The organism is Candidatus Nanosynbacter sp. HMT-352 (genome assembly GCF_021222645.1).
Lineage (GTDB): Bacteria > Patescibacteriota > Saccharimonadia > Saccharimonadales > Saccharimonadaceae > Nanosynbacter.
The window spans coordinates 115,344-173,014 of record NZ_CP089520.1 but is presented as its reverse complement, the minus strand read 5'-3'; the positions used below and the strand labels follow the sequence as shown (position 1 = coordinate 173,014).

Sequence of the window (57,671 nt, the reverse complement as noted above, 5' to 3'; positions counted from 1 at the left end):
GCCCGCCAGAACCAATCGCAATTCTAGCCTGCTGGATGTGATAATTCTTGCTCTCCTGGCTACTTGTCCCTTTATGACTATCACCTTGCACGAAAGTCATCACGCGCTCAATTCGGTGTGGCGACGTAAAAATCATCACCAAACCACAAAGCGCAACAATTGCCAGAATCTTCTTGAAAATCTTCCAATCAATTCCAGCCACTAAAATCATTGATAAGATAATCGCTATCAACGAAATTCCCGTTCCCAAGTCTTTTTGTAAAAATACAATCATCAGCAGCGATAATCCGGAAATAATGCCCAGCGGAATGATAGTTTCTTGGATGTCGTTCAATTTTCCCTGTTGCGAGCGACGCCCTAAAAATCCCGCCAAAAACAATAGCACGCCATATTTAAGTAACTCTGCCGGTTGAAAGCTACCTAATCCTCCCAGATAAAACCATCGATACGCGCCGTTGGTTTCTTGCGCAAACGACAAATGAAGTACTGCACCTGAGAGAAATAGTAAAATACATAGCGCAAATCCAGCGTAGAGAATGTATTTTGATCTCTCACCAGTAAACCATTTGTACGGCGTAAAATAAAACGCAGAAAAAGCCACGACAGCAATAAGCACACTCGTCAGCTGCTTACCAAAGAAATACGTATCGCTATAATTCGTGCCGTAAGCATAATTCATCACGTTGGCACGTTGTGGCCCCAGCGCATACATAACAATCAGCCCAAGTAGCAACAAAAGCCCCATATAAAGCACAATCTGGTACATTGGCCGATGGCTTCGAACCGGCTGAGCGATAGATTGACGATTTTTGGCGACCGAATTACGCAATATGACCTCCAGCGAGCGCCAGCATCACACCAATAAACGCCATCACGCAGCCAATAACCCAGAAGCGCATCGTCACTTTAGTTTCTGGCCAACCAATCGCCTCCAAGTGATGATGAATCGGCGCAGATAAGAAAATCTTTCTCTTAAACAGCTTCTTACTGACGATTTGAGCCAAGCTTGATCCCGCCTCAATTACAAATAGCAGACCAATCACAGGAAGCAAAAGCAAAGAATCGGTCAGCATTGCTACAACACCTAAGCTGGCGCCATAAGCAAAACTTCCAACGTCACCCATGAAGAATCGGGCTGGATAAATATTGAACCATAAATAGCTCAAGAGTACTCCGACAACCGTAAAGCAAAATCCCGCCAACAGAACATGTTGCTGCAATAAAGCAATCACACCAAACGCACCAAAACTAGCACTTAGCAATCCGCCAGCCAGACCATCCATTCCGTCAGAGATATTAACGGCGTTACCGGTAGCCACCACTGCAAACGCAAATAGCGGAACAATCATCCACCCAATATTCACATCCCCCATGAACGGAACATGGAAGCTTGTCACGCCCAGTTTAGCAAAGAAAAACAAACCAAGAACTACGCCAATCAATGTAATCAGCGCAAACTTCACTGGACTACGAAGTCCAGCCGCGCCGCCCCCAAGACCACGCAGATTGATGATATCGTCAATTATCCCAACAATTCCACCACCAACTAACGCCGCCAGAGGAAGCCAAGTCTGAGCTCGATCTAGATTGAAGAAAATTGTCACCACAAAGATTGAAATCACACCAATTATCCCTGCCATGGTTGGAATATTTCGCCGCAATTTTGCCGCTTGGAATTTGGCGAAAATCTTCAGCTCTTTCCCGTCAGTGCTTTCCGACCTTTGGCGTTTCCAGAAGCGATATCGATAAGCGAAAAACGTATAAATTGGCGTTAAAAACATCGCTAGTAAAAACGCGCCGACGCTCAGTAAAAATACGTGTGTCAATTCATTGGTCATTGTTTGCAAAGCTATTCCCATATTTATTCCTTTGGTGCTATTTTCATATAATCAATCATCCAGTTGGATATATCCGTAAAAATTGGCCCAGCATGGAGATTTCCCTGTAAGTTAATCCCTTTTCCCGGAGCCGCTACACGTACCATTATGACATATTCGGCACCATTTTTTCCACCGCCATAACCAATATATGTAGCAATCGTTTCCTTCTGTGTGTAAGCGCCATTGACCACCGTTTCGGAAGTACCGGTTTTTCCACCAATTTCATAGCCAGATTTGTCGCTCTTTGACAGGAATGAAGATCGGCGCGCCGTCGTTAGCATCGTTCGCATCTGCGATGACGTGCCGCCACTTATGGTTTGGCGAATGACTTTATTTTCCGACGATTTCAAATTGCCAGATTCATCAATTGTACCAACGAGAATGGTCGGCTTATAGTATTGACCGCCGTTAACTAGCGATGAAAATCCAGCTGCGACCTGAATCGTAGTCAAATTCATACTTTGCCCGTAAGTCATAGCCGAATAACGAACCTCATTTCCTTCAGCACTATCCGGTGGATAAATATAACCCGAAGCCTCGCCCAGCTCAATTCCAGTTTTGGCGCCAAAGCCAAATTTATCATGATAATATTCATACAAAGTCTGACGAGCCGGCAAATTAATCTGCGAACCATTTCCTAATTTTCGAATCGCAGTAATCGTACCAACGTTGAGCGAATTATTAAACGCACCTTGAATCGTCATCGTGCCACCCAAACCTCTCAAGACATTACACATCGTACGATCAGCGACTTTAATACAGTCGGTATTATTATATGTACTAGACGGGGTGATAACACCCTTGTCAATTGCCGTAGCGAAGCTAAAAGATTTGATAATCGATCCCGGCTCAAACGGCACCATCGACGCGCTATCCACAAACACCGACCCGTTTTTCTGCTTGGCAAAATCCGCTGGATTATAAGTCGGATAATTCGCCATTGCCAGAACTTGACCGTTTTTCGGATTCATAACAATCACACTTCCCTCAGTAGCGCCAGCCGCTTCAATTCCCTTTTTCAGCGCCAATTCAGTCTGGCTTTGAATATTCCGATCCACCGTCAATGCCAAATTGTCACCAGGTTTTGCCTCGATTCGCATATTATTTTTCCCGACCGTCAAAGGTATGTTTCTAACGTCAGTTACAGATTGCAATAGCCCGTCCCGACCCTTAAGTTGCTTATTCAAGGAGCCTTCGACGCCATATTGACCTTCGCCAGCCGCATTCACAAATCCAAGCACGTGCGCACCCAACTGACCTTCGGGATAATTTCTGATCGAACTTTGCTGATAAAGCACGCCGGCAAAGTTCTTCTTTTTCAATTTTTCCGCCTGAGTTCTGGTAATATTCTTTGCCAAAACTTCATAGCGCGACTTTTTATTATTGAGGCGTTCAGATACATTTTCCGTCATTTCGCCGCCAGCAATTTCCCTCAAACTATCAACAAGCTGACTCCGCTCTTTATCGTCAATCGACTGTGGATCCGCAATCACCGTATAAACCGCCTGATTAAGCACCACTGGAACTGGCGTTTTTCCGTCCATCATGTAAATTTTCCCGCGCTCTGCAGGAATGACGAATTGGCGCTGCTGACTTGCCCGCGCTAATTCCGTATATTTGCCATATTGCAAAATCTGCAATTGGAATAATCGCAACACAAAAGCCGCCATCACTACTAGTAAAGCGATGGCTAACCAACCAGTTCTTGAACGAATAAGCCGCTGCATATTGCTTATTTTATTATATCACTATTGAGCGTAATGCGTTTCAGTTGTCGTCATAGCTGAAGCGACATTGCTATTCTTCACCTTCTCTAGCGCCGTCAAGCGTGCATTCTGAACTTCCAATTCTGACTTTTTTGCGCTTAGTTCGGTGATTTTTGTATCCAAACTCTGAGCTTCATAGCCGTAAGCCGTAAGTCTGGTTGCTTGAGTAAGATAAATCAAGCCCAGTACTGTAATCATCAATGCAACTAGCACTGTGTGAGCAACAGGACCAAGTTTGACCTGAGACTGAAAACGTGTAGAATTCTGATTTCGGCGCAATTGACCGTGTGAACGTCGTGAAGTAAATGTGGTGGTGTTTGTCATTTGTCTCTATCTTTTATGTTTATATTTGTGTTTAGCATAACAAACCAGCCCGCCTGTTAAAGACAGGCTGGTTTTTCTAAGGTATATTCCGGAATACGCTTTAGTTTAGCCGCGGCGTACTGAAACAGCCTCTGGCTTGTCTGTATTCTGGAATTCTACTTTGATGTGGATTGGCATATTGTGCCTCCTTCTTTTTGTTTTATTTTTTCACGGCGTATCGAAATTTTGCACTTCGACTACGCGGATTGTGAACATCTTCAGTTCCAGACACTGGTTTTTTCTCTGGGACAATTAGCTCGGCCTCATATCCAGCCATCGCTTGCTCAGAAAAGTAACGCTTAATCAACCTATCTTCCAAGCTATGAAAACTAATTATTCCTACTCGCCCGCCCTTATTAAGTAAGCATGGCAAAAGTGGCAATAGTTCTTCAATCAGCTTAAGTTCTCGATTGACTTCAATACGTAGCGCCTGAAAGGTACGAGTCGCGGGATGATGCTTCATGCTACCACGACCAACAGTTTGCTTAATCAGATCAGCCAGCTCAGTCGTTCCCTGAATTGGTCGAGCTTTTACAATTGCCTGCGCAATTCGCCTTGCTCGTCCGGGATTTTCCTCGCCGTAACGAATAGTCAGCTGCGTCAAATCATCAACCGAATACGAATTGACAATATCTGCCGCTGTGATTTCCGTCCGATTATCCATCCGCATATCTAACGGACCATCAAATCGAAACGAAAAACCTCTCTCTGCTCTGTCAAGCTGTGGTGACGACACCCCCAAATCAGCCAAAATCACGTCAAATTTACGTCCCTGCTTGACTAAATCCTGCGCTGCGCTCACAAAATCTTTGTGAATTAAAGTTACGCCTTTTTCAGCCAAATCGCCCAATGTCTTAATCGCGTTTTCATCACGATCGACTAACACTGAGCTCAAGTAATTATCCGTCCTATTTAAGAATGCCCTGGCATGACCGCCATAGCCAGCTGTCAAGTCGAGATACGACTCGCCTTCGACTGGCTGTAGCTTGCTAAGGGTTATCTCCAAAAGTACGGGAACATGAATCGGTTCGCTCGCCTGGAGTTCTTCCGACTGTGGTGGATGTTCTTTAATACTCATCATTATTCCATTATACAGAAATAATGCTCGAGATCACCTAACTGGATATTTAATTCTGGCTTTTTTGTATTTGTGTTTTGTTTGTTTTTGTTGTCTTAAGAGTGGAAATTTGTTGATTGTCAGTAACAACCATGTTTTCCAAAGAGACTTATGTGTGAGGTGGAGTTTTTTTGGGAGGTGTTTGAGGAAGGTACGTTGCTGTTTTTAATGTGGAGCAAATTGCCACATGCCATTTTCAAATACCCAGATAGTTGATCTCGAGAGGTTTCTAATTGTTAAGGTGCCTAGCTAATCTACTATTCCGCATTCTCGGCCGCTATTAGCCGAAAATATTCCCCTGCTCGCACGGCAACGACTTCTCTGTCAATTCCAGCGTAGTCGAGCAAATGCTGCTCAATCGTCACTCGTCCTTGTTTTTGGTCGAGCGCCGATGCGGTTTTACCTCGTCGGAATTTAACGTTCAGGTCGGCAACTCGCTCATCCAAAATACTTCCCGTTAGAGCACTTTCCACTTCCCGATCCCAGATTTGCTGTGGATATAAGTGGAGATATTTGCCAAACCCTCGAGTTAGCACGACGCCTGATGCAAATTCTGCCCTGAGCTCAGCCGGAATCGTCAAGCGTCGCTTGTCGTCCAACTTACGCTCAAAGTAATCTGTCTGCACGTCGTCCTTCCTTCGTGGTAGATTAGTTGTTTTTTACAGTGGATGTTTGTTTTTGTTGGTGATTTTCCATCAACTTTCGTTCCACTGACTCCACTATACTACCCACACCTACCCACTTGCAAGCCCTTTTTTTGACTTTTTACCCATTTTTACGTCAAATAAAAACTTTTCCACATTTTTGTGGAAAAGCCTAGTGTTGAGTTGATGTAAGCCTACGCTATTAATATCTCTCAGCAGATTCCCTGCTCGCCTGCCTCAAAACCTCGTCAATCGCTAGCGCGTCAGGAGAAACTTCCAGCGCCCTACGGTTAATTCCGTATAGATATAAATTGTCCAAATCTCGCACGCGACTCAAAGCCACATAACCCATGCCTTTGACAAACGCCTTTCTCAGGTCAATCTTAGCCGCATCAAGCGTCATTCCCTGACTTTTGTGAACCGTTATAGCCCACGCCAAACGCAGCGGAACCTGAGAAATACTTGCTCGTTTGCGCTCTCCGTCCCGCAATTCCCAAACATCCGGTACCATCGTCACTCGACGACCATCTCGAAACTCGACAACAGGATATTCCGTCAACGGCTCGAAATCAACTACCGTACCGATGCTTCCATTGGCATATAATTTTTGTGGCGAATTTTTAACCGCCATCACCAACGCGCCCAGCTTAATTACCAGATTTTCTGGAGCCAGGACCGACCTTTGCAAATTCTCTACATAAATTTTCGAGCCCGTCGTCGTTTGCTGATACGATCGCTCTTCTCCTGGCAATTCCGCCAATTTTTGAATATTAATATCATCAACATCAACGTTTATAGTGTGTAGTTCTGTAATATCACCATCTGGCGGCTCAATTTCCGTACGCGCCAGCAACGCCTCGACGTGACGTCGTCTAACATCGCCAGTTCTTAGAGCGGTCAGAATCTCCAAAAGCTGCTCATCGTTCTGACGATATTGTCGCTCCAAATATAAAACCGCCGGCTGAAGTTCTTGCCAAGCATCAGAATAAACCACAAATCCACCGCCCTGCTCATTTGGGCGATTCACTGGCGGCAATTGGAAAAAGTCGCCACTCATCACCAACTGAATGCCACCAAACGGCTGATCATTTTCCCTGACGGTTCGTAAAACTTTATCAATCATATCCAGCCGAAAATCGTGAAGCATTGAAATCTCGTCAATGATCAACACGTCAGTTTTAGAAATCACATCACGCCGCGTTTTTGACAATCGTTCAAAAAAATTGTTCGGCAAATGATCATTTACGCCAATGCCACTCCAGCTGTGAATTGTATTGCCCCCAAGATGCGTCGCCGCCAGACCAGTTGTCGCTGTTACTGACACCTTCTTACCCCGTTTTCGTGCCTGCACAATAAAATTATTCAACAGGTGAGTTTTACCCGTTCCAGCCGCACCGGTCAGTAACGCTGACCGACCGCTAAGTAGAATAGCCAGCGCTAATTCTTGATCCATTTTAGCCCCGTGGCGGTTCGCCTTCTGGCTCGCCGAGCAACTTCTTCGACTTAATTTCGTAACGCTTGCCCGTGATTTTACTCTCGATATAATCCTCGTTAATGAGATTTACGAACATATCCAAATCATTGCCGTCCATGATAATAATTGCGCCGTTGTCGTCACTCATCAATTCCAATTGCATCTCGTCGGCATAATCCAAAACATCTTCCTGCTTAACTGCGCCAATTTCCAACTTCTGCAATTTATTGACTGTCTTTTTGCGCTCTTTCACCAGAGTATTAAGATCCATTCCCTCCGGAAAACTCAGTTTATATTCCTTCTCAATTTCAGCCACTTTTTTATCAGCAATCACCTGCTTTTTATACTCATAGCCAAACATGCGCTCAAACTTTCCAGGATTAAACGCAAAAATATCTTTACCGACAATCAAAACTTGATTATCATCCGGAACCTTAAAACCAACCTCTGCATTAAATGAACCAAATTTTCCATCAGAAAATTCCCAAGCCAACGCACTCTTTAGCGTCTGACCTTGCTGGATTAGCTTAACCGTGTAAAATATTGCGTCAGGATTATTCGGATCAGTAAATCGCGCCACAATCCCCTTCATACGCTTAAACTCGTGCTCAGTTTCCGAAAACTCCATGATGTCATGACGTTCATGCTCAATCAAATGAATCAGCGTCTCGGCTCGCCCAACCTTTTCCAAATCAGTCCTCAATAGAACATTATCTTCTAATTCACTCAATTCATAATCACGAACACTCAGTCCAGTGCCCGCACCCAAATTGACCTGATTGATATAATCAAACAAGAACAACGGTCTGAGCTGCTGCTCAACATCGCCTTTTATCGGCATAAAATATGGCGTGTAATTTTTGCTAAATAAGAACAGCTCTATCTGTAAATCATTCTTTTTTGCGTCATTTTGATTTGCCCACAAAAAGATATCAGTCGTTTCCCTCACTTCTTCCATTTTTCTAGTATAGCAATTTTTATCAGATGTCGCTAGCTGTTATTTTGTCAATCTCTCGCCTTCACGCGCCCGATTAGCCCATTCGTCAGCCAATTCGTTTCCTTCGTCGCCTTCATGGCCACGCACCCAACGCAAATCCGCCTGAGAGTTTGAATATAATTCGTACAGTTCACGTACAATATCCAGATTTTTAATCTCGCCGCCCTTCTTCGTCCAGCCGCGCTTTTCCCATCCCGGCGCCCACTTGGTAACCACGTTAATCCAAAATTCACTATCAGAATAAATCACACACGGCGCGCCATTAGCGTCTTTCAATGCCGCAATTAAAGCTTTGCCCTCCATGCGAATATTGGTGGTATCGCCATCTTCCGACCCCAAAATATAAGGCTGAAGATCACGAATAACCGCAAACCCACCTGGACCGGGATTTGGCGAAGCAGAGCCGTCAGTATAGTAAGTCGTCATTAGTATGATTATATCACGCGCAAGTCATTAATTGTCAGCCCGTAGAGCAATCAGGTTCTCAATAAACTCATCTTCATTAGACAGAGACTTCGGATTAAGTCCAAGGTTACCAGTGTTTTTGCTATCTATCATATCGTAGCGTCGCTTATGTAGATCCCCCAAGACCTTTTTCGCAAGATTGATTATCGTCATTCTATCGTAACGCTGGCGAGCCGTTTCTTTTTCTAGATAGTCTTTACCAAAACCCAGAGATTGTAGATATTTATAAATAAGATGAGATTTTTCTTCCACTCTCGAACTACGTCGCTCGTCTTTTGTGACAAACTGTATTTCAACTGGAGTCTCAACACCGTCAATATCCACAGCAAATGTTACTTTGGATACTTCATAGATAGAATATCCTCGTTTTTCGCACTTTTCATCGGTATCAATTTTTATCAAATACTCATCCGAACTAACGCCCAATTCACGAAGATTACGCTCCACAATATCAACATATTCTTTAGTTCCCTGGATATATACCGGTCTGTTTTTACTCCGAGCACATACTGGTCTAAACTCCTTCAACCTATCAGCAATAAAATGCGCAAAATCACGAGCTATCGTTTTACGGTCTCTAGATATCACCATCATACCTACAATATCCATAATTCCGTCACCGCCCTTAAGTTTATCCGCAAGCGATCCTACAGTTTTAATGCGCCAGTTTCCAGCAACCATATTGCCATATTCGGTATCAGCCGCAAATTCCCCCATGTGAGTAGAATATTCGCCAGAATCCTCATCTTTACGAATAGCATAATTGATAGTACCGTCATTCACACCAAATATCTTGTCTGCAATTTCGTCCATGCCGACCTGTAGAACCCTATCTTGTGTCTCTTTAGCACTTTTAACAAGGTCTTCCTTACCTTGACCAATTAGTCGTCTTACTTTAGCCGCACTACGTAGTTCTGCAGCAAAAGCCTCATACCCCATCGCCTCAAGAATTGGAGCATAGAATGACTCAGCTTCCAGCACATCCTGTAAAGCTGCAGATTCCCTCTTTGACGACGGATGCTGCAAATTATCCATTATCTCGGCGCCTTTTATTATAAACGACTCGATATTAACCTTATCCATCTCCATTCCCATATGGTTGAAATCTAATAATGGCTGAGCAATCTCTTCTTTGGCAATTCTAGCCATCTGCCTGCGATGATGAGCCGCACTTTGTTCAATTTTAGCCATATCAGCCAGTAAACTTGCGGAATATTCCAACTGATCATGGCTAATCTTTTCATCATCCATAAACTCATAAAGTGCATCTGCGGCATTCCTGGCCCACACATCGTTATATTTCGTGCTCTTTTTATTAAACATCCTATCAGCAACGTCGTGAATCAACGACAACGAAGCTGCCTCTGGTGGTAAATCGTCACCCGTATATGCTTTTACGATCTTATGCACTCGGTAAGCATGATCCTTAAAATCTTCACGCTCACCTTCAGTGCAACTAATATAGCCGTCTAAAACCTTACGGCATGACTCATGAAAAACCTCTTCTGCAGGTATAATCTCTTTTTCGTTCAAAATACAATTTTCACTTGACACAACCCTTGTATTATATCATAGTAATGGGAAATTATCAAGCCCTGGAATCTACGCAAAATAAATCCGCATCAATTCGCGCGCTACCCTGTCGGCGTCGTGACGAATCAAGCTGCGCTGAGCCGCCAACGGATCGCTGTTGGAATTCGTATTGACCCACACGTCATCAGCAATCAAACGCTTGCCCGACGCATAATAATGCTTTTTCTTCAGCAATTCCTTATCCCACTCGACCAAATATTCGCCGTCGTGAGCATATTTCTTTATCAATTCCTCTGGCGGGCGATGATTATTGTAAAGCACATAATCCATATTCACCCCTGAAAATCGCTCAATTTCATCCGCAAAATCCGCCACGGTAAATCCATCAGTCTGCGTTGGCTTGGTAACCAAATTGCAAACATAGACTTTCTTCGCCTTCGTTTCAGCAAGCGCACGAGTAACGCCTCGAACCAACAACGCTGGCGCCAAACTGCCATATAAAAGCCCCGGCGCAATCACCACCAAATCGGCATCCAAAATCGCTTGACGGGCTCGCGGGTTAATCGTAGCTGGCGGTTTGAGCTCTAGCCACGGCCGCTCGCCACGCGGAATCTTTAGCGACTCAGCCGCGTGCTGACCGTCAACAACCGTGCCGTCTTTCAGCTTAATCGACATTGTCGTATCGTCCAGAGTAATCGGATAAACTCGACCATTGACACCCAAAACTTCGCTAGCCAACTCCACTGCATCAGCAAAACTTCCTGTCATCTTTTCCAGTGCTGCCATGAATAAATTGCCGAACGCGTGACCTTTCATACTGCCCTCGCCAAATCGGTAATTGAACAAATCGCGAACTTTCGGCGAAGTACTCAGCGCCACCAGGCATTGTCTGACGTCGCCCGCTGGCAACACGCCCAATTCATCGCGTAACACGCCCGTTGAGCCGCCATCGTCGACCATATTGACCAACGCTGTAATGCTGTGTGTATATTTTTTCAATCCAGAAAGCAGCGTGAAACTTCCCGTCCCGCCGCCAATAACTACAACTTTTACCCCAAAATAATCATTATTCGAACCATTTGTCATGCTTGAATTATAGCACCTTGGAAAGCCTAAACCAACGTGCCTTTTGGCAACGCCCACTCCAAGAATGGCTGCTGTTGACAATCAATCGCGTTGATAATGTGTGCGGCAATTTTCGCAGGATCGTTGAAAAACATATAGTCAGCTGGAAGATCACGCCCGTTCCAAAACGGAGTTTTCATAGCGCCCGGCAAAAATAGCGCAACTCTAACTGGAAGTTTTTGTTCATCTGCCTGCATTCCCAAACTTCGCGCCAAACCCGCTTGAGCGTGCTTCGTCGCAACATACACGGCTTCATCTGAGCGCGCTTTAACGCTACTTGTCGACCCGATAATCGTCAGTACAGACTTACGATTCTGCGTTGACATCTTACGCCAAGCCCATTGAACCAGCGGCAACGCGCCTGAAAAATTAACTTCCGCCATACTGCGAACGCTCGGCTGATCTTCAAAATTGCCGCGCCAGCCATATCCAGCTGCCCACACAAATTGATCAATATCATCGCCGTTTAAAATCTGCTCGATTCGCGCCGACGCCGGCTCCACTTGATCTGAATAATACACATCCAGAGGAAAACCCTCGCCGTGCTTCTGTGGATTATGAGTCTTGCCCAAAACCAGTACACGCTCGCCACGTTCTCGCAGCTGCTTCGCCATTTCTAATCCAAGCCCACTCGTCCCACCAAGAATAATATGCATATGGTTATTATAACAATGACAATATTAAATGTAAATTCCGTATCTAAGCCTCGGCCAAGCTTCTGCCAGCTCCTCGGCCGAAAATTCCTTAACAGAACCCAGCTCTTGTAAAGGCGTTTCCAAACAAAGCCCAACAGCCACGGCAGCCACTCGCCTCATGAGATATTCCGCATTATCTGAAGAAAAATAGGTATTCTTTTTGAATTCTCCTCTTACTCCCCCTACAGAATGCACACCCCGCTTATCCCGCCAGCTTCGCAACTCAGTTTTACCACGCGAAAACTGAGATGGCGATTGTATGGATGCGGATCGGCTGGGGAGACGTTTCTCTGCCAACATGCTGTGTCCCGAATATTTATCATCACGACTAGCTAATATTATGTCCATGTCAAAAATCCGACCTTTTTTAATAGTCAATCCAGTCAGTAAAGCAAACAGCGAATTCTCATCAACTTCACTAAGGTCGCCTTCAACGATATTCTCGATTTTAACCCTGGCACCGTAATTATCAGTCTTCTTCATATAGCCATTAAATCCTTGGCAATTTCCTTATATTTCCTCCACTCGCTGCCAAAATCCACATTACCATGGAAACGAGAAACGAACTTATCCACTTTATCCGAGGAAAAATGCTTAACGGGAGATTTTCTAAGTTCGTCCAACGGCAATCCTGTACAATGCAAAGCCACAGCTCCGACACGCAAGGCAAGTCTGACGATCTCTAACTTCTGGTTGTAGTCAGGGTTATTTTCGATAGAATCAGGAACAACAAGCTTAGTTGGTATTGATTTGATTAAGAAAGAAGTTCCACCGCATGACATAGGATCATCCAGCAATCTACCATCCAGCTCCACCCTTTCACCTTCAATTCCAAGGCATCCTGAAATAGATACTCGCGCCTCTCTCTCGCCGATTCCACGAACCTTCTCTATCAAATTCCCATGACTACGAACATTGCCCACTCTTCTAGCAAACGCCATAGACGCATTCACAGTTCCATCTTCTTCCAAAGACCAATTGCCATCATAGATTCCAATCAAGCGCTGACTTTCAGCAGTAGAATAATCCTCTGAGCCACTACCAGAGTCAATAAATCTAATACCAAAAGATACACCGCCTGTATTTTTTTCCATGCCTGATATTCTATACTATTTTATAGAAAAAGTCAATACTATTCTATCGGCAAACCCGACTCGTCCTCTTGGAATTCGCTCAATATAAACCTCATTCGACAATTACGAGTCTTGCCGTGCAAAGTCCTCGATCTTCACTCGCCTCTGCTCTGTTGTATCTCGCTCGCGAACAGTAACAGTGTCGTCTTCCAGCGTCTGAAAATCAACAACCACACAGTACGGTGTACCAATTTCATCCTGACGGCGATAGCGCTTACCGATGTTTCCATTGTCATCCCACATAACACGTCCAGGATTTTTCTTAGATAGGTTGGCGTAAATTTCACGCGCCTTCTCCACCAATTCTGGCTTATTCTTAAGTAGCGGCGAAACGGCAAATTTAACTGGCGCCAAATGCTCTGGAAGTGCCAGATAAACACGCCTACTGCCGTTCTGCTCGTCCTCGCGATATGCACTCGACAACACCGCCATCAGCGCCCGCTCAACACCAAAACTCGGCTCAATCACGTGCGGCACAAACTTTTCATTCGTCCCCTTGATTGTATACTCCATGCTCTTTCCGCTGACGCGCTGAATATTCATCAGGTCAAAATCAGTCCGATACGCGATCCCCATCAGCTCTTCTTTGCCAATTGGAAAATCATATTCAATGTCAATCGTTTTCTTACTGTAATGCGCCCTGTCTTCCGCCGGAACGTCCAACTCGTGAATATTCTTAGGGTCTAATACCAATGCCTCCAAAAACTCGTGCGTCGACTTCAACAACTCATCAAACGCTTCCTGCCAATTTTCTGGATTGACAAAATACTCAATCTCCATTTGCTCAAACTCTCGGCTACGGAAAACAAAATCTCGCGGCGCAATTTCATTGCGAAACGCTTTGCCCTGCTGAGCAATTCCAAACGGCAAGTCTGGATAAAAACTATCAACAACGTTCTTAAAATTGGTAAAAATTCCCTGAGCGGTTTCTGGACGAAGATATGCAACGCTGTCTTCACTTTCAGTGGCGCCAACGCTCGTCTTAAACATCATATTAAACGTGCGAGATTTACTCAGTGGATTACCGTCTGGGCTTTTAATTCCCCGTTCCGTAATCACTTCATCCATTTGCTCCATCGTCAAACCGTCCGCATCAACCTCATTGTCTTTAAGGATATGATCCGTACGATAACGTCGATGATTAACCGTATCTTCACATAATGGATCAACAAACGTATCCACATGCCCACTCGCCTTCCAGACTTTCGGATTCATCAAAATCGCCGCATCAACGCCATATATATCATCACGTTCGTCAACAAACATTCGCCACCACAAATTCATAATGTTACGCTTCAATTGAACGCCAAGCGGACCGTAATCCCACGTTCCAGACAAACCGCCGTAAACATCAGAACCCTGATAAATAAAACCTCGACGCTTACACAGGCTAATAATATCTTCCATTTTTGCTTGACTCATCGAAAAACCTTTCTCCATGTTGGCAACATGGCGATTCACATTATTTCCTAAATTATACCATTTTACGAGCAATTTTACACCGCGGCGTGCTGTCTGGCGGTCAGCCAACAATCGTTTATAACCTCAGTTATTCCGCCAATTTGCGCCACATTCGTGAGTGGTTTTGCCTGGATTAACCTTAACAATTTGATTGCGTCTGCACCCAAATCGCCCTGCTCCGCCAATCTCAAGCTTTTCTCTGCATTGTCATACATATATTTTTTATCAGGAAGTAGCGCCGCCGTCGTTACATCCGTGCGAAGATTCAATTCATCACCCAGCAAACTCGCGTATTGCAAATAAAACCACGTTTCAATCAATTTTTGGTTTATCGCAGGATTATTCAATTGCTCTAAAACTTGACTCAGTACATAATACCACTCTGGTTCGTCAATATTTTCACTCGCCGCAGAAACCAATTTCATCACCGAATATGCAAATTGCATCCGATCGTAATCTTCCAAAATATGCCGATAAAAAGCCGATAATCGAGCGGAAGTTAATAGCCCCAAATCGCCCCGACCAGAACGGATAACCACATCACAAATCGCGAATAATTCAATTCCGCCCGCTAATTTACTGCGCTCCCGACGCACGCCTTTTGCGATTACACTACGTCGACCTTTTGGCGTTAATAATTGCAAAACTCGGTCAGCTTCGGCGTAATTCGTTCGCCTCAAAACAATTGCTTTTACTCGCTCACTCTGCCCCGTCATTTAGAACCTCGCGAAAAATCGCCCGCGCCTCATTCGGACGCATCGATGTTTTATTCAAAATCGCCTTCACGCCAAGCGGACGCAAATCGTCCATTTTAACGTCAATATTCGTACAAACCACAATCGGCAAACTCGCCAAATCCGCGTACGATCGCAGTTCATTCAACAAAGCAATCGCCGTTTCTCCCGCCAGCAACATATCTAAAATCACCGCATCAGGCCTCCAATCATCAATAATTTCAATAGCCTGACCACCAGAAACCACCACTCGATGTTCCGCCCCAACATCCGCGGCAAACTTGCCCAGAATATCCGCCCAATTCTTATCATCTTCAACGATTAACAGTTTTTTCATATCAAGCTCAACTGCCGACTAATTGGCATTTCTACATAAAAAGTCAATCCATCACGGTGACGAATCAGACCAATTCGCCCATTCATCGCCCGCGCAAATTGATTCGCCACGTAAATCCCCAGCCCACTACTTTCCGGCCTTGTTCGTACGGTTTTTCGCGTTTCCATTTCATCAAGCAAAAGCCGATACTCCTTCAAACTCATCATCGGTCCAAAATCTCGCACGCTCATCCTTACGGCATCTTTTGTCGCCTTAACCGAAACCTTAATTTCCGACCCATCCTCTGTATATGCCAGTGCGTTATTCAAAAAGTTCGCTAAAATTCGCCCCAAAAGTGTTCGGTTCGCTAATATCAATTGACTATTTCGACTGCTCTTAGGCCAGCTAACTTTTCGCCCATAAAGCACTGCGTTGAACTTCGTTTCCATCGCTACTTGCTGGCATAAAGCCAACGGATTAACCGGTTCAAGCGGAAATAACGACGGCGTTAAATTAGCTGAATTTGCCAAATCGATCGTAAGCTGCAACGCCTGTTCAGAAGTTCGAATAATTCGTTGCTGGATCTGAGTTTTATCGGCAGAACTGGTTAAATCGTCGTCCAACAGTAGCGCCAATTGCCTAATCAAAGCCAGCGGCGTTTTCAGCTCGTGTGCCGCCACCAAAACGCTCGGCAATCCCCCAAAATCAGCATCACTCCACTCTTTACCTGCCATACAATTCTAGTATAGCAAATACGTAATGGATTTTTCTATTCAGAGATTTTTACAGTGCCCAATATAGTCTGGAAATCTGGCTTAAACGTATCCGCGTCGGTTGAAAAACGAATAGTTTTATCGCGAACTTTCATCAAAACCACAGAGCCACGCAACTCCTTCTCAAACGTACCGTCAATCCGAGTCGCTGAAATTCCATTAAACTCAGTACTACTTGAGGTTAATTCACCCTTCTTTAACCGTGATTGATAATCATTCAGCACCGTATCCATATTCTTATTGATAATCTCCAGCCTTAACGCAAACCGACTATTTTTATTAGTCGTCGAAGGAACTGAAACTGGGTGAAGATAAGCCTTATAGTCACCCCTATCGCTGCCATCGTTTGCTATATACACGCTCCAAGTTTTTGGATACATGAACGATACTCGACCATATTCAGCAGGACCAACAAATTCAATACGCGGGTTTTTTGCTTCTTCAGAAAATTTCTTCTGGTCTGATTCGGCTTGTTCGCTCTTCCCCTTAGCGACTTCAATCGCAACTTTACTATCAACACTGCTTTTTTCTCGGGAGTATTGCATGTACGCCCAAATTGCCAAAGATCCAGCAATCAAAAACAATATCAGACAGCCGATTGTACCGACCATCCAGCCATTAACTGAGCCACGCTCACTCTTATCTCTCGTCATCATATTGTAAAGTATAGCTTATGCTTTAATTGATGTAAAGATCTTACTCAGCATTAAAATTCTCGCTAAGAACCTCGATATCATGTCGCATATCTTCCAGCGTGGCAGTAATTTTTTTTGACAATTCTCTCGCTTCAATAAACCTCTGTTTCGCCTCATCCAGATTAAAATCATCGCCTTGAAACCACGCGATTCGCTCGTTCAATTCAGCCATCATTTGCTCAATTGTCATATCGTTGTTCACTATTCTCAATCCTCGCTTTCATAATTATATCTTTTGTTGTAATCTCTACAATATTACCAATCTGTAAATCACCCTTGATCATTGCATAGCCACGACGCAGCGCCATTTCCGGATCATACTCAGCGATAACTTTTTGTTGTGACAATGTTGCATTTACAGCCGCATCTACACGGCTTGACCACTGTTTTAACGCTTCTTTTTGCAATATTGTTGCATTGAGCGACTGTTCTTCGATAGCTCTACGAATTGAATCTTTCGCGTCAATTAATCTGTAATGCAAATGCCGAATCACTTCTCGCTTATCAGGAAACAGCAATTGCGCAGCATTACTCGGCGTGGCTGCACGAACGTCCGCCGCCAAATCACATAAGCTTTCATCAATCTCATGACCAATTCCAGTCATCGTCGGAATGCGACTACTCGCCACCGCTCGTACTAGCTTCTCATCGTTAAAACTTGCCAAATCCTCCGCGCTACCACCGCCACGAATCAAAACAATCACATCTGGAGATTCTGACATTTGATTAAAATATGATATTGCTCGAACAGCTTGATCTGCAGCATTCACACCCTGCACATTAACGTTGGCGACTACGAATTTCACGCCACCCCAACGCTCACCGGAAATCTTCATAAAATCAGCATATCCCGCCGCTTTTGTACTGGAAATAACAGCCACCCTCTGAGGATATTGCGGTAATGGCCGCTTTCTTTCAGAATTAAACAAACCCTCAACTGTCAATTTTTGCTTCAAAAGATCAAAACTTCGCTTCAAACTTCCCTTGCCTAATGGGCGAATCTCTTGAACATTCAAACTAAAGGCGCCATTATCCCTAAGCGCCGGCATCGCTCGAACAACAACTTTCATTCCATCCTCAATTGGCGTGCGTAAATTGCTAAAACCAACAAAACATCGAACCAGCCCGTCGTCATCTTTTAGATCGAAAAAAGCGTATTTCGGAGGATAAGACTTGAGGCCAGAAACTTCGCCCTCAACTTCAACCGTTCCAGCAAAAGCCACGTCAAAAGTCTGATTGACAACTGCTATGAAATTACTAACATTAAATCTGGGAATCATCTGGCTTGCCGTATTTAATCAGTGCGTGTTGATAGAAAATATAGCCAAAGATAATCGTGCCAGTAAGTAAAATTGCTCGCGTCAAAATTATTCCAGCAATCGCCAAATCCGGCGGAGTGCCTGCCATACTTAAGAAAATAATCATAATAGTTTCATACACGCCAGTGCCGCCAGGAGTAAACACAAAAATAGCCGCCAATCCCGCCACGCCATATCCAACCATCAGAATCGCCGGATTAACAAAAACACCCAGTGATAAAAACGCCACTGTAAACATTGCCACATCAAAAACAGTGTAAACAGTTCCCCAAATCATCGGTTTTATTAGAAGTTTCGGATGATTAGATAAATCTTGAAAATCGTCCTGCATATCAACAAAAAACTCTTCAACTTTCTTCGACTTCATCACTCGTCGCTTCTTACCCAAGGTTGCAATTTTTACCAGCGTATTGATAAATCTAGACAATTTAGCGGCAGTCGTCTGCATGCGCTGCTTCGACGAGAACATAAAAATTAGACCAAAAGTTAATGCCAAAACCACGATAATCAGCAAGAAACTAGCGGCAACGATATAACGATTAACCTTACCATCGATAGCAAGCGCCAACACAGCAATAACCAACAAAACCAAAAGAGACAAAAATCCCGTAACGTAACGAATCACCTGCGCAAATGTCGAACGCGCCGAACTCACGCCAAGTTTATGCATTCGCCATGTCGTATACGAAATCCCACTAACTCCACCCGACGGAAAAATATGATTGACCAAATTGAGCTCCAGCGCAATCCTCGTCTGCTCCAACCTGGAAATATGATGAATCAGATTCTTCTCTCTTAAATACGAAAAAATCATCTCGCCGCCAGCGAAGTACACGATAATCTGAAACGGCAATAGTAAGAATAATAGCCATAAATCCGCGTGCAAAAACAGATTCCACGCCTTCACTAGCTCATGCCGAGATAGAAAAATTATTATTGCCAAAACCACCAACGTCAAAACGCTCATAACAGCTCGTGGCGACTTTAACAATTGCAACACCTTCGGTAACATAACCTTCATTATACCACGATAAATGTTATAATTACGACATGTTTATAGCTATTCTCGGTCGCCAGCCTGAAATCTCTATCGCTGAATTAGAGGCGGTTTACGGCACTCAAAACATCCAAAAAATCTCCAACCAAGCCGCCACGGTTAATTGCGACAATTTATCAATTGACAATCTCGGCGGAACGATTAAGTGCGGACAAGTTACCACGAAGATAAAGTCGCAAAAATCAGACCGCAATACCCTGCTCCAAGCCTCAAAAAATATTGTTGAAAAATACACGAAAAAACTTTCATATAGCCAGAAAAAAATAACGCTTGGGATAAGTTTTTATGGCAATAAAACAGATCCGAGAAACGTCCAAAAAATCGGAATTATCTTAAAAAACAACCTGAAAAAATCTGGCGTTAGTTTGCGCCTAATTCCTAATAAAACCGCCGCGCTGTCCACTGCGACCTCTCACAATAATAAACTCGGCAGGTCTGAGGCGAAAATTGAAATTATCATAGCTAAGAACGCATACGGAGATTTGATAATCGCTGAAAGTCGTGGTACTCAAAATATCAATTCGTATACTCAGCGCGACCGCGGACGACCAAAGCGCGATGCCTTCGTGGGAATGCTTCCACCCAAGCTTGCACAAATTATGATTAACCTATCTGGCGCAAAACCTAACGATTACCTTTGGGATCCGTTTTGTGGCACAGGAACGGTACTACAAGAAGCTGCGCTTATCGGCGTGAATGCTTACGGCAGTGATTTGAGCGATAAGATGATATCTTACACGACCGAAAATATGAACTGGGTGGAAAAGACTTTTTCAACAAAAACTTTCTGGCAAGCACATCAGGCCGATGCCACCTCTGTAAAATTAACAGGTGAACAGAAAGAGCGAATTTCTCGAATTGTTTGCGAAACATATTTAGGTCAGCCATTTTCCGCACCACCCAGCCCAGAAAAACTTCACGAAGTAGTCGGAAATTGTAATCACATAATTAGCGATTTTCTACAAAATATCCATTCGCAAATTCGCCCAGACACGACACTTTGTATAGCCGTTCCAGCATGGCAAGACCGCGAAGGCAGATTTACTCACCTGCCTCTAATAAAAAATCTTAAAAAACTTGGATATCAGCAAATTATCGATAAAAATCTCTTATACCACCGCGAGGATCAGGTCGTTGCCAGAGAAATATTGGTATTAAAACTCGCAGATATAGCCAAAACCGCTTGACAACTGGCTTTATTTTCGATAAACTAGAACAGATTGTTTTATAGAAACTATAAGGAGTAAAGAATGTCAAAGGTTAAAGCTGGTGGTTCTAGTAAGAATATCCACAACAATGCTGGTCAACGTCTTGGCGTTAAGCGATTTGGCGGTCAAAAAGTTTCCGCTGGAGAAGTTCTAGTTCGCCAAACTGGCGCTACAAAGATCGCTGGTGACGGTACATACGTTAGCCGTAATTTCACCATCCACGCTGCAAAAGATGGCGTAGTTGGCTTTAAGTCAGTCAAGAAAACCAAGTTTACCGGCAAATCAGAACGCCGAACGCAAGTTGTTGTTCTTTAATCGGTAAAAACTTTTTATTAAAATAGCTCCGGTAAATACGGAGTTATTTTAATTACATCTAACTTTTATCATCTCCCCAAACAGATTTGATCTTATTGACAGCATCCAAAATGCCCCAACGATCTCTACTGACTGTAGATAAATCCACAATAACTTCATCAATCGCTTGCACTAAACTGTCCCTACCAGAATACCCCGCATACACGCCTCTCAGTATTTCGCCTAAACCCTCAAGCTTTCTCACTAAAATGCCGGTCGCCTTAGCTGGATCTTTTTTACTATCGACAAACATCTCTTCACTAAAACCTTCATCAATGAAACTATTCAAAATCTCAACCCTAGAAGCTTCAAGCTCGCTAATCCTCAGTGTAAATTCTGTAATTCTAGGGTCCTTTATAGCCGTAGGAGTCCTTGTAATTGACTCCCTAAACTCGCTAAGGCTGCCCGTTAAACTCCTAGCCACACCAGCAAACTGATTATTATTATCTTTGGTAAGTCGTTTAAACTCGTTAATCGCAGCCTTAAAGTCCTCAGGTAATATGCCAGCATTGGTTTCATTCGTCTCCATCGACTTTTCAGTCACTGGGTTTTCAACCGATTTAGCTGCTAGCAAATCTGCTGGAGTAGCGCTTGCCTTATCTGCCTCTACCGGCTTTTTAACTGGCTCAACCGCTGACAAACCTGCTGGGTCATTGACTTTAATCGCCCCAATCGACTCCAGAACCTCTTTAGTCATCACCAAGGCTGGTGGACCGACGCCAGTCTTATCCGTCTCCACTAGCTCTCTAACTGGCTCGTTGGTTTTTACCTTATTCGTATATATCGGCTTTTCAACTCCAGCAGCCTCAACCGCCACACCTCCCATTGCAGGACTAACTTCATCCGCTAAAGACTTCTCACGGCCAGAGGTATCTTCAACTGAACTATTGCTTGGACTTTCTGCACCTGAGTCTGATCCCACCTCTGGAGCCAAAGACTCAATCTCACTACCAACCGGATGCTTCTGCCGCCAAATTTGCTCAGCAGTCTCTGCTCCTTCTTTAAGCATTTCCTCAGGAGTTTTTCCATAAAGATACTTAATATAATCTTCATTTAGACCCTGAATGTCCTCCAACGGCACAAACTCAGTTTTAATATAAGTCCCAACCAGTTTATATGCTTCCATAAGCAGCTTAATCGGACCAATACCCTTCTCAGAATCAGTGTCACACACGACCGACATACCAATAGGATTCCAACCTCTGTCATACTTAACATCCTCTCCGTCTTGACCACTGCGAATAACGGTTAGTGGACGCCTTGCATTATCCGGATCGATATCAACAGGAAAAGTTGCAACTACATAATCTTCCGGCGTTTCTTGTTTTTGTTCGAGGCTCTGTGTTGGTTTTGGTTTTTCCATATATATTTCATTTATACCAAAAAACAATTAAAAAGTCAACCCCCATAGAGGCTGACTTATTTTACTCAACTTAGCTTCTATTGAACACCTAGGTGATGTTTTACACGCGCCACAACGTCGCCAATTACAACCTGAGATTTCACCAGATAATCATCAACACCCAAGCTCTCAGCTCGCTCCCTGTCCTTTGGCTGACTGAGCGCCGTTAACATGATAATCCTGACATTAGCGGTTTCTGGCGTATTACGAAGAATATCCAGAACATCAAAACCACTGATCTTTGGCATCATCACATCCAAAAGAATCAAATCTGGACGATACTCAACAGTAGCAGACAGAGCGTCTTCTCCATTGTTAGCCTCTCTAACATCAAACCCTTCAATCTCCAGTCGCGATCTATAGACTGCTGACAGAGCCGTATCATCTTCAACTAGTAAAATCTTCTTTTTTTGTCCGTTCATACTATCTCTATTTTATGTTGTCCCACTCAAAAACACAAGCTTTATAGCGATTTTGCTTTATCCATCTGAGGGTCTACGCTATTATTGACATCGTCCGACGAAAGATCAACTTTTACATCAGGTTCTATACCAGTTTTATCTATATTTTTACCCTTTGGCGTGTACCATCTGGCTTCCGTAACCTTCATTTGCGACCCGCCAGGCAGCCCAAGCACGATCTGCACGCTTCCCTTACCGTAACTCTTCTGCCCAACCAGGGTAGCCTTTCCATATTCACGAAGTGCCCCAGCCGTAATCTCACTAGCACTAGCACTATTGCCGTTAATAAGCACCACCGTCTTCATATTGCCCAGAATTGGCGCTCCAGTCGTACGCAGCGTTTTAACAATTTCAGAGCCTCGACGCTCGGTCATAGCTATTTGATTGTCCAGCCAAATACCCAATAGCCCTTGAGCAGCTCCAACTGTTCCGCCCGGGTTGTTTCGGAGATCCAAAATCACCTTCTTAACTCCTTTTTCAACAAATTCCGAAGCGTATTTTCTAGACAAGCTTACTGTATCATCGCCAAATCGGTTAACTTTCAAAATACCAATCTCTCCATCAACTTCCGACTCTACTGCCGGAGAAACTATATTCTGACGCACAACCGACACCTCACGCGTCTGACCCTCACTCAAAAGCGTCAACTTAACAGAAGTGCCAATTTCTCCACGAATTTTACTCACAACTTTATCTACCGACCAATCAGAAGATGACTCATCATTCACCTTAACAATTACCTCACCAGCCTTAATTCCCGCCTTCTGAGCTGGACTGTTTTCTAGAGGTTTTATGATAGTCGGCTTATTATTTCTAAGACCAATCTCCGCACCAATTCCACCACCAATTTGACCACTTAATGACTTGTCAAATTCCTTTGCCTCATCCGGATCCATATACGACGTATGGGGATCACCTGCCGCTTCGACTAATCCACGATTGGCACCATAAATTAACTTTTGAGTATCTAATTTTCCGTCATAATTAGCAATCAGTTCTTGATATGTTTTTTGAACACTAGATAAGTCAATCGTCTTATTTGAAGTTCTGATGCCAAATACCGACGCCACATTAGCAAACAGTGCATCAGAGCGAGCTCCCGCCACAAAACTAACAATAGCCACAATAACAAGCGTCAAAAACCAACTTAATTGCTGTCTTTTCTCTCCCGTAACCATATACTTATTATACTACAAAACGCCCGTTTAACACGAGCGTTTTTGTGTATCACTTTATGCTAATTAGAAGTAAACGTATGTCAATCCTGAAGCTGAGCGTGTGTAATGCCTATATAAACCATCCCAGGCAAAGTTGTAATCACTAACAGTAATAGTTCCGTCACCATTAACAGACTCAACGTACATAACGTGTCCGTAATATCCAATATTCATTACAGCCGCCGAACCAACCTTTGGAGTCGATCCGCTAGAAATACCGTGACGCGCTGCAGTAGATGGCCATTGGTTTGCATTACCCGCACCACCAAAATGCGGAACATATCGTCCAGTGCTGTGAATTTTCCAAGCTACATAACTCACGCACTCACGCGTATACAATCCCCATGGGTCAACATAAGCATCAAGTGGAGCACTTGCCCAAACGCCAGGATAACCACCACCACCAGGTACGCCACCCGGAATGGAGACATTACTACCACCAAGGGCTCGTCGGTTAGCTGCAGCCTGCTCTTCTCGCAACTTAGCCACCTCAGAATTACGCTTCTGAGCCAATGCCGCGTAGTTATTTTGGTCATTCTTCGTATCAGCAATCAATTTTGCTTTTTCAGACTGCTTAGCCGCCATTGCATTGCGCTGCAATTCTTGGTCGCGAAGCGTATTCTCAACAGACTTCTTATTCTCTTCTAGCTTTTTCTGCAAAGCCTTAATTTCTTTAATCTTATCGTTCAATGACGTCTTCAAAGAACTGCGCTGCTCTTGCTTATCGATATAGTCGCTGATATTTTTCGAACTAGCAAGCATCTCTAGCGGCGAAATCTGATCGTCGACATACAAGTCTGCTAAGATACGGCCCATCGCTTTACGATTCTGCTTAATAGACGCTTCATTCTTCTTTATTTGTTCATTAAGATTATTAATCTTCTTTTGACTATCAGAAATCTGCGCCTGAATAGCTGATATCTGTCCGTTTATCTTATCAAGTTCCGCTTGCAAACTATCAGCCATCTCACCCAAGCGCGAAGCCTCGGCATTATAATTATCTGCTTCTTGTTGTTTTGTCTGAATTTCAGCATTATAATCGCGAGCCAATACGTGTGATGCCAAGCCAAAAATGCCCGATCCAGCGAGCAATGCAGACATCGCCACCAGAGACGCTCTGCTGACCAATGATGCCGAAACTGGTGTGGTGGACCGTAGTTTCATACGTCTATGTTAGCATAAGCATAATCAGTATGTCAAGGACTTTTTACAGCTTTATTTTACAGCTTTAGATACTTACGAGTTGCCACCCAAGATGACGCCACGCCAATTGATGCGCCGACTAAGATCATGCCCAAGAAAACTAGCACCCCATAAACCATCAGATGACTCAAAAGATTATCAATGGGAATGCCATATTTTACCATCGGATCATGGGCAAAAAACAGCAAGCTATACCCGGCTATTGTCGCAATGATTGCCGCGATAAATCCATACATTATGGCCTCAACGATAAACGGACCTCTGATGAAGCTGCGTTCCGCGCCAATCAACTTCATCATCTCAATCTCGTCCTTGCGGTTAAAAATTGCCATGCGAATAGTATTAAAGACCACAAGCGAAGAAATTACCACGAAAACAACCGTAGCAATCGAACCACCGATACTCGCCAATCTCACCCAATTACCAACCGTTTTAATAGCTTGCTGGCGCTCACCTGAGAATGACGGCTCCCTACGAGGGTCTTTATATTTTTTGTACAGATCATCGGTTTTAACAAAATTATTTAAGGATTGCTGATTATTCAGTTCTTTCACAGAAACACGAAGCGTCGCCGACATCTCATTACTAGACTCGCGAATCGCCTCAAGCGTGTCTGGATTGTCCTTATATTGTTCAGCTTGCTTTTCACGCGCTTCTTCCGCGGAAATATACTTAACACTATCGACATTATCTAATTTTTCAATTCGAGATTTAATCGTTTTAATCGTTTTTTCTGGCGTGTCGCCCTTCAAGTAAATTGACATATCGGCATGCTTAGAGACATTCGAGACGGTGTCAACTAGAACTTGACGCGCTGATAATGTCACAAACACGATAATCAGCGTAACACTCATCACTGCAGTTGCAGCAATTGTCAGCCAGGCATTACGGCTAAAGTTATTGATACCATATCGGCACATTCTGACAAACGTCAACCAACCTCGTCGACGCTGACGTATACGGATAGTTTCTTTGCTTTTGTTTGACTTATTAGATGATTTCATTACTGCTTATAACTCCCCCTCGCCTGATCAGAGGTGATTTTACCATGATCAATTGTAATAACGCGCCGCTTCAATTTATTAACAATCTCCACGTTGTGAGTCGTCAAAATAACCGTCGTACCATACTTGTTAATTTTTTCTAGCAAGCGAACAATGTCCCAACTGTGCTTCGGGTCCAAGTTTCCAGTCGGCTCATCTGCAATCAGGATCTTCGGCTGACGTACCACCGCCCGCGCAATTGCTACACGCTGACGCTCGCCGCCAGAAAGCTGATGAGGAAAATGCTTTTCCTTCCCCTTAAGACCAACCAGTTCGATCACCTTCGGTACAGTTGCCTTAATTTCCCGATTTGTCATTCCAGCAATTTCCAACGCAAACGCCACATTTTCAAACACCGTTCGATTCGGAAGCAACTTAAAATCCTGAAAAACCACGCCAATTTTACGACGCAACAGCGGAATATGCTTGTCCTTCAAATTGTCATAATCAATTCCGCCAACCACAATTTTTCCAGAGCTCGGCTTTTCTTCCCTGGTCAAAAGCTTCAAAAGAGTCGATTTGCCAGCACCCGACGTACCAACAATAATCACAAACTCACCAGCGCCAACATGAATGCTTGCTCGGTTCAGTGCCGGCTTGTTACTTTTACCGTAGTTCTTCGTTACCCTATCTAACAGAATCATTAATAGTATTATACCATAAGCTAAATATTTTTAGAATTAGCATTTTGTTCTAAATACGCCGTGATAAATTCGTCAATATCGCCATCTAAAATGCCTTGAGTGTTGCGGTTTTCATGCTTTGTGCGCGTATCTTTAACTAGAGTATATGGATGCAAGACGTAATTTCTAATTTGACTACCCCAATTTGCCGATTCGCCAGCCCTAAGGTCAGACAAAGTTTCGGCGTGTTGCTCTAATTTCATCGCTAACAATTTTGACCGAAGAATCTTCAACGCCGTTTCTTTATTCTGAATTTGCGAGCGCTCATTCTGAATAGCCACCGTAATTCCCGTCGGCTCATGCGTCACTCGAACCGCCGAATCCGTCGTATTTACACCTTGACCGCCCTTGCCGCCCGAACGATAGACGTCAATTCTTAAATCACTCGGATCAATTGATATTTCATCGGGCGCGTCAATTTTTGGCAAAACCTCGACAAGCGCAAAACTAGTCTGCCGCAAATTGTCCGCATTAAACGGACTTAATCGCACCAAACGATGCACGCCATTTTCCGACCGCAATTTTCCATAAGCAAAAGATCCAGAAATCTCCAAAACGACCGTTTTAATTCCAGCGTCATCATTTGTCGAGCGTTCCAGCGTATCAACCTTCATTCCAGACTTTTCCGCCCAGCGCAAATACATTCGCTCCAACATCGCCGCAAAATCCTGCGCATCCAGCCCGCCCACGCCAGCGGAAATGCGCATAATTGCCGAGCGATTGTCATATTCGCCAGAGAATAACAAATCGGTTTTATGCCTATCAAAACTCTTTTCAATCGCCGCAACTTGTGCCTGGAATTCCGGCAATAAATCGTCATCGCCAAGCTCCATCAGCTCCACCATATCACCAACCTGCACCGTCAAAGTCCGCCAAGGCTCGACGGTCTGACGAAGACTGGCGGCTTGTTTCGTTAATTCTTGGGCGTAATCAGGATTATTCCAAATTTCCGGCTGGTTCAATTGATCGTCCAGCTCCGCCAATTTCTGCTCCAACTCAGAAAACTTAAGCGCTTTTTTAGCCTGTTCAATTTCTTTTTCTAATTCACCAATTTTCTTTTTTAGCGGTTGCATATATTTTATTGTACCATTTTTCAGCTCTCAATTCTCTGTTAAAATAAAAAGATGGATAAAGATATTGAGAAAATTCTATTTACAAACGAAGAAATAAAAACGGCAGTTCAAAAACTTGGGAAAAAATTGACCGAGGATTATCACGATAAAAATCCTGTTGTCGTGGGTATTTTACGCGGCGCAGCGCCGTTTATGATCGACTTGATACAAGCGATGGATTGCTATATGGAAATTGACTTCATGGCGGTTTCCAGCTACGGTGACGACACAAAATCTTCTGGATCTGTAAAAATCATCAAAGATTTGGATACCGACGTGACTGATAGGCATGTGTTGATAGTTGAGGACATAATTGACAGTGGTCGAACCGCCCAGGCGCTAAGAGAATTATTTGCCGCAAAAAATGCTGCGTCGGCAAAAATATGCTCGCTATTAGATAAACCAGCGCGGCGCGAAGTTGACGCAAAAGCCGATTATGTTGGTATCGATACGCCGAATGAATTCGTCGTTGGCTATGGTCTGGATTTTCGCCAGCAATATCGCAACTTGCCATACATCGGCATCCTAAAACCAGAAGTCTATCAAGATTAAAGCTCTTCTACGGCGGCAACAAATTGCTCGCCACGATCAGAATAACTCTTAAACATATCAAAACTGGCGGCCGCCGGGCTAAGAATTACCACGTCGCCAAATTGCGCTTTATTTTTAGCTAATTTAGCAACCTCTTTCATTTCTGCCATATTCAACTGGATAATTTCGCAATCAATTTTTTCTTCCCTTAAGACTTCCCTAATTTCATCAGAGTTAGCGCCATTGATAATTATCAGTCGTACGTTTTGTCTGGCAATTTCTTGTGCCAATTCTGAATAGTCGGCACCTTTATCCGAGCCACCCAAAATTAAAATCTTCGGCTCCGCAAAAGCTTTTAATGCCGCAATCGCGCTACCTGGCGTAGTTGAAATGCTATCATCGTAATATTTCACGCCGTATTTTTCAGCAACAAACTTCAATCGATGTGGTAGCCCCGTAAACTCGCTAAGCCCCTTCTTTATCTCATCATCCAACACGTTCGGCAAAATCGATTTCACCGCCGCTATCGCCGCGCACGCATTGTCAATATTATGTTTCCCCGGCAAGCGAATCGCAGAAGTTATATCGTCCGAAAGAATAAATGGATATTCCTTTTTTTGTGCCGAACTCGTATCTGCAATCGACGAACTAAACTCATTTTGAGAATTATAGACAACATAATCGTCAGCGGTTTGAGACTTAGTAATATTCGCTTTTGCCGCCAAATAATCATTAAAATCAGCGTGGATATTCAAGTGGTCAGGTTCAATCATCAGCACCACGGCAACGTGCGGAGATTTCTGCAAATCCCACAATTGAAAACTGGACAATTCATAAACAACAATGTCATTTTTCTCAATTTTTGGCAAAATATCTAAAGCTGGCACGCCGATATTTCCCACCAAATGAACGGTTTTACCTGCCGCGCGCAAAATCGACGAGATAAAACTACACGTCGTCCCCTTGCCTTTTGTGCCAGTCACGCCAATTATAGTCGCTGGGCAATTGGCAAAAAATTCATTAGTAGATGACCAAATTTGACCGCTAGTATTTATCTTTTTTGGCGGAAGACTCGGAGATCTAATGATTAAATCTGCATCCTCCAGCCCCGAAAATCCCGTCTGATAAGCCACATTTTCCGACAAATTATCTACTTTTTCACGCTCGTCCGCCACTAAAAAATCAGCTTCCGGAAACTTCTCTCGAAAATAACGCAAATTAGATTGACCTTCAACACCAAAACCAGCAATGACAATTTTCATAACCTGATTATATCACGGGCAATTTACGATTACACCCTAGAATAGCTTGTCGAGCTTATCGTACAGCTTTGTTAATAGCTCTTTTTCTTCCGAAGTAACTGCTGCCAACGTCCATGTGTTAGATGCAAAAAATTGACGAGCCGTTTCAATCAACTGATCAGGAGTTACCGCCAAAATAGAATCTGGAACAGCGGCATAATCTCTCACAAAATCATCAGCAAAATATCGTCCTATGTAGAAATTGCTTACTTGCCCAACAGTTTGAGCACCCATTTGATAACGACCCAACGAATACGACTTCACACTCTCCAAATCTTCTTCAGAAATAGATCCAGCCAAAACCTTCTTCAACTCTCTCACGATAATATCAAAGAGCTTTTCTGCGGTTTCGACATTTACTTGTCCGCCAAAATCCCAAGCCGAATCATAAAAACCAATCGATGTATCGCTAAAAATACTATACGCCAAGCCTTTTTTACGAGCCGAACCAAAAATCCTTGAGCTCATCGTGCCAGTTAAAATATGATTCAATGCATTCATGGCAGTAACTTCTTCATCGCTTAGTTCACGTGGAATCATCATCGACCAGCCAAATGTCAAATTCGTCGCCTCTTTTCGTCTAACTAAAACCGGATTAGCCCTGCGTGGTTCATCGCGCGGAATGACAAATCGTTCGCCAGCCTCTAATTGCCAACCCTCAAGATGTTCTTTAATAGCCGCTTTTCGTCCAGCCATTTTTCCAGCTACCACAAACCGCATATTCTTCAAGGTATGCGTTCGCTTGTGATGATTTTTAATATCCTTTAGTTCAATATTAGCAATTGTTTTTAAGCGCTGATTATACGTCAAAATATCTTCACCCAGCGCCTGCTGAATGCGTGGCCACATCACGCGGTTGTGATTATTGAGATAACCAGTTAATTCAGAGCGAACATTACCCTTTTCTGCCTCAAGCTCATCGGCGTTGAATCGTGGCGTTGTAATAGCCAGCCTCTGAAGCTCCAAAATCCTATCCCATTCAAAATCCGCACAAATAGCTTCATAAACCATTGAATAGTCAGAAGTGTAAGCATTGTGATAAGCGCCATTCTTGGTAAATTCCTGCTCATAATTATGCTCCGAACGGAACTTTTCGTTCGCACCAAACGCCATATGCTCCATAATATGAGCCGTTTCGTAAATATCTTTGTTCAGGACGTAGCGATTACCAGCCCTAAATTGCACCTGAAAACTCATTACTGTAGCGTCTGGAACGTCAATCAATAAGCCGCGTGCACCATTCTTCAGCCTAATTTCCTCAACCGTATGTTTCATTGCCTGATTCTCTGATTATTTACGATTTTTCTTACGATTCTGTCGCTGAGCCTTCTTCTTCTTTCGAGCTTGATTTTTCGCGCGATTTGATTCCGCACTAGTCTTACCCTTTTTCACAGAAAAATCATCGTCACGATTTTCTTCACCCGAACCAATTTCATTTACGCCACGCTCAACGGCATTTTCAGCCAACCTAGTTAGCTCAGTATCATATTCATCATCTTGAGATTGACGAACCACCGCATCGGCTTTATGAATATTAAATATTGTCGTCAAGACTTCATCGCGAAGATTAGCCTGCAAACTTTCAAACAATTTCTGAGATTCTGATCGATATTCCACTAAAGGATCTCGTTGCCCAACACTACGCCAGTGAATACCTTCACGCAGATGCTGCATATTCTCCAAATGCTGCATCCACAGAGTATCTAGAACAGCCATATAGACTTCGCGCTCAACTCCACGCAAATCATCAGCACCAATTTCAGACTCTTTCTCTGCATAGGCTTCCTCAACCAACTTCAACGCCTTCTCATAGCGCAAATGATCTTTCTTTTCCTTGCCAACCTTTTCAATTTTTTCCTTATCAACTGGGAAAATAACTGAGAAATCCTCGACAAACTTTGGATTATTCTTTGATGGAAGAGTTGTCAATTCGTGAACTTTAGCTCGCAATAATCGCTCAATTTCTGGCTTAATATTGTCGCCTTCCAAAATTCTACGTCGCATAACATAAACGACGCGGCGATGACGATTAATTACATTGTCGTATTGAACAACATTTTTGCGCGTATCAAAATTGTAGCCTTCAACTCGCTTCTGTGCCGCTTCCAATGTTTTCGATACAGCGCGAGTTCTGATTGGTGTATCGTCATCAACACCCAATCTGTCCATCAATGACGCAATTCGCTCGCCCTGGAAAATTCGCATCAAATCATCTTCGGTCGAAACGTAGAACTGAGTCTCGCCTGGATCACCCTGGCGTCCGCCACGACCGCGCAACTGATTGTCAATTCGGCGTGATTCGTGTCGCTCTGAACCGATAACAACCAAGCCACCAAGCTCCTTAACACCCTCGCCAAGCTTAATGTCAGTACCACGACCAGCAATATTCGTAGCCAAAGTAATCGCGCCTTTTTCACCGGCTTTCGCAACAATCGCAGCCTCACGCTCATTGTTCTTGGCGTTCAGAATCTCAAACTTAATGCCTTCTTTTTCCAAATATTTAGCAATTTGCTCGTTCTTTTCAATAGAGCCAGAGCCAACCAAAACAGGACGACCTTGCTTGTGGTAATCCTTAATCGCCTCAGCGACAGCTTTCAGTTTAGCCTTTTCAGTCTTGAAAATCAGATCTTCCTTATCCTCGCGAATAACTGGTTTGTTCGGTGGAATTTGGATAACATCAAGTGAATAAATTTGTTGAAACTCTTCAGCTTCAGTGAACGCCGTACCAGTCATACCGCTCAATTTATTGTACAAACGGAAGTAATTCTGGAAGGAAATTGTCGCCAAGGTCATACTCTCTTCCAGCACAGGAACACCTTCTTTTGCCTCAATGGCCTGATGCAAACCTTCATTGTAGCGGCGACCCTGCATCAGACGACCAGTATGCTCGTCAACAATAATCACTTCGCCATCGTTAGTTACAACATAATCCTTATCGCGCTTGAATAATGTCTGCGCCCTTAACGCTTGGTCCATGTGATAAACGCTACGTACGTGATCTGGGGTGTACAAATTTTTTATTCCCAACAATTTCTGAACTTTTTCAACGCCTTCATCAGTCAAAGCAACACTTCGGCGCTTCTCATCCAAAACGTAATCTTCCGGAACCAACTTCGCAGCGATTTTAGCAAACGTGTAATAATTGTCAGGATTTTCAGCCGCTGGAGCAGAGATAATAAGTGGCGTACGAGCTTCGTCGATCAAAATTGAGTCAACCTCGTCAACGATTGCGAAGTTCAATTCACGCTGCCTGAGCAAATCAACATCGTTAACCATATTGTCGCGCAAATAGTCAAAACCAAACTCGTTATTCGTGCCGTACGTAATGTCCGCAGCATAAGCCTCTTTACGTGAAACCGGACGAAGCTTTCGCATTCGAGGATCGTCGTGATGCTCATTGTCATAATCTTTATCATAAACAAATGACGCCTCATTGATAATCACACCAGTAGTCAAACCTAAGAAATCATACACTTGACCCATCCAACCGGCGTCGCGCTGAGCCAAATAGTCGTTAACCGTCACCACATGAACACCCTTGCCCTCCAGAGCATTCAAGTAAGTCGGCAATGTCGCCACAAGAGTCTTACCTTCACCAGTTTTCATCTCGGCAACGTTGCCCTCATGAAGAACCATACCGCCAATCAACTGCACATCATACGGACGCTCACCAATCACACGCTTAGCAGCTTCCCTTGCTACAGCAAACGCATCTGGCAAAATCGTATCAAGCGTCACATTCTTCTTCGACAAACGCTTTTTCAGCTCATCAGTCTGCGCCCGAAGTTCCTTATCTGACATTTTTTCGTACTTATCATTCAGACCATTAATAACGTCAACTTGCTTACGCAATCGTTTCAAAATCTTCTTCTGTGGATCGCCAAAAATCTTACTCAGCGCTTTTTGTTGTGTAATTGCCATAAACCTTAAAACTCCCTCACTTTCAGGCATTTTCAAAAACTTCTTTTATTATAACTTTTTTCGGGCAATTTGAAAAGAAAAAGCGCCCAGAATCTGAACGCTTTCCTGTCAATTTCATCTATCAATTATTTTCGACCGAAAGTTCGCTTCAGCTTCGCCAAAACCCCACGACTTCCGCCAACATGCGCCAGAACATCGTCTTTATACTTACGAACTTGACCATTCAGCCTAGCTTCAACGATATCCACTGCCGCCAAAACGTTCATGGTTGAATCCTTAGCTACAATTTTCTTATCTGGCACATTGATAATAACTTCAACCTCGTACTTGTTGCCGCCAGGATTGTCAATCTGCCTAATCTTAACATCTGCAGACGCGCTCTTTCGGGCATGGCGTGGCAAATATTTTCCCAACGAACCAATTTTTCGCTCAACATATTTTTTTGTTGTGGCGTTCAGTTCATATTTAACGCCAGTAATTGTAATATCCTTAATCATTTTTCCTCCTACTAACTAATATGCTCTTTATTATATCACGTCACGACCATTCATATATGGACGAAGTACTTCAGGGACAGTCAAAGTTCCATCTGGATTCTGGAAATTCTCCAAAATCACCACCAGCGATCGCGCTAACGACACCGCAGTTCCATTCAACGTATGGACAGATTCAATAGTGCCATTTTCTCGGCGAACTCGAATATTCAGGCCACGAGCTTGATAATCAGTACAATTTGAACAACTCGTCAGCTCACGGTAAGTTTGATCAACTGGCGACCAATATTCAATGTCGTATTTCTTTGCAGCCGGTGCACCCAAATCGCCCGCCGCGATATTAACCACGTGATAAGAAATCCCAATTTGCTGCCAAAGCGCCTCTTCAACGCTAAGAATTTTCTCATGAATCTCTTTAGATTGCTCCGGCAGACAGAACGCGTACATTTCCAACTTATTAAACTGGTGAACTCGGAACAGACCACGCGTGTGCTTGCCGTATGTTCCCGCCTCTTTTCGATAGCAAGGACTATATCCAGCGTATAGCAATGGCAAATCTTTTTCGTCCAAAATTTCGTCCGCATGATAGCCGGTTAATGACATTTCCGCCGTACCAATTAGCGTCAAATCTTCGCCGTCAACTACATATTCGTTACTACCCTCGCCCTTTGGAGTAAAACCCGCACCCTCAGCTGTTCGCAAATTGACCATATGCGGCACGGTCATAAATGTGAAGCCCTGCTTTGTTACGTAATCCAAAGCAAATTGAGTTACGGCATTTTCCAGCAAAGCCAAATCGCCCTTCAAATAATAAAACTTCGCACCAGCCACCTTAGCGCCACGTTCAAAGTCCACCCAGCCGCGACTTACAGCGTAATCCAAGTGGTCCTTCGCACCAGTTTTACAATCGCCATAAACTTTTACCTCAACAGAATCTTCTTCGCCACCCAGAGGCACGTCGTCAAAAGTGATATTCGGGACGTTTTTAAGAATTGCTGCAACTTTTTCCTCGGTCGACTTCAAATAACCCTCACGCTCTGCTAGCTCAACTTTCAATTGCTTACCCTGATCAATTAACTCTTGGTCTGGTCGGCCGTCTTTCATCTTTGCTGAAATAACATTCCGCTGTTCACGTAGCGCTTCAACCTGCTTCTGCAAATCGCGGCGCTCATCGTCTAATTGCAACAACGTAGCAATATCAACTTTGTAGCCTTTATCATTTGCCGACTTTTGTACCAAATCGGCATTTTCCCTGATGAACTTAATGTCTAACATGTCTCAATTATATAACAACATAGACTATATATAAATAAACCCCGCCGGATTTAACAGACGGGGCTTTTTAGATAAGTGTAAATAATTTACTTACATAGCCGTGCCAGGTAACGTTGTTGGCCATGGAACATTGTCGTTTGGCACATACGATACGCTAACAATTGGAGGGAGTGGTGGTGTTGGACTCTGAGCGCCAGGTGTTTCAGCGTTAATCTGTCCACCAGTTTGAACGATCCAAGTCAAGTACGAGTCACCCCGTCGTCCAGCAGAAGGACCTTGCATCTGGTAACCAGGACTCAGCCCATCTGGCAACGAAGCACCACCACCGTTCCAGTTATACGCCCAGCCCGTAAGAGCTGCGTACAGATAAACAGTATTGTTAATTCGTCGAACCTTAACCACGCTAGCTTTCATGGATGCTGAGAGAATTTGAGGAACACTTCTCCAGCCAGTATCGCCGTATACAACCCTCCAGCCTGTTTTATCACTACCACGAGTTTTAATCCAGCGAATGGCACCGTTTGTAGCAGCTGTATCAGTATAGTATGTACCAACACCAGCCTTAACATTACCCTCAGGCATACCAGTTCCGCGAATTTCGTACGTATCTTTCCACTCAACGTCACAGTCATCATCAGTTTTCTTACCGAGTACTTGATTTATTTTACCACCCGCAGGAAAGTTCTTACCTGTAAATTGCAAACCTAGGTTACTTGTACCATTTCCGGTAATAGTCAATCCAGTTGAGCAAGGCTGAGTGCTATTGGTTACAGAAATTGTAGCATTTCGGCCAGCTGCCCCTGTAGCACCAGTCGCACCGGTAGCTCCCATGGCTCCAGTTGCCCCAGCGGGACCCGCCGCACCAGTGTCGCCTTTATCGCCTTTTTGGCCATCTCTACCATTCTGACCATGAAGACCGTTCTTACCATTAATACCGTCTCGCCCATCTTTACCATTCTGACCATTAAGACCGTCCTTGCCGTCTCTACCGTCTCGGCCGTCCTTACCCTTTAAGTCTGAGTAGGCTATGATATTTTTCCATTCAGATTCCCCGGTATATCGCCACTGGATGTATAAAGAGCCTTTTTGGACTTCAATACTACGACCGTCTTTACCACGGAGCTCATCAAGAGATATGATTTTCTTCCAATCGCCGCCTGAATATTGATACTGAATCTCGCCTGAGTCCTGACGAACAGATATAGAATCTATGTCAAAACCGCCACGTGGCATCATCTTACAAAAGATAAAAAATAGTAGCAATATTAATATTATTGTTATAGCGAACAGGCTCAAGACAAATGCCTTTGATGCCGGCTTTCTTGTGTTTTCTCGCTCCACTATAATTCACTCCCTTAAATTTTAGTTATATTGATTATGCTTTTATTTTACATGTAGTCGAATCAAAAATCAATCATACTTAAACGTGAGAAATCACTCCCGCGCCAAGCATAACCAATAACACCAAACCTAATGCAAATCGATAAATTATGAATGGGCGAAAATTATTACTCTGAATAAACTTCAATAGCCACGAAACAGCTAAATATCCCACACCGAATGAGATTACCGTGGCGATTATGGTTGAAGTCCAGCCAACGCCACCAGAAATGTGTTTATATTTGGTAACAACTTCCAATAGTCCTGCTGCGAACAGCGCTGGAATACCCAAGAAGAAACTTAACTTCGTAACCGACACGCGGTCAAATCCACGGAATAAACCGACTGAAATCGTTGCGCCAGAACGGCTAACTCCTGGAATGAGCGATAAGCACTGCCCCGCGCCAATAGCCAGAGTATCTTTCCAGCTCGTCTCAGTTTCGCCACGCTTGTTATTTACCGCACGATTGTCAGCCAGCCACATAACAACGCTCCAGCCAATAAGCCCGAATGCCACAAACCACAAACTGCGCAGAACCGTTTCTACTTCATGCTTGAATAATAATCCGACAATCGCAATAGGAATTGAGCCAATAATAATCGCCCAACCATATTTATAATCAAACTTTCGACGCGCTCGCTTCCACCATAAACCGCGCCACCAAGCCTGCAGGATTCGCCAAATGTCGCTCCAGAAATAAATCACCGCCGCCAGAATTGCTCCGATCTGGATTATCGCCGTAAAAGCCACGACGCTCGGATCGTCAATTCGCATTCCCATCATTTTCTCGGCAATCGTCAAATGCCCAGTCGAAGAAATCGGTAAGAATTCCGTAATTCCCTCAATTACGCCGAGAATAATTGCTTGCCACCAAGCCACGATTAAAAATTACCTTTCATCCTTCAAGTGTAGCATTAGCAGTAAAATCATTCAAATGTGCAAGCTTAAGATTCGGCATTTTCCAATAAAGCCAAATCGCCCTTCAAATAATAAAACTTCGCACCAGCCACCTTAGCGCCACGCTCAAAGTCCACCCAGCCGCGACTTACGGCGTAATCCAAATGGTCTTTTGCGCCATAAATAAACCCCGCCGGATTTAACAGACGGAGCTTATTGTTAGCTAGGCGCAAACAACCTACTTAATATGTAGCTGTACCCGGTAACCCTGTTGGCCATGGAACATTCGAGTCGTCTGCTAAATAAGAAACCGTCAAAGTCACTGGAAATGCTGGTGGGGTTGGTTGAGGATTCACTCCGTAAGCATTAATAGTTCCATTAGTCGTCACAATTAATTGTATGTCTGAATCTCCTTCTAACCCTGGTATATAATATCGAATTTGAGATCTAGGCCTAAATCCATCAGGTAGAGGTGTTCCACCCCTATTCCATTCATATGCCCATTCTGTAATAGTAGCCTGAAGATAAACAGTCTGATTAATTCGCCTAATCTTTACCGAGCTAGCTTTCATAGATGGGGATAGAATCTGAGGAACGCTCATCCAGCCAGTGTCACCATACAACACTTTCCAGCCATTATTAGAATTAGCGTCAGTTTTAGTCCATCTTACAGCCCCCTGAGACTTACTGGTATCAACGTAGCGCACACCCATGGTAGCAGTAACTTTTCCTACAGGTGAACCTGAACCCCTAATCTCGTACGAGTCCTTCCACTCTACATCACAGTCATTATCTGATTTCTTAGCTAAAATCTGATCAATTTTACCACCCGACGGGAGATTGCTTCCAGTAAATTTCAGCCCCAAATTATTCGTGCCATTACCAGTTACAGTCAACCCAGTCGAACAAGGCTGCGTACTATTAGTTACAGAAATAGTAGCATTTTGGCTAGCCGCTCCTGTAGCACCATTAGCTCCGTTTCGACCATCTTTACCATCTTTACCGTTCTGGCCGTTAATACCGTCTCGGCCATCCTTGCCCTTTAAGTCTGAGTAGGCTATGATATTTTTCCATTCAGATTCCCCGGTATATCGCCACTGGATGTACAGGGAGTTCTTCTGAATCTCAATTTCGCGACTATCAGTTTTACTAGATTCTTTCTTGTTATCTTCCTTATTAGTGCTGTTATCCTTATTTTTCAAATCCTCAAGCGAAACTATTTTCTGCCAATTACCATCAGCATATTTATATTGAATCTCGCCCGAATCCTGACGAATAGAAACTGCATTCGGATCAATTACTCCACGTGGTGAAATCTTAATAAAAAACAATAATATTATGAGTATTATTGTGATCACAAAAAAACTTAGCACGAAAGCTTTTGACGCAGGCTTTCTTGTGTTTTCTCGCTCCACTATAATTCACTCCCCTTAGATTTTAGTTATATTGATTATGCTTTTATTCTACATGTAGCAATATGAAAAATCAATCATATCTAAACGTGAGAAATCACACCAAAGCTAAGCAGCATCAACAACACTAAGCCACGCTTAAAAATTACCTTTCATCCTTCAAGTGTAGCATTAGCGGTAAAATCATTCAAATGTGCAAGCTTAAGATTCGGAATTTTCTGCTTCAATCGAATTTTGATAAAACAAACCGCTAACATTCACGCCCGCAGGAGCATAAATTTTCAAGCCAGTTATCGGCTTATAAAAATTCAAGCAACCGTCAAAGAATATCGCGTTACACTTTTTAGAAACGGACAGCACGATTTTATCGCCATCACGGCGCACGTTAATTTCTGGCTTATTCGCCTTTGGTAAATCCACAAACTCCGCTTCCACCTTAAATTTGTCAGAATTTATTCGCGAAACATTCCCCACTGGCATATCGATAAAAATTGAATTAGCGTTTGTCGTATCTGGAATATCGATATTCACTTTCTTCGTGAGTTGCTGCGATTCACGTGCATATTCCAAGCCAGCGTGAGCGCTAAATATTGCAGCGCTTGCCAAACTCATAAAAACAACGGACGCCGACACGATCATTGCAATCACAGATATTCGATTGACCCTCCAGGCGAATATGCTATGCGTTGCAATTGCGCCAAATATCACCGCCGCGATTCCGCCAATTGCCAAGGAAGTCCATACTCCCCACGCCCACATTTGCATACCCAAACCACCGAACATATCAACCACAGAAACGCCGAGCGCTCCGCCAACAATCAGCCCAAACAGCACCGCTAGCGTCGTAAGTAGCACCATAACACCGACAAAATATTGGAAAAATTTCGCAATTGGAGTTTTTCCGACAGACGTAATTGAACTTCCATCAGCGGAAGCTTCCTTAAGTGCAGCCAAAGTTACTGGCTTCCCGCGCATTCGTAATTTGTCCGACGCGGTTTTTGCTGGTGGCATTGACACCCACATCGCGAGGTAAACCAGCACCATTGTACCGAATGTCACGAACGGCGAGATAATTGCAATCAGTCGCACCCACAACGGATTGATATTAAAGTATGCCGCGATTCCCGCGCACACGCCGCCAATGACAGCCCCGTCCGTGTCGCGCATCAATTGCTTTTCTGGCTTCTCGTTATTATCCGTCAATTCATCAGTTGAATCCTCGCTATCATCCGAAAAATCGCGCGGTTCGCCCATTTGAGTTTTAATCGCCAAAACGTCATCGTCGCTAATAATACCCTCTTTCATCACGCCACGCTCGACTAAAATCTCAACCATTCGTGCCTCAATTTCCTTCATCGCTTCCGCGTCGGCGTGCATATTTTTCTGAATCGAATTAAGATATTTTTCTAGCGATTTCTTAGCGTCAATTTCCACACTAAACGCCGTTTTTGCCAGATGAATCCTGGTTATTTCCTTCATTATTTTATTCCTTTCTCTAAGTTGTCAAGCGAATTATTTAACATATTTATGCGATCTTTAAGTTCATGAATCAACTGATCGCCGTGATTTGTCAATGAATAATATTTTCGCGGCGGACCTTGCTCGCTTTCCTGCCATTCGTGCTGCAAATATCCGTCCTTCTGCAGCCTATTCAATAGCGGATAAATCGTACCTTCGACCACCGTTAAATCCGAATCGTTCAATTGCTTAACGATGTCGCCAGCGTACTGCGCTTTATTAGAACAAACCAGTAAAACGCAGTAAACCAAAAATCCTTTTCGCAGTTGGACCGCTAAGCTTTCCGCATAGCTATCAACGTCCACTTTTACCTTCTTGCGGCATATTAGACCCCTTAACCATGCCGTCTTTGATCAGAATTTGATAATCGCATTTTTTAGCCAAATCAACGTCGTGTGTCACGATAATCAGAGTTGTGCCTTCTTGCTTGTTGTAATTGAATAGCAATTCTTCCACCTTCGCGCCAGTTTCGCTATCCAAATTTCCCGTAGGTTCGTCTGCAAAAATGATCTGCGGGTTTCCGACAATCGCCCGCGCAATCGCCAAACGCTGCTTCTGACCGCCCGACAAATCCTTTGCACGATTCTTGCGTTTCTCATACAAGTCCACCGCCTTCAGCGCCTCATTAATCTTGCTTTCTCTCAAACTTCTTGGCATTTTCACAATTTCCAGCGGCAAACTCACATTATCCGCCACGCTTTCATTACCCTGGACAAAGAAACTCTGAAAAATAAAACCTATTTTTCTCGCACGAAACTCGTCAACTTGCTTTTGTTTCAATTTCAAAATGTCTTGACCGTCAATAATCACTTGGCCTTGCTGCGGTCGATCCAAGCCAGAAATTGCGTGCATCAGCGTCGATTTTCCCGAACCAGATTTTCCCAAAATCGCCACGCTCACACCAGTCGGAATTTGCAGACTCACATCATTTAGCGCCACAAATTGATTCTTCTTTTTGCCGTAAATTTTCGTCACATTTTTAAGCTCAATCATAACAACTCTCCTATTCCGTCCTTAACGCTTCAATTGGATCTAATTTTGTTGCCTTGCGGCTCGGTAGCCAGCCAGAAAGTACCGCCATAATCATCAGCCCGATTATCAAAAGTCCCATTTGCAGAGGATTAATGACTAATAAATTCGTGCCTTGTTCCAACTTTAGAAAACTAGCAATCATAGGATTAAATAGCGACATCAAACTTGCTAATCCAACACCAATTAAGCCGCCAAGAAGTCCAACCCACGCCGCTTCATACCTGAACATTTTACCGATATCGCGACCTCGCATACCCAAAGCTTTCATCAACCCAATCTGACTAGTTCGCTCCAAGACCGAAATATACATCGTATTAACAATTCCAAAAACACTCGCCAAAAGCGCCAAACCACCAAACCCAATCAGCGCCATTTGAGCCATATTCACAAAAGTAATCATAGCCTTGCGTACATCCTGAACCGAATACGCCATATAGTCCTTACCAAGCTCACTCTTCACCGCCTCAACATTTTTCTCGTCATCAACAAACGCAATTACATAAGAGTAATAATTAGACAAACCTTTGGGATGGCTAAATTCGTAAATCTCCTTAGCATCGTCCACAGAAACGCGCACAGCCGGCTGGTAAAACAGGATCGTGTCCGAAGGTTTATCGACTGCTGCAATTTTCAGAGATATCTCTTTATCGGCATTCTTACTAAATCCCGCTCCACTTCGCAGCCCTAAAGTAATCGTTTGACCAATTGCCGATTTTGCATCACTAAATCCCATTTTTTTCACATAAGATTCTGGAATAACGACCTCGCCCTTTTTCGGCATAAAATCATCCAAATCACCGGCCGCAAGTTCCATTCGGGTTTTATCAAACTTCACAGCTACGCTAGGCACGAATTTTTTGTCACTCGCAGAACTTTTGGCATATAAAACTCCATGCATAGAGTAAGCTGGCATCACTTTTTCTACGTGCGGAATCTTCTGTAATTTTTCTATATCGTCATCAGTCATCGAATATTTACTTATTGACTTAGACTCGTCTTTTTCTTTGTCTCCTGAGTCATCATATTCAGAAAGATTACTATCAGGTCCTGACGAGGTCACTTTTTTATAGACCGAAACAGATTTTTTATCACCAGCCGCGTCAACCATACTGTTCGTATACAGCCGACCACCTTCTCCAGCCATCAGCGCCAGACCAATCGTAAACGCTCCAACTGAAATCGCCAACGCGGTTAAAATTGTGCGACCTTTTGATTGTCCCAAATTTCGACCGGCGCGTTTAATAATGTCAATTCTTTTCACATTAAGCTCCTCGTTGATTTACTATACATAGTACTATGTTATACAAGGTACATTAAATAGTCAAGATATTTTTAGGACAACATTTGAAAGATCATAGATTTTACCCGATTAAGGTGTGCTATTTTCGACGTTTAGCCCTAACCACCCTACCCAAGCCATTGAGCGCGCGCTTATAAAAAGGAATGAAAGAATTGTCGTCATTTACACCACTCTGAATCTCGCGACTACCCGCAATAACCCCATCTTCCTCTATCGACTCATTATCCACCAAACCAGCCATATATCTAGCGGCATCAAAAAACGTCGGATCTCCCCAAATCTTGACTTCTCCATTATATCCGTAATCAATTACTGCAGAGATGACTTGCTCGTCATCATTATTGTAAAATTCATCATTAATTCCATCGCCATACTCAACATCAAAACGTCCGCTATAAAATCGACAATCGGCGATAATGCCACGATACAAATCACCTTGATCATTTCTCTGCCATACACTCATCAATACCACCAGATTGGGCGTAGACAGATTGGCTTCCTCAAGCAGCTTAACAGACTGTCCTTTACTGATAATTAGACGACCATTTCCCTCTGCTCTAGACTCATCAATATACATCACATCCTGCGGCGATACGTCTGGATAAGTATCGAGTGTATATAGCACTTCGGGAGACATTGTCTCGGCTGTAACTTGCCGCAATCTATTAGGTATTCCATCATATTCTTCAAACATTTTATAACCTCCTCGATTTAGCCCTATTCCTCATCATACTCATCTTCAATCTCTTGATCCAAAATCTCTTCAATCACATCTTCCAGCGTAATAATTCCCAGCTCCGTCTCATCATCCATCACCACAAACAAATGATTTCGCGTTTGAATGAATCGGCTTAAGACCGTATCCAGACGTGACCTCTTGTCAATATCGTAAATTTTATCGCGGTACAATTGGCTAATTGGCAACGGCAAATCTCGTCCAACGATATCCTTCACGTATAAAACTCCAACCAATTCCCCATCAGATTGAACCGGAATTCGCGAATGTCCAGCGTGCTTAATCTGAGCTAGTAAAGTCGCGTCCAGCTCGTCATCCAAATCCACGACAAAAACTTCGCTCATCGGCGTAACCAAATCGCCAGCCGTCTTTTTACTAAACTGCAGCGCTCCTGCCGCAATTCGGCTTTCGTCATAATCAACCGGACTATCCGACCTAACGGCGTGCTCATGAATAATCTCCTCCAGCTCCTGATGAGAATATAATTGCGGCGTTTCCTTACCTAACCAACGATTCAATAGCTTTGACATCGGCTGAGCAAGCGGCCAAAATAGCACGTAAATTACATCAAGTAGCCAAAAGAAATATCGCACAAATCGATATCCACGCTGCGAGAAAATCGCCTGCGGCAAAATCTCGCCAAACATCGTGATGAGAAGCGTCGCAATCAGACCGCCAACCACTCCATTCGTCATATTGCCAAGCAAAATTGACATCGCAGTATTCACGCCGACATTGCCAAGCAAAATACAGAAAATTAGATAATAGCCGTCTTTTCGATATCGATACACTCGTGCCGCAATTTTGTCGCCCTGCCTGGCTTTTCGCTTCAAGTCATCAGGTCGCGCCATCATTAAGCCGATATTCAGCCCAGAAAATAATCCAGAAAGCACCAATAAAACAGCCGCCGCCAGCCATAATAAAATATCAGACATAATTACAACCTTTCACCCTTAACAGCAAATGAAACTAGCGTGTCAGAAAATAACTCCAATAAAAAATCCATATCTTTAATTATACCAAATTCTACCAGCCGCCGCCTCCGCCGCCGCCTCCGCCGCCACCAGCGAATCCACCGCCAGACGAACCGCCAGAAGTTGAAGAATAATCACTAGCATGACCAGCCGCCGTCGACAAACCGCTTAGCCCAGACGAAAACGCCACAGCATTGAACATGCCTTGCCCAACGTACCAATCTGGCGCCTCGCCAACTTGCTCGTAATATTTGCCCATTTGCTTGCTCCAATTTTTCTCTTGTCCAAACAACACAGCGTAAGGTAAAACTCTTTCATATAATTTAACAAGTTGTTTTCCGTCGTTCACGTCAACAACTACTTTTTCCGCGCCATCAGGACTTTGTAGAATCTTCAAGCGCTCGACCTCAGCCACGCCGATATACATTTTCAGTCCCTCTAAGTATCGCCTCAAGCTTAGACCCTTATCAGTCAGCGACCAACCTCTAGAAGCGAAGATGAGCATAATTGACATAACAAGGAACATCGGCGACAAAAACAAAATAGCCAACACAAGAACTCGCTTAAACCACCCTCTCATTATTCGTCTTACTTCTGGATTTTGCTCGCATAAACCATATTTCTCTCTGGCTAGCGTCTCCAGATTTTTATCATCGTCACGCGTTCGTGTCATGTATTTTATATTATTTTGAAGATTTTTCAGATTTAGGCGTTGACCTGGTTTTGGAATATATGGACTGTCGAACATATCTTGAATAACTTCAATTTCCTCGGCTTTAAGTTCCTGTAAATCTTTAATAATTTCAATCTCGTATTGCGCACCTCTAAACAGTGAAGATTTTTTAACTTCATAAATTTTAATATAATGCCGAACCGCCAGATCTAATAATTGCGCAACCTTCGGCAAACCTTTGACCTTGAATGGATCGTATTTTTTCAAAATATATGTCGACATCAAAACACTGACATTTTCTGGCGGTAAATACTCCGGTGGAATCGGTTTTAAATCCTTATCTCTGCCAACCAATCGCCTATATCGAATTATTAGAAAAATCACCAAAGGTGTCGCGATTTCACAAGCTAGAATCTGCATCAAATGCCAAATTCCAATCAGCTTCTCCATCAATGTTTCTTGATATCCAGAAAAAGTCCCACTCTTAAATCCAACCGCCACAGTTACACCTTGTCGACGACTCAATTTATCTATTTTTGCAGCAATCCGACCATTATCTTCGCTCAAGTCACATTGCGTCGTCGAACCTCGACTGCCGACATAACAAAAAGCCTTCCCCTGTCTCGCCGCAACCAAAGACTCATCAAGTTTCACAGAAATTTGCACATTTTCCATCGGGACGCGCCATTCATCGCCGATCACATCCCAATAGAATTCATCACGCCCCGTATCGCTATAATTCTTAGTTACATCACGCTGCGTGAACTTAATGATGTAAGTTTTCTTGCCCTCCACGTAAGTATTTTTATTACCAATTCTCAGTTCGTCGTTGTTCCAGGAATATTCAAGCGGCGTACCATTTTCATCAGTTACATATTGCAATGAAAAATTCGTCGAGTGATTATCGTACTTCTTAATAAAAACTGGCGCGATTCCCCGATTTTGGTTCGGCGGAAAATTAGCGGTAATTCGCCAAGTGGTTTCCAATTTTGATCGATTATCAGAGTCGCGACTCAACAAATATTCTGCATCAAATTTTGTGATAGTAAAATTATCCGTCGAGCGCGCCGCAAACGCCATTTTGCCAGACCCAGCCAGCAATAGCCCAACAGTTAGTAGCCCCAAAAGAAAACGTTTCATATTTTAATTATAACAAAACTACAAGTTGACTTGCGGGTATATCGCTCGAGTTGTTTCATCAATTTCGCTCTTAAGCTGTGGGAACGGCACACCTTCACGCGCTGTAACGCCCTCGAAAATCCAAAATACCCTTTCAGAATATCCCCAACCACAAGCCGGCGGCATTCCATATTCCAGCATCTCAACGTAATCAATATCAAGCATCATCGCCTCTTCATCACCAGCGTCACGCATTTGCTGCTGCTCAAGAAAACGATTTAGCTGGTCAATCGGATCATTAAGCTCAGAGAATCCATTGCCTAATTCAGAACCAGCGATCACTGGCTGAAAACGCTCCACCGTCTCTGGATTTTCTGGATTAGTCTTTGATAGCGGGCTAATAAACTTCGGCGTGTTCACCAACCAAACCGGACCAGCAACGTCTTTACGAATATTCTTCCATAATTTATCAATACTGCGTGGGATAGAGTCGGTTTTTTCAACTTCCAAATTATGCTCTTTCAGTTTAGCGGCAACTTCTTCAATTGTCGTGTTATAAACATCAATTCCGTAATGCTTGCGAATAACCTCCGCATAATCCCAAACTTCCCACTCGCCACTCATATCGACGTTGAACTTGCCCAATTGGAATTGCAGAGTACCAAAAGTCTTCTGAAGCACATCTTTATACATCGACTCCATGAAACGCATTCCCTGCTTCCAGTCCCAGTAAGCCGCGTACCACTCCATGGCGATATGCTCTGGCAGATGCTCGTCCGAATAATTTTCATTGCGAAAACGCGGACCGAGATCATAAACTTTTTCAAATCCAGCACCAATCAGTCGCTTTAACGGCAACTCGTGGCTAATTCGCAAATAAAACTGTTGATCACCCAGTGCATCCATATGCGTCACAAATGGGTTCGCGTCCGCACCGCCAGTGGTGTGCTCCAAAACAGGAACATTAATCTCGATGAAACCATGACTATTCAAATAATCTCGCGTTGCTTGCCAAAACTTACTTCGACGAACGAATCGCTCGCGAACTTCAGGATTGACATTCATATCAACATAACGTCGGCGCAAGCGCTCTTCCTTATTCTCTAATTTTTCCGGCATTGGCCTCAACGATTTAGTCAACAATCTAAGTTCGCGTACACCAACAGATTTTTCGCCTGTTTGCGTCGTGGTCATCACGCCCTTCGCCTCAATAAAATCGCCCGTATCTAGCAATTTAAGTTGCTTCATTCCAAGCACACCGCGCGCAGCGTCTAATTCCGCCACGTCATCACGTTGCAAGTAAAGTTGCACATCACCAGATTGATCACGTAATTTAATAAATGCCAATTTACCAAAACTGCGAATAGACGCCACACGACCTGCAACAACAACTTCCTTACCAGCTAGCTCATCATACTTAGACAAAACCTCAGCACAAGTATGAGTTCGTTCTGATTTTGCTGGATATGGTTCAATGCCTAATTGACGTAATGTTTCCAGTTTTCGTAGTCGTTCATTGCGATAATCTTGAAGTGTAGCCATAACAGAGATAATTATAGCACATTATATGCGGCAGATCCCGCTAGGTTTAAGATATCGACTTAATAATGTAGGTAATTTCGGCTTTTGGCGTTTTAATCGTCACTTCGTCACCAATTTTCTTACCAATCAATTCCTTACCAATTGGTGACTGATCTGAGATTCGTCCAGCCAACGGATCGGCTTCAACTGGTCCAACCACCGTGTAAGATACAGTTCTTTCTGGGCACTGCAATTCGACTGTACTGCCCAAGCCAACGCTTGAGTTACCGTTGGATTTAATAATTTCGGCGTTCTGCAAAATATCTTCAATTTCCAAAATTCGTGTTTCCAGCAAGCCTTGCTCTTCGCGCGCAGCGTCGTATTCCGCGTTTTCACTCAAGTCGCCAAAATCTCGCGCTGCTGCAATTTTTTCAGCAATCTCACCGCGTCGCCCCTTCAATTCTGCTAATTCTTTTTCTAAATCAGCCTTCCCAGCTTCTGTAATTTGATAAGTTTTTTTCATAAAAATTTCCTCCTCTACTGTATGTAGTGGTATTAGTCTTACGATCTACACTAAATATAGTGTTTTTAATTAGCCTTGATTAAGTCTATCTGAGTATATCAATCGCTATTTATTATGTCAATATAATCAGCATTACCGATTCAAGCAAAAATCTATCAATTGCTGATAATCCATTTTTCGCGTTTCACCAGTTGCTCGTTCCGTCAATTCAAATAAGCCATCGCCGTCAATCGCTCGATCGCCAATCGTTATCCGCCACGGCAAGCCCATAAGTTCAGCATCGGCAAATTTCACGCCTGGACGCTCGTCGCGATCATCAAGTAGTGCATCGACGCCGCCATTAGCCAACTCGTCATAAAACTTACCTGCTAGTTCCTGCCCTTTTTCACCAATTGCAACGACATGGAACTTAAACGGCGCAATATTTTCCGGCCAAACCAGCCCTCTATCATCGGCAAATTTCTCAACAATCACGCCCATAACTCGCGTAATTCCAATGCCATAACTTCCCATGTAAGCGTATCGCTCTTTACCTTCGGCATCAGTAAATACCAACTTCATTTCTTCGGATTTCTGCGTACCGAAATTAAAGATATTGCCAACTTCGGCAGTTTTCACCTTTTCCAACTCACTACGATCAACGCCGAGCTCCTCAATTGCCTCGTCCAAAATTTCTTCATTAACAGCGATATTTTTACCGCGATGAAGATAAATATAATCCTCACCAGCATCGCAAATCGTCTGAAACTCATGGCTAAACTTCGTAAAAGCGCCGCCAGAAGCAAACGTCACATATGTTTCATCGCCAATTCCAAATCGGTCATAACAACGCTTATATGCCTCAATGACTGAATTGTAGTAACTATCCAAACTCTCTTTGCTATCGTGAATTGAATACATATCCTTCATCACAAATTCACGACCACGCATAATTCCACTCTTAGCGCGAAGTTCGTTTCGCAATTTGTTCTGGAATTGATAAACGCTAATTGGCAAATCTTTGTAGCTCTTTAAGTAATTGCGAAGAAGATCGACAATCGGCTCCTCGTGCGTCCAACCAAAGCCAACATCTGTGCCGTCTTGCAACTTAGACTTAAACCAAACATCGACCAATTCATCACTCCAGCGGCCAGTTTCTTCCCATAAATCCTTACGCTGCAAAGTACTCATAGTCAATTCTTGACTGTCAATTTTATTCATTTCCTCGCGAACAATTTGCTTGATATTCTCAAGAACCCTTAACCCAAGCGGTAAAAACGAATAAACACCCGCCATTGTTTTATGCACGTAGCCAGCACGAATCAAAAGCTGAGCATTTCGCGCAACTTCGCCCGCTGGCGCCTGCTTCAAAGTTCTAGTAAAAAGTTGTGTCATTCGCATATTTTTCTCCTTTACATAAATATAAATGGCAATAACGATTCCGTCTGATTAATTACGCTCGTATTGATAAACAAGAAATAAAAAGCTATTCCGTTTTTCATCATATGCATCATAATAGGCACCCAAATTGCGCCAGTATATTCCCTAGTTGCACACATAACCAGGCTTAAAGTAAATGTATCAACTGCCACTGCCCATTGCAATGGCGAATCCGGACCAACCCAAAGATGTGCCGCGCCAAACGCTATGCTTGTTACGATAATTGATAGCCAAATCGAGAAAGAATTGCGCAACTTGCCATAAAGATATCCGCGATACAAAAGCTCCTCAACAATTGGCGCCAGCACCACCAATACAACAAACGCCATGATAAATTGCCAATGAGTCGCCAGCATACTCTGACTGAACGGTATGGCCTGCTTTTGCTGTATATCCACCGAGAAAACACCGCTGGCGATACTCATCGTAACCATTGTTAGTAAAAAGTAAGCCACAAAAGCAAACGGAGAAATAAATATTTCCAAAAACGTCGGCCAGTCATTCACGCCCAAATTGCTCAAAGTTGTTCGGCGCTTCTTAACCAAAAACGGCACACCAATCACGATAATTAGCGACAACATATATATAACAAACGAAAGTACCGTATTAAGAATAACTGAATTCACAGAACCGAGAGGTACTCCGATTTTTATCAAAACACCAACCGCCAATGGAACGACAACCTCCATTACTAAAAATACGCCATAAACCCAAGCTGGAAGCACCAAAATCAGCCACCATTTGCGGTTTTTTAATTTCTTAGAAGAGTTTTCCAACATCACTGATCGTCACCAAAATTGTTAAGATTAATAGAATTAACATACCAGTTGCCTGAATATTTTCTTCACGTTCTTTTGTTAAATCTTTCTTAAATAAGCGGAAAATTGTCATCGTGAACCAGCGACCGCCATCAAGCGCTGGGATCGGTAAAATATTCATCACAGCCAGCGTCAGTGAAATTAACGCCGCTACGAAAATGATTTGCTCAATTCCAGAATTAACGACTGACGGGAATAATACTCCCAGTATGCCGATTGGTCCTGCTACGCTCCCGCTGACAGAGGCCAAATCAGCTCGTGCAGATTCTTTTGATTCTGCGGAACCAAATATTTGTCCAATTGATCCGTGCACGGTTTTTACCAATAACACACCAACGCCTTTGATAGTTTCGTATGACAATTGCCCAGTAGTCGCAACACCCACAATAGGAGCCGACCATGTGCTATACATTTTCTCCGTCTGCCCCGGAATAACACCCAGATATCCGCTTCCCTTCGCGGACTTTTCATCATTCAACTGAACGTCAACAGATGACTCTTTGCCATCACGCCTATATTCAACCCTGACTTTCTTGCCAGCGTTTTGCTTAGTTATAACTGGCAATTTTTCCGCCTCTGTAAGCGGCTGACCGTTTATCTTAATAAGTTCATCATTAACCTTAAGTCCAATTTTATCCGCTGGAGAATTCGGTGTGATTTTTGCTATTGTCACCGGCGAGCGGCGAACGTCTGCGTCAAACGGTAGCTGAACTTGGTTCGACAGGATTTTCGGCATGCCAATTATCGCAAGAATCGTGAACAAAACAATTGCAGTTATCCAGTTCATCATAACGCCAGCCAGCAATATTTTCGTCTTTACCCAAAATGTCGATCCACCATATGTGCCCTCGCCTTTTGCAGAATCATATTCACCTTTCAGTCTAACAAATCCACCAAGCGGCAACCAGTTTAAGCTAAACGTTACGTTCTCACCCAAGAAACTTCGCTTTACTTTCCACTTTTTTGCGGCTGGCGGAAACCCAATTCCAAATTCCTCAACTTTAACACCATTTCTCTTGGCGACAATAGCGTGACCTAATTCATGCAAAACCACCAATAAGATGAGAACAAATAGCCCTAAAAGTACTCCCCAAATAATCATTTTCCAAACCGCCTATTCCGATTTGCATATTCCTCTAAAATCACCGATACGTCATCAACTGTCATGTCTGGCCAATTCTTCTCAATAAACATCAATTCGCTGTACGCCGAGCGCCACAACATAAAGTTGCTGAGCCGTTGCTCGCTAGAAGTTCTAACAATCAAATCACACGGTGGCACTTCTGGCGCGTATATATTTTGAGCAATCAACTCAGGTGTAATTTCCTCAACAGAAATTCCAGATTGAACAATTTTTTTAACCGCATCAGCAATCTCCAAATGTCCGCCATAATTCAAGCATAAGACCAATTCTCCGTTTTTCAAATCGGCAGTTTTCTCCTCAGCCTCGTCAATCGCTTTGATCAATTGATCCGACAAGCCTTCCCTAGACCCAATAACCCTCAAGCGAACCTCGTTTTCAATAAATATCGGAAGATCAGCTTTCAGTATGTTCAATAGCAATTTCATCAAATGTCGGACTTCTTCCTCTGACCGCTTCCAGTTTTCCGTACTAAAAACGTAAGCGCTCGTATATTTCACGCCTCGACGAAGAACCTCCAACGCCACATCTTTTAGCGCATTATAGCCCGCCAGATGTCCTTCGTATGTCGGCAAGCCATGCTGCTTTGCCCATCGCCGATTTCCATCAACAATAAATCCGATATGCCGCGGCAAATTCGTATTTTCACTCATTATTCGCCCTCCATTCATCAATTAATTTTACATCTTGAGTATCTTTTTCAAGACTGCGCCATTTTTTCCATCGAGATAAAAACTCTAAATTGACGAATCTCACACCATCATACTCCACCACGTAATCAAGCAAACCATCATAACTAACAACTTGCCCATCAAACTCCCATCCATCCCAAACTTCAGCCGAACCATCATCTTTTATAAAATAAAAACGCTGATTATCGTCGAACTTTTTAATCCAATCGCTACTTTCTTCGGAGAGCTTTTTCATTAAATCAGAACTCACCGCAAGATCGATATCAACAGCTGGACGAATCCCCAATTGATCCAAAATCCCGCTACCAATAACAATAATTTGATCCAACGGCAAATCCAATGCCTTCACTTTGTCGGCAAAAGTTTCGCTCATTAAACTGTTAAGACGTCCTTTTCTTTCGCCTTAAACGCCTCGTCAATTTGCGTTTGCATCTTACTCATTAAGCCGTCAATCTCTTTCTCTACACGCTTCAAATCGTCTTCGCTCAGCTCTTTATTATCCTTCATTCGCTTAGCATCCTTAAGAGCGTCTTGGCGAATATTACGCATCGCAATTCGAGCCTCCTCAACCTTCTCGCTAACCTGTTTCACCAGTTGGTGGCGGCGCTCTTCCGTCAAAGCTGGAACTGGAACGCGAACCACTCGCCCATCGTCAGACGGATTAAAACCTAGGCTTTGGTTATCGCGAATTGCAGAAGAAATTGCTGTAATATTACTCGGGTCAAATGGCGTAACTAACAACATTTGTGCCTCTGGAGCGGTTACGTTTGCAACCTGATTAAGCGGCATTTTTGAACCGTAAGCCTCAACCATAACACCGTCGAGCATTCCAGCGTGCGCCCTACCTGTTCGCACCTTCTTCAATTCATCTTGAAAAAAGCTAAACGCTGCATTCATTTTTTCTTCATAAGGGTTTGTGTCGAACATATTTCCTCCAATTTATCTATCCGTTATTATATCAAACTTCGGGCGTCTTGTCTGCTAATTTCGCCTTACGCCCCGTGCTATAATAACAGAGTGATTTCTAAGATTAAGCTATACAATTTCCGGTCTTATCATCTGCACGAAGCGGCTTTTAGCAATTCTGGTACGGTAATTGTTGGACCAAATGGCACCGGCAAGACGAATTTGCTCGAGGCGGTTTATGTAGCGCTGCGCGGCAGTAGTTTTCGGGGCAGCCTTAGCGACTGTATGACGCTGAACGCTCCGCAAACAATTGTTCATCTGGAGGGCGATTTCGGCGAGCGACGTATTAAGCTAGACTCAATTTCTGGAAAAATCAACAAAGAATTCATCATCAATGACAATAAATCAAAAGTCTTAACCAGAAAAAACCGCTTGCCTGTCGTTTTGTTTGAGCCAAGCGAACTAAGATTGATTTCCTCTTCACCATCCCGACGACGTGATTTTCTGGACGGCTTAATTGCCCGACTTGACCCCAAATATGACACGGATTTAAGAGCTTTCAATCGTACTCTTTTACAACGCAACGAGCTCTTAAAATCCCACCAAGAAGACTCATCAATTTGGCGCGATAACCTGTTTGCTTGGGATATAAAATTTGTCCAATATGCGACCAACATTGCCCAAAAACGAGCCAAGTTTCTCCAGATAAACGAGCCTCGTATAAAAAATTTATACGAATCTTTAGCGGGAAAAGATACACAATTGTCCATTGAATACGGCGCTATTGTACCTCTGGAAAATTACGACCAAGCCCTACTTAATCGCTTAGGAAAATCCCGCGAATATGAAATAGTCACAGGATTTACTTCTGCTGGCCCGCATCGCGAAGATTTCACAATTTTCCTCCATAATCAGCCCGCCATTAAAGTTGCTTCACGCGGCGAAATGCGAACAATTATGTTGGCGTTCAAATTATTAGAGCTAGAACTTCAAACGGAAGTCAGCCAATCTCGACCGCTAATTCTACTGGACGACGTTTTTTCTGAATTAGATGCCACACGCGAAAAACTTCTTCAAGAAACCATCCAGAATCATCAATTTATCGTCACTACGACAGATGCGCGCCACCAAAAAGACGGCTGCTCAATAATTTCCACACAATAAAAATCCGCCCTCTCACGTGAAGGCGGATCTATTTCTCCTACTCAATCCCTACTTACTCTATAGGTTGCTCGTTAGCCATTTGTTTTGCTAATTCATTCCTACGCTTTATAAGAGCCTGCAGCGCCACTGATCGTTCTCTAGTAGCCTGCCACGCCCCATCATTTTCTGGATTATTTCTAGACGCCTCCGAAAGTTCAAACAACTCTTCTCTAGCAGCAATAACGTCCCTTGTAGCTTCTTCAAATTGCTTAGCAGTCTCTTCCGGACTGGCCTGATTTACATCAGTCCCTTTATCATTGTCCCCCTCCAAAACACTCCAGTCAGTTGCTGTATTGGGAGAAGAATCTGGATTTTGGCTTAATGTTTCACTCATATTATTCCTTTTTTGTTTCTTTACGACTATATGCCGCTTTTTTAATATGTACTAATACTAGCACGTATTTGTAATATTGTCAATATGCTTATGATAAATATTGAAAGCATAAAAATCGACCGCATTGCTACGGCCGACTTCTTCTCTGCGTGAAAATCTATTCGCTGACACCCAGCTCGATTCGCTTAAACTGACGAATAACAATGTTTTCGCCCAATTTAGCGATAGCTTCTTTAACATGCTGCTCAACAGTCTTAGAGTCGTCCAGAATGTAAGCCTGACTCATAAGAACTTGCTCAGCAAAATGCTTCTTCAATTGACCTTCAACAATCTTTTCGCGCATTTCTTCAGGCTTACTTGCCAAAGATTCACTCGCCATAAGTTCAGCTTTAACGCGCTCCATTTCCTCTGCTGGAATGTCAGCTTCAGAAACATACTTTGGACTCATCGCTGCAATTTGCATAGCAACTTCGTGCGCCAATGTCTTAAAGTCGTCAAGTCGAGCCACGAAGTCAGTTTCGCAGTTTACCTCAACGATAACGCCGATTCGACCAGAGTGAACATAACTTTCAATCAAACCTTCACGCGCTTCACGATCACCTTTCTTTTCAGCTTTCGTCAAGCCCTTTTTACGCATCTCCTCCAAGGCCTTGTCGAAATCACCTTCAGCTTCAATCAAAGCTTTCTTGGCGTCCGTCAAACCAATACCAGTCAATTCACGCAACTTCTTAATGTCGTCAACAGAAACACCCATCCTATTTCTCCTCTTTTTTAGCTGGTTTTTCTTCAGTCTTTATACTACCTGCGCCTTCAGCAACAGCTGCAGTGAAGTAGTCTAATAGCAATTGAATACCCTTAACAGCGTCGTCGTTACCTGGAATTACGTAATCAATACCCGTTGGGTTAACGTTGGTGTCAACAATTGCAAATACTGGTACGCCTAAAGTTTGAGCTTCACGAACTGCATTTGCGTCGGTCAATGCGTCAACTACAACAACAGCGCCTGGCTTGCCCATCAAATCCTTGATGCCGCCATATTTCATATTCAAGCTGTCGATTTCCTCTTGGAAGCGCTGAACTTCAAGCTTGTTATAACGCTTTTCCAAATCACCTGAAGCCATTCGCTTTTCAAGATTCTTCAGCTTCTTAATTTGCTGAGCAATAGTTGAACCGTTAGTCAACATACCGCCAATCCAGCGCTCAACTACGTATGGCTGGTTGATCTTTTCAGCTGCTTCGCGAACAACATCTTTAGCTTGCTTTTTGGTACCAACAAACAGAACCTTACGGCCTGATGCGGCGATTTTTGTCAATTCTGGCAAAGCCTTATCCAAAGCTTCAACGGTCTTAGTCAAGTCAATAATGTGACTATCCTGACGCTTACTGTGAATATATGGCGCCATCTTTGGGTGCCAGCGGCTGGTTTTGTGTCCAAAATGAACACCTGACTCCAGCAAAGCCTTAATGTCTACCTTTACAGACATTCTCTTCTCCTTTTGCCTCATCCGCTCACGATTTGGAGTGTGAGACGGATTGTGTCATTAAAATTAGTTACCTGGCGATTATACCAAATAGTCAATAAATCTGCAAATATTACCCTTTCTCTAGCAATTGTCTGAATCGCGATAAACCATCAAAATCTTCACCATTTCGATACGGTCGTACTATATTTACCAACGCAGGTAAAGTTAATCTATCAATTCTCTCCCCCTTGAGAATCCCCCCTTCGATAGCACGATAAGCTATATCATCAACCTCACAGCCAAATGTGCTATCAGTCGAAGAATGTATACCTGTTACTCTACTCACACCCCAATCATTATGGTCATTTTTGAGTCTGTAGTAAGCCTCTACAGGATATGTCACCTCCCCCCACAGAGAGTCCGCAACTATACCATTATTAATGTAGCTACTACTAGCTGCCATAACTAATACACTCACCTTATGAGCCCCGGGGTTATTATATGCTCCAAATACTGAAATTCGCTCTCTCACCTGATCGCCGCCAATAATCCAATCATCGATAAATAAAATCTTAGAGCTCTTGTCAATCTCACCCCTGCCGCCATACACTTTCAGCCTACCTTCATATTCTTCGAATTCATCGTCTAGAAATTTAGATAAGACCAGACTTAAAATATACTGACTACTTTTCATCTCGTTTTTAACACGACACTGACTTAGCGAATTTCCTACGTCAATATAGACTGGCTTATTATCAACTTCTAAATGGTACCTAAGTCTTTTTGCTAGCGCTGTTGCCGCAAAATGCAATTCCGACATGCCCAAAAAAACCAATTCATTTCTTAATTCTCTAGCA

61 protein-coding genes (2 of these 61 cut by a window edge) are annotated in these 57,671 nt (G+C 43.4%); 4 read left to right on the top strand and 57 right to left on the bottom strand.

The features are described 5' to 3' along the window. The 22 genes from LR957_RS00915 to LR957_RS00810 form a co-directional block, all read right to left on the bottom strand. Positions 1-829, bottom strand: the 5' portion of a protein-coding gene (locus LR957_RS00915) for an FtsW/RodA/SpoVE family cell cycle protein (RefSeq protein WP_232273120.1). Its footprint begins 464 nt before the window's first position; 829 of the gene's 1,293 nt are visible here — the first part of the coding sequence; its start codon is at positions 827-829; the stop codon falls past the left edge of the window. Further along, positions 822-1,859, bottom strand: coding sequence for a phospho-N-acetylmuramoyl-pentapeptide-transferase (gene mraY, locus LR957_RS00910; RefSeq protein ID WP_232273119.1), 1,038 nt, complete (start codon positions 1,857-1,859; stop codon positions 822-824). The genes LR957_RS00915 and mraY overlap by 8 nt, the downstream gene beginning before the upstream one ends. Positions 1,860-1,861: 2 nt before the next feature. Then, a complete protein-coding gene (locus LR957_RS00905) occupies positions 1,862-3,607 on the bottom strand; it encodes a peptidoglycan D,D-transpeptidase FtsI family protein (protein WP_232273118.1) in 1,746 nt (581 codons plus the stop codon). Between the two features lie 21 nt (positions 3,608-3,628). After that, positions 3,629-3,970, bottom strand: coding sequence for a hypothetical protein (locus LR957_RS00900; protein ID WP_129634729.1), 342 nt, complete (start codon positions 3,968-3,970; stop codon positions 3,629-3,631). A gap of 199 nt (positions 3,971-4,169) precedes the next feature. Then, a complete protein-coding gene (gene rsmH / locus LR957_RS00895) occupies positions 4,170-5,090 on the bottom strand; it encodes a 16S rRNA (cytosine(1402)-N(4))-methyltransferase RsmH (RefSeq protein WP_232273117.1) in 921 nt (306 codons plus the stop codon). 293 nt (positions 5,091-5,383) lie between these two features. Beyond that, positions 5,384-5,752, bottom strand: coding sequence for a division/cell wall cluster transcriptional repressor MraZ (locus tag LR957_RS00890; RefSeq protein WP_052198792.1), 369 nt, complete (start codon positions 5,750-5,752; stop codon positions 5,384-5,386). Between the two features lie 220 nt (positions 5,753-5,972). Continuing rightward, a complete protein-coding gene (locus tag LR957_RS00885; RefSeq protein ID WP_232273116.1) occupies positions 5,973-7,223 on the bottom strand; it encodes an ATP-dependent DNA helicase in 1,251 nt (416 codons plus the stop codon). Between the two features lies 1 nt (position 7,224). Beyond that, complete coding sequence (locus LR957_RS00880; protein ID WP_232273115.1) at positions 7,225-8,202, bottom strand: Kiwa anti-phage protein KwaB-like domain-containing protein; 978 nt, start codon at positions 8,200-8,202, stop codon at positions 7,225-7,227. 39 nt (positions 8,203-8,241) lie between these two features. Continuing rightward, complete coding sequence (locus LR957_RS00875) at positions 8,242-8,667, bottom strand: ribonuclease H family protein (protein ID WP_232273114.1); 426 nt, start codon at positions 8,665-8,667, stop codon at positions 8,242-8,244. A gap of 27 nt (positions 8,668-8,694) precedes the next feature. Continuing rightward, complete coding sequence (locus tag LR957_RS00870; RefSeq protein WP_232273113.1) at positions 8,695-10,260, bottom strand: hypothetical protein; 1,566 nt, start codon at positions 10,258-10,260, stop codon at positions 8,695-8,697. Between the two features lie 48 nt (positions 10,261-10,308). Beyond that, on the bottom strand, positions 10,309-11,325 hold the full coding sequence (locus tag LR957_RS00865; RefSeq protein ID WP_232273112.1) for a gluconeogenesis factor YvcK family protein: 1,017 nt from the start codon (positions 11,323-11,325) through the stop codon (positions 10,309-10,311). Positions 11,326-11,351: 26 nt separating this feature from the next. Next, on the bottom strand, positions 11,352-12,020 hold the full coding sequence (locus tag LR957_RS00860) for an SDR family NAD(P)-dependent oxidoreductase (protein ID WP_232273111.1): 669 nt from the start codon (positions 12,018-12,020) through the stop codon (positions 11,352-11,354). 24 nt (positions 12,021-12,044) lie between these two features. Then, on the bottom strand, positions 12,045-12,542 hold the full coding sequence (locus LR957_RS00855; protein WP_232273110.1) for a hypothetical protein: 498 nt from the start codon (positions 12,540-12,542) through the stop codon (positions 12,045-12,047). Further along, a complete protein-coding gene (locus tag LR957_RS00850; RefSeq protein WP_232273109.1) occupies positions 12,539-13,153 on the bottom strand; it encodes a hypothetical protein in 615 nt (204 codons plus the stop codon). Before LR957_RS00850 ends, LR957_RS00855 begins: the two co-directional genes overlap by 4 nt. A 102-nt stretch (positions 13,154-13,255) precedes the next feature. Then, positions 13,256-14,614, bottom strand: a complete 1,359-nt coding sequence (locus LR957_RS00845; protein WP_232273108.1) for a glycine--tRNA ligase — start codon at positions 14,612-14,614, stop codon at positions 13,256-13,258. A 74-nt stretch (positions 14,615-14,688) separates the two neighbouring features. Beyond that, complete coding sequence (gene recO / locus LR957_RS00840; RefSeq protein ID WP_232273107.1) at positions 14,689-15,369, bottom strand: DNA repair protein RecO; 681 nt, start codon at positions 15,367-15,369, stop codon at positions 14,689-14,691. Then, positions 15,353-15,724, bottom strand: coding sequence for a response regulator (locus LR957_RS00835; protein WP_232273106.1), 372 nt, complete (start codon positions 15,722-15,724; stop codon positions 15,353-15,355). The genes recO and LR957_RS00835 overlap by 17 nt, the downstream gene beginning before the upstream one ends. Beyond that, positions 15,721-16,437: a sensor histidine kinase gene (locus tag LR957_RS00830; protein WP_232273105.1), complete on the bottom strand. Its 717-nt coding sequence runs from the start codon at positions 16,435-16,437 to the stop codon at positions 15,721-15,723. The genes LR957_RS00835 and LR957_RS00830 overlap by 4 nt, the downstream gene beginning before the upstream one ends. A 35-nt stretch (positions 16,438-16,472) precedes the next feature. Then, complete coding sequence (locus tag LR957_RS00825; protein ID WP_232273104.1) at positions 16,473-17,132, bottom strand: hypothetical protein; 660 nt, start codon at positions 17,130-17,132, stop codon at positions 16,473-16,475. A 40-nt stretch (positions 17,133-17,172) separates the two neighbouring features. Next, positions 17,173-17,361 (bottom strand): hypothetical protein, encoded by a 189-nt coding sequence (locus LR957_RS00820; protein WP_232273103.1) that lies wholly within the window; start codon positions 17,359-17,361, stop codon positions 17,173-17,175. Then, entirely contained in the window at positions 17,351-18,451 is a 1,101-nt protein-coding gene (gene xseA / locus LR957_RS00815; protein WP_232273102.1) for an exodeoxyribonuclease VII large subunit, read from the bottom strand. Before xseA ends, LR957_RS00820 begins: the two co-directional genes overlap by 11 nt. Further along, positions 18,435-19,502, bottom strand: coding sequence for a lysylphosphatidylglycerol synthase transmembrane domain-containing protein (locus LR957_RS00810; RefSeq protein ID WP_232273101.1), 1,068 nt, complete (start codon positions 19,500-19,502; stop codon positions 18,435-18,437). The genes xseA and LR957_RS00810 overlap by 17 nt, the downstream gene beginning before the upstream one ends. A 38-nt stretch (positions 19,503-19,540) precedes the next feature. On the opposite strand from LR957_RS00810, the gene LR957_RS00805 reads away from it, so the two are divergent. Then, the gene (locus LR957_RS00805) at positions 19,541-20,734 is read left to right on the top strand and encodes a TRM11 family SAM-dependent methyltransferase (protein ID WP_232273100.1); all 1,194 of its coding nucleotides are present in this window, start codon (positions 19,541-19,543) and stop codon (positions 20,732-20,734) included. 63 nt (positions 20,735-20,797) lie between these two features. Then, positions 20,798-21,070, top strand: coding sequence for a 50S ribosomal protein L27 (locus LR957_RS00800; RefSeq protein WP_129632482.1), 273 nt, complete (start codon positions 20,798-20,800; stop codon positions 21,068-21,070). Positions 21,071-21,128: 58 nt separating this feature from the next. Here LR957_RS00800 and LR957_RS00795 read toward each other — a convergent pair whose 3' ends face one another. The 7 genes from LR957_RS00795 to prfB form a co-directional block, all read right to left on the bottom strand. After that, the gene (locus LR957_RS00795) at positions 21,129-22,472 is read right to left on the bottom strand and encodes a hypothetical protein (RefSeq protein ID WP_232273099.1); all 1,344 of its coding nucleotides are present in this window, start codon (positions 22,470-22,472) and stop codon (positions 21,129-21,131) included. 77 nt (positions 22,473-22,549) lie between these two features. Next, positions 22,550-22,933: a response regulator gene (locus LR957_RS00790; protein ID WP_232273098.1), complete on the bottom strand. Its 384-nt coding sequence runs from the start codon at positions 22,931-22,933 to the stop codon at positions 22,550-22,552. 41 nt (positions 22,934-22,974) lie between these two features. Continuing rightward, positions 22,975-24,150, bottom strand: coding sequence for a S41 family peptidase (locus LR957_RS00785; protein ID WP_232273097.1), 1,176 nt, complete (start codon positions 24,148-24,150; stop codon positions 22,975-22,977). A gap of 63 nt (positions 24,151-24,213) precedes the next feature. Next, a complete protein-coding gene (locus LR957_RS00780) occupies positions 24,214-25,353 on the bottom strand; it encodes a CHAP domain-containing protein (protein WP_232273096.1) in 1,140 nt (379 codons plus the stop codon). 56 nt (positions 25,354-25,409) lie between these two features. Further along, complete coding sequence (locus tag LR957_RS00775; protein ID WP_232273095.1) at positions 25,410-26,396, bottom strand: cell division protein FtsX; 987 nt, start codon at positions 26,394-26,396, stop codon at positions 25,410-25,412. Then, positions 26,396-27,079 carry a cell division ATP-binding protein FtsE gene (gene ftsE, locus LR957_RS00770; RefSeq protein ID WP_129632464.1) on the bottom strand — a complete coding sequence of 228 codons (684 nt, stop codon included), beginning with the start codon at positions 27,077-27,079 and terminating at the stop codon, positions 26,396-26,398. Before ftsE ends, LR957_RS00775 begins: the two co-directional genes overlap by 1 nt. A 20-nt stretch (positions 27,080-27,099) precedes the next feature. After that, on the bottom strand, positions 27,100-28,191 hold the full coding sequence (gene prfB / locus LR957_RS00765; protein WP_232273094.1) for a peptide chain release factor 2: 1,092 nt from the start codon (positions 28,189-28,191) through the stop codon (positions 27,100-27,102). A 51-nt stretch (positions 28,192-28,242) separates the two neighbouring features. Between prfB and hpt the strand changes: the two genes are divergently transcribed. Next, positions 28,243-28,782 (top strand): hypoxanthine phosphoribosyltransferase, encoded by a 540-nt coding sequence (gene hpt, locus LR957_RS00760; RefSeq protein WP_232273093.1) that lies wholly within the window; start codon positions 28,243-28,245, stop codon positions 28,780-28,782. Here hpt and murD read toward each other — a convergent pair. From murD to frr, 24 genes are all read right to left on the bottom strand, one after another. Continuing rightward, complete coding sequence (gene murD / locus LR957_RS00755) at positions 28,779-30,023, bottom strand: UDP-N-acetylmuramoyl-L-alanine--D-glutamate ligase (RefSeq protein ID WP_232273092.1); 1,245 nt, start codon at positions 30,021-30,023, stop codon at positions 28,779-28,781. The genes hpt and murD overlap by 4 nt on opposite strands. 36 nt (positions 30,024-30,059) lie before the next feature. Next, positions 30,060-31,337: a M16 family metallopeptidase gene (locus LR957_RS00750; RefSeq protein WP_232273091.1), complete on the bottom strand. Its 1,278-nt coding sequence runs from the start codon at positions 31,335-31,337 to the stop codon at positions 30,060-30,062. 15 nt (positions 31,338-31,352) lie between these two features. Then, complete coding sequence (secA, locus tag LR957_RS00745) at positions 31,353-33,983, bottom strand: preprotein translocase subunit SecA (RefSeq protein ID WP_232273090.1); 2,631 nt, start codon at positions 33,981-33,983, stop codon at positions 31,353-31,355. Positions 33,984-34,108: 125 nt separating this feature from the next. Continuing rightward, positions 34,109-34,480 (bottom strand): ribosome hibernation-promoting factor, HPF/YfiA family, encoded by a 372-nt coding sequence (hpf, locus tag LR957_RS00740; RefSeq protein WP_232273089.1) that lies wholly within the window; start codon positions 34,478-34,480, stop codon positions 34,109-34,111. Positions 34,481-34,510: 30 nt separating this feature from the next. Then, positions 34,511-35,752, bottom strand: a complete 1,242-nt coding sequence (gene serS, locus LR957_RS00735; protein WP_232273088.1) for a serine--tRNA ligase — start codon at positions 35,750-35,752, stop codon at positions 34,511-34,513. A 90-nt stretch (positions 35,753-35,842) separates the two neighbouring features. Beyond that, complete coding sequence (locus LR957_RS00730) at positions 35,843-36,988, bottom strand: hypothetical protein (RefSeq protein WP_232273087.1); 1,146 nt, start codon at positions 36,986-36,988, stop codon at positions 35,843-35,845. 184 nt (positions 36,989-37,172) lie between these two features. Further along, positions 37,173-38,012 (bottom strand): undecaprenyl-diphosphate phosphatase, encoded by an 840-nt coding sequence (locus tag LR957_RS00725; protein ID WP_232273086.1) that lies wholly within the window; start codon positions 38,010-38,012, stop codon positions 37,173-37,175. Between the two features lie 65 nt (positions 38,013-38,077). After that, positions 38,078-38,263 (bottom strand): hypothetical protein, encoded by a 186-nt coding sequence (locus LR957_RS00720; RefSeq protein WP_232273085.1) that lies wholly within the window; start codon positions 38,261-38,263, stop codon positions 38,078-38,080. Positions 38,264-38,272: 9 nt separating this feature from the next. After that, complete coding sequence (locus tag LR957_RS00715) at positions 38,273-39,361, bottom strand: hypothetical protein (protein ID WP_232273084.1); 1,089 nt, start codon at positions 39,359-39,361, stop codon at positions 38,273-38,275. A 282-nt stretch (positions 39,362-39,643) separates the two neighbouring features. Beyond that, a complete protein-coding gene (locus tag LR957_RS00710; protein WP_232273083.1) occupies positions 39,644-40,921 on the bottom strand; it encodes a PspC domain-containing protein in 1,278 nt (425 codons plus the stop codon). Further along, positions 40,921-41,265: a PadR family transcriptional regulator gene (locus tag LR957_RS00705; RefSeq protein WP_232273082.1), complete on the bottom strand. Its 345-nt coding sequence runs from the start codon at positions 41,263-41,265 to the stop codon at positions 40,921-40,923. The genes LR957_RS00710 and LR957_RS00705 overlap by 1 nt, the downstream gene beginning before the upstream one ends. Next, entirely contained in the window at positions 41,255-41,953 is a 699-nt protein-coding gene (locus LR957_RS00700) for an ABC transporter ATP-binding protein (protein ID WP_232273081.1), read from the bottom strand. The genes LR957_RS00705 and LR957_RS00700 overlap by 11 nt, the downstream gene beginning before the upstream one ends. A gap of 10 nt (positions 41,954-41,963) precedes the next feature. Next, a complete protein-coding gene (locus LR957_RS00695) occupies positions 41,964-43,253 on the bottom strand; it encodes an ABC transporter permease (RefSeq protein ID WP_232273080.1) in 1,290 nt (429 codons plus the stop codon). 118 nt (positions 43,254-43,371) lie between these two features. Beyond that, positions 43,372-43,986, bottom strand: coding sequence for a hypothetical protein (locus tag LR957_RS00690; protein WP_232273079.1), 615 nt, complete (start codon positions 43,984-43,986; stop codon positions 43,372-43,374). A gap of 23 nt (positions 43,987-44,009) precedes the next feature. Next, positions 44,010-44,963 carry a CNNM domain-containing protein gene (locus tag LR957_RS00685; protein WP_232273078.1) on the bottom strand — a complete coding sequence of 318 codons (954 nt, stop codon included), beginning with the start codon at positions 44,961-44,963 and terminating at the stop codon, positions 44,010-44,012. Positions 44,964-45,054: 91 nt separating this feature from the next. Then, positions 45,055-46,815 (bottom strand): DUF2207 domain-containing protein, encoded by a 1,761-nt coding sequence (locus LR957_RS00680; protein WP_232273077.1) that lies wholly within the window; start codon positions 46,813-46,815, stop codon positions 45,055-45,057. 18 nt (positions 46,816-46,833) lie between these two features. Further along, a complete protein-coding gene (locus LR957_RS00675; RefSeq protein WP_232273076.1) occupies positions 46,834-48,336 on the bottom strand; it encodes a lysine--tRNA ligase in 1,503 nt (500 codons plus the stop codon). Between the two features lie 46 nt (positions 48,337-48,382). Continuing rightward, positions 48,383-48,838 (bottom strand): transcription elongation factor GreA, encoded by a 456-nt coding sequence (gene greA / locus LR957_RS00670; protein ID WP_232273075.1) that lies wholly within the window; start codon positions 48,836-48,838, stop codon positions 48,383-48,385. A 132-nt stretch (positions 48,839-48,970) separates the two neighbouring features. Beyond that, positions 48,971-50,212, bottom strand: a complete 1,242-nt coding sequence (locus LR957_RS00665; protein ID WP_232273074.1) for an aminoacyl--tRNA ligase-related protein — start codon at positions 50,210-50,212, stop codon at positions 48,971-48,973. A gap of 17 nt (positions 50,213-50,229) precedes the next feature. Continuing rightward, positions 50,230-51,036, bottom strand: a complete 807-nt coding sequence (locus tag LR957_RS00660) for a CPBP family intramembrane glutamic endopeptidase (RefSeq protein ID WP_232273073.1) — start codon at positions 51,034-51,036, stop codon at positions 50,230-50,232. Next, positions 51,017-52,177, bottom strand: coding sequence for a M50 family metallopeptidase (locus tag LR957_RS00655; protein ID WP_232273072.1), 1,161 nt, complete (start codon positions 52,175-52,177; stop codon positions 51,017-51,019). The genes LR957_RS00660 and LR957_RS00655 overlap by 20 nt, the downstream gene beginning before the upstream one ends. Next, positions 52,174-52,869, bottom strand: a complete 696-nt coding sequence (uppS, locus tag LR957_RS00650) for a polyprenyl diphosphate synthase (RefSeq protein WP_232273071.1) — start codon at positions 52,867-52,869, stop codon at positions 52,174-52,176. Before uppS ends, LR957_RS00655 begins: the two co-directional genes overlap by 4 nt. Further along, complete coding sequence (locus LR957_RS00645) at positions 52,862-53,281, bottom strand: hypothetical protein (protein WP_232273070.1); 420 nt, start codon at positions 53,279-53,281, stop codon at positions 52,862-52,864. The genes uppS and LR957_RS00645 overlap by 8 nt, the downstream gene beginning before the upstream one ends. Next, entirely contained in the window at positions 53,281-53,835 is a 555-nt protein-coding gene (gene frr / locus LR957_RS00640; RefSeq protein WP_232273069.1) for a ribosome recycling factor, read from the bottom strand. The genes LR957_RS00645 and frr overlap by 1 nt, the downstream gene beginning before the upstream one ends. A gap of 90 nt (positions 53,836-53,925) precedes the next feature. Here frr and recF point away from each other — a divergent pair, with 90 nt between their 5' ends. Further along, positions 53,926-54,978: a DNA replication/repair protein RecF gene (gene recF / locus LR957_RS00635; RefSeq protein WP_232273068.1), complete on the top strand. Its 1,053-nt coding sequence runs from the start codon at positions 53,926-53,928 to the stop codon at positions 54,976-54,978. 52 nt (positions 54,979-55,030) lie between these two features. On the opposite strand, the gene LR957_RS00630 is transcribed toward recF, so the two are convergent. The 4 genes from LR957_RS00630 to LR957_RS00615 all read right to left on the bottom strand — a co-directional run. Then, the gene (locus LR957_RS00630) at positions 55,031-55,351 is read right to left on the bottom strand and encodes a hypothetical protein (RefSeq protein WP_232273067.1); all 321 of its coding nucleotides are present in this window, start codon (positions 55,349-55,351) and stop codon (positions 55,031-55,033) included. A gap of 157 nt (positions 55,352-55,508) precedes the next feature. After that, positions 55,509-56,105 carry a translation elongation factor Ts gene (gene tsf / locus LR957_RS00625; RefSeq protein ID WP_232273066.1) on the bottom strand — a complete coding sequence of 199 codons (597 nt, stop codon included), beginning with the start codon at positions 56,103-56,105 and terminating at the stop codon, positions 55,509-55,511. A 1-nt stretch (position 56,106) separates the two neighbouring features. Beyond that, positions 56,107-56,835: a 30S ribosomal protein S2 gene (gene rpsB / locus LR957_RS00620; RefSeq protein ID WP_232273065.1), complete on the bottom strand. Its 729-nt coding sequence runs from the start codon at positions 56,833-56,835 to the stop codon at positions 56,107-56,109. A 109-nt stretch (positions 56,836-56,944) separates the two neighbouring features. Further along, positions 56,945-57,671, bottom strand: partial view of a hypothetical protein gene (locus LR957_RS00615; protein ID WP_232273064.1) — the 3' portion only. 260 nt of this gene lie beyond the right edge of the window; the window shows 727 of its 987 coding nt (coding positions 261-987); its start codon lies beyond the right edge, outside the window — the gene reads right to left on this strand; its stop codon occupies positions 56,945-56,947.

Bases quoted from the DNA above. Each gene is read 5' to 3' on its own strand.
- LR957_RS00825 (WP_232273104.1), bottom strand. From the start codon at position 17,132: ATGATGACGAGAGATAAGAGTGAGCGTGGCTCAGTTAATGGCTGGATG.
- LR957_RS00785 (WP_232273097.1), bottom strand. From the start codon at position 24,150: ATGGTTACGGGAGAGAAAAGACAGCAATTAAGTTGGTTTTTGACGCTT.
- LR957_RS00665 (WP_232273074.1), bottom strand. From the start codon at position 50,212: ATGACACAACTTTTTACTAGAACTTTGAAGCAGGCGCCAGCGGGCGAA.
- LR957_RS00805 (WP_232273100.1), top strand. From the start codon at position 19,541: ATGTTTATAGCTATTCTCGGTCGCCAGCCTGAAATCTCTATCGCTGAA.
- LR957_RS00700 (WP_232273081.1), bottom strand. From the start codon at position 41,953: ATGATTGAGCTTAAAAATGTGACGAAAATTTACGGCAAAAAGAAGAAT.
- LR957_RS00810 (WP_232273101.1), bottom strand. From the start codon at position 19,502: ATGTTACCGAAGGTGTTGCAATTGTTAAAGTCGCCACGAGCTGTTATG.
- LR957_RS00855 (WP_232273110.1), bottom strand. From the start codon at position 12,542: ATGAAGAAGACTGATAATTACGGTGCCAGGGTTAAAATCGAGAATATC.
- LR957_RS00685 (WP_232273078.1), bottom strand. From the start codon at position 44,963: ATGTCTGATATTTTATTATGGCTGGCGGCGGCTGTTTTATTGGTGCTT.
- LR957_RS00905 (WP_232273118.1), bottom strand. From the start codon at position 3,607: ATGCAGCGGCTTATTCGTTCAAGAACTGGTTGGTTAGCCATCGCTTTA.
- LR957_RS00820 (WP_232273103.1), bottom strand. From the start codon at position 17,361: ATGACAATTGAGCAAATGATGGCTGAATTGAACGAGCGAATCGCGTGG.
- LR957_RS00775 (WP_232273095.1), bottom strand. From the start codon at position 26,396: ATGAAATCATCTAATAAGTCAAACAAAAGCAAAGAAACTATCCGTATA.
- LR957_RS00750 (WP_232273091.1), bottom strand. From the start codon at position 31,337: ATGAAACATACGGTTGAGGAAATTAGGCTGAAGAATGGTGCACGCGGC.
- serS (WP_232273088.1), bottom strand. From the start codon at position 35,752: ATGTTAGACATTAAGTTCATCAGGGAAAATGCCGATTTGGTACAAAAG.
- LR957_RS00680 (WP_232273077.1), bottom strand. From the start codon at position 46,815: ATGAAACGTTTTCTTTTGGGGCTACTAACTGTTGGGCTATTGCTGGCT.
- secA (WP_232273090.1), bottom strand. From the start codon at position 33,983: ATGGCAATTACACAACAAAAAGCGCTGAGTAAGATTTTTGGCGATCCA.
- rsmH (WP_232273117.1), bottom strand. From the start codon at position 5,090: ATGATGAGTATTAAAGAACATCCACCACAGTCGGAAGAACTCCAGGCG.
- LR957_RS00860 (WP_232273111.1), bottom strand. From the start codon at position 12,020: ATGCATATTATTCTTGGTGGGACGAGTGGGCTTGGATTAGAAATGGCG.
- frr (WP_232273069.1), bottom strand. From the start codon at position 53,835: ATGTTCGACACAAACCCTTATGAAGAAAAAATGAATGCAGCGTTTAGC.
- prfB (WP_232273094.1), bottom strand. From the start codon at position 28,191: ATGCAACCGCTAAAAAAGAAAATTGGTGAATTAGAAAAAGAAATTGAA.
- mraY (WP_232273119.1), bottom strand. From the start codon at position 1,859: ATGGGAATAGCTTTGCAAACAATGACCAATGAATTGACACACGTATTT.
- ftsE (WP_129632464.1), bottom strand. From the start codon at position 27,079: ATGATTCTGTTAGATAGGGTAACGAAGAACTACGGTAAAAGTAACAAG.
- murD (WP_232273092.1), bottom strand. From the start codon at position 30,023: ATGAAAATTGTCATTGCTGGTTTTGGTGTTGAAGGTCAATCTAATTTG.
- LR957_RS00885 (WP_232273116.1), bottom strand. From the start codon at position 7,223: ATGGATCAAGAATTAGCGCTGGCTATTCTACTTAGCGGTCGGTCAGCG.
- greA (WP_232273075.1), bottom strand. From the start codon at position 48,838: ATGAAAAAAACTTATCAAATTACAGAAGCTGGGAAGGCTGATTTAGAA.
- LR957_RS00845 (WP_232273108.1), bottom strand. From the start codon at position 14,614: ATGAGTCAAGCAAAAATGGAAGATATTATTAGCCTGTGTAAGCGTCGA.
- LR957_RS00660 (WP_232273073.1), bottom strand. From the start codon at position 51,036: ATGTTGGAAAACTCTTCTAAGAAATTAAAAAACCGCAAATGGTGGCTG.
- LR957_RS00900 (WP_129634729.1), bottom strand. From the start codon at position 3,970: ATGACAAACACCACCACATTTACTTCACGACGTTCACACGGTCAATTG.
- xseA (WP_232273102.1), bottom strand. From the start codon at position 18,451: ATGATTCCCAGATTTAATGTTAGTAATTTCATAGCAGTTGTCAATCAG.
- LR957_RS00790 (WP_232273098.1), bottom strand. From the start codon at position 22,933: ATGAACGGACAAAAAAAGAAGATTTTACTAGTTGAAGATGATACGGCT.
- LR957_RS00835 (WP_232273106.1), bottom strand. From the start codon at position 15,724: ATGAAAAAACTGTTAATCGTTGAAGATGATAAGAATTGGGCGGATATT.
- LR957_RS00865 (WP_232273112.1), bottom strand. From the start codon at position 11,325: ATGACAAATGGTTCGAATAATGATTATTTTGGGGTAAAAGTTGTAGTT.
- LR957_RS00645 (WP_232273070.1), bottom strand. From the start codon at position 53,281: ATGAGCGAAACTTTTGCCGACAAAGTGAAGGCATTGGATTTGCCGTTG.
- LR957_RS00730 (WP_232273087.1), bottom strand. From the start codon at position 36,988: ATGATGCCACGTGGCGGTTTTGACATAGATTCTATATCTGTTCGTCAG.
- tsf (WP_232273066.1), bottom strand. From the start codon at position 56,105: ATGGGTGTTTCTGTTGACGACATTAAGAAGTTGCGTGAATTGACTGGT.
- LR957_RS00630 (WP_232273067.1), bottom strand. From the start codon at position 55,351: ATGAGTGAAACATTAAGCCAAAATCCAGATTCTTCTCCCAATACAGCA.
- LR957_RS00655 (WP_232273072.1), bottom strand. From the start codon at position 52,177: ATGATTATTTGGGGAGTACTTTTAGGGCTATTTGTTCTCATCTTATTG.
- LR957_RS00780 (WP_232273096.1), bottom strand. From the start codon at position 25,353: ATGAAACTACGGTCCACCACACCAGTTTCGGCATCATTGGTCAGCAGA.
- uppS (WP_232273071.1), bottom strand. From the start codon at position 52,869: ATGAGTGAAAATACGAATTTGCCGCGGCATATCGGATTTATTGTTGAT.
- LR957_RS00795 (WP_232273099.1), bottom strand. From the start codon at position 22,472: ATGGAAAAACCAAAACCAACACAGAGCCTCGAACAAAAACAAGAAACG.
- LR957_RS00850 (WP_232273109.1), bottom strand. From the start codon at position 13,153: ATGGAAAAAAATACAGGCGGTGTATCTTTTGGTATTAGATTTATTGAC.
- LR957_RS00690 (WP_232273079.1), bottom strand. From the start codon at position 43,986: ATGTTTGAAGAATATGATGGAATACCTAATAGATTGCGGCAAGTTACA.
- LR957_RS00880 (WP_232273115.1), bottom strand. From the start codon at position 8,202: ATGGAAGAAGTGAGGGAAACGACTGATATCTTTTTGTGGGCAAATCAA.
- LR957_RS00830 (WP_232273105.1), bottom strand. From the start codon at position 16,437: ATGGCAGGTAAAGAGTGGAGTGATGCTGATTTTGGGGGATTGCCGAGC.
- LR957_RS00710 (WP_232273083.1), bottom strand. From the start codon at position 40,921: ATGAAGGAAATAACCAGGATTCATCTGGCAAAAACGGCGTTTAGTGTG.
- LR957_RS00800 (WP_129632482.1), top strand. From the start codon at position 20,798: ATGTCAAAGGTTAAAGCTGGTGGTTCTAGTAAGAATATCCACAACAAT.
- hpt (WP_232273093.1), top strand. From the start codon at position 28,243: ATGGATAAAGATATTGAGAAAATTCTATTTACAAACGAAGAAATAAAA.
- recO (WP_232273107.1), bottom strand. From the start codon at position 15,369: ATGACGGGGCAGAGTGAGCGAGTAAAAGCAATTGTTTTGAGGCGAACG.
- rpsB (WP_232273065.1), bottom strand. From the start codon at position 56,835: ATGTCTGTAAAGGTAGACATTAAGGCTTTGCTGGAGTCAGGTGTTCAT.
- LR957_RS00675 (WP_232273076.1), bottom strand. From the start codon at position 48,336: ATGGCTACACTTCAAGATTATCGCAATGAACGACTACGAAAACTGGAA.
- hpf (WP_232273089.1), bottom strand. From the start codon at position 34,480: ATGATTAAGGATATTACAATTACTGGCGTTAAATATGAACTGAACGCC.
- LR957_RS00875 (WP_232273114.1), bottom strand. From the start codon at position 8,667: ATGACGACTTACTATACTGACGGCTCTGCTTCGCCAAATCCCGGTCCA.